Source organism: Nocardia sp. NPDC060259, assembly GCF_042728775.1.
Taxonomy (GTDB): domain Bacteria; phylum Actinomycetota; class Actinomycetes; order Mycobacteriales; family Mycobacteriaceae; genus Nocardia.
Genome location: NZ_JBHXAY010000035.1, coordinates 1 through 56216 on the forward strand (window position 1 = coordinate 1; position 56216 = coordinate 56216).

At 68.9% G+C, this 56216-nt stretch carries 55 protein-coding genes; 30 read left to right on the forward strand and 25 right to left on the reverse strand.

Features of this window, described 5'->3' with window-relative positions; all coding sequences use genetic code 11:
• Nucleotides 1-300 precede the first annotated feature (300 nt).
• The gene (gcvH, locus tag ACFWF2_RS15475; protein WP_379308096.1) at nucleotides 301-699 is read right to left on the reverse strand and encodes a glycine cleavage system protein GcvH; all 399 of its coding nucleotides are present in this window, start codon (nucleotides 697-699) and stop codon (nucleotides 301-303) included.
• A 42-nt stretch (nucleotides 700-741) separates the two neighbouring features.
• Entirely contained in the window at nucleotides 742-1377 is a 636-nt protein-coding gene (locus ACFWF2_RS15480) for a CDP-alcohol phosphatidyltransferase family protein (RefSeq protein WP_378853041.1), read from the reverse strand.
• Between the two features lie 121 nt (nucleotides 1378-1498).
• On the opposite strand from ACFWF2_RS15480, the gene ACFWF2_RS15485 reads away from it, so the two are divergent.
• From ACFWF2_RS15485 to ACFWF2_RS15495, 3 genes are all read left to right on the forward strand, one after another.
• The gene (locus ACFWF2_RS15485; RefSeq protein ID WP_379308097.1) at nucleotides 1499-2887 is read left to right on the forward strand and encodes a DUF2252 domain-containing protein; all 1389 of its coding nucleotides are present in this window, start codon (nucleotides 1499-1501) and stop codon (nucleotides 2885-2887) included.
• A gap of 112 nt (nucleotides 2888-2999) precedes the next feature.
• Nucleotides 3000-3878 carry a nuclease-related domain-containing protein gene (locus ACFWF2_RS15490; RefSeq protein ID WP_379308098.1) on the forward strand — a complete coding sequence of 293 codons (879 nt, stop codon included), beginning with the start codon at nucleotides 3000-3002 and terminating at the stop codon, nucleotides 3876-3878.
• Nucleotides 3865-4506, forward strand: coding sequence for a phosphatase PAP2 family protein (locus tag ACFWF2_RS15495; protein ID WP_379308099.1), 642 nt, complete (start codon nucleotides 3865-3867; stop codon nucleotides 4504-4506). Before ACFWF2_RS15490 ends, ACFWF2_RS15495 begins: the two co-directional genes overlap by 14 nt.
• Here the strand turns inward: ACFWF2_RS15495 and ACFWF2_RS15500 are convergent.
• On the reverse strand, nucleotides 4503-6434 hold the full coding sequence (locus tag ACFWF2_RS15500) for an acyl-CoA dehydrogenase (RefSeq protein ID WP_379308100.1): 1932 nt from the start codon (nucleotides 6432-6434) through the stop codon (nucleotides 4503-4505). The genes ACFWF2_RS15495 and ACFWF2_RS15500 overlap by 4 nt on opposite strands.
• 100 nt (nucleotides 6435-6534) lie before the next feature.
• On the opposite strand from ACFWF2_RS15500, the gene ACFWF2_RS15505 reads away from it, so the two are divergent.
• Genes ACFWF2_RS15505 through ACFWF2_RS15515 form a run of 3 tightly spaced genes read left to right on the forward strand, consistent with a single transcriptional unit; the run spans nucleotide 6535 to nucleotide 9749 of the window.
• Nucleotides 6535-7182, forward strand: a complete 648-nt coding sequence (locus ACFWF2_RS15505) for a TetR family transcriptional regulator (protein ID WP_379308101.1) — start codon at nucleotides 6535-6537, stop codon at nucleotides 7180-7182.
• A 3-nt stretch (nucleotides 7183-7185) separates the two neighbouring features.
• Nucleotides 7186-8121, forward strand: coding sequence for an ATP-binding cassette domain-containing protein (locus tag ACFWF2_RS15510; RefSeq protein ID WP_379308102.1), 936 nt, complete (start codon nucleotides 7186-7188; stop codon nucleotides 8119-8121).
• Entirely contained in the window at nucleotides 8118-9749 is a 1632-nt protein-coding gene (locus tag ACFWF2_RS15515; protein WP_379308103.1) for an ABC transporter permease, read from the forward strand. The genes ACFWF2_RS15510 and ACFWF2_RS15515 overlap by 4 nt, the downstream gene beginning before the upstream one ends.
• A gap of 40 nt (nucleotides 9750-9789) precedes the next feature.
• Here ACFWF2_RS15515 and ACFWF2_RS15520 read toward each other — a convergent pair whose 3' ends face one another.
• Nucleotides 9790-11289, reverse strand: a complete 1500-nt coding sequence (locus ACFWF2_RS15520) for a sugar transferase (RefSeq protein ID WP_379308104.1) — start codon at nucleotides 11287-11289, stop codon at nucleotides 9790-9792.
• A gap of 486 nt (nucleotides 11290-11775) precedes the next feature.
• Between ACFWF2_RS15520 and ACFWF2_RS15525 the strand changes: the two genes are divergently transcribed.
• From ACFWF2_RS15525 to ACFWF2_RS15540, 4 genes are read left to right on the forward strand one after another with little or no spacing between them, the layout of a single operon-like run.
• Nucleotides 11776-13047, forward strand: coding sequence for a methyltransferase domain-containing protein (locus tag ACFWF2_RS15525; RefSeq protein ID WP_379308105.1), 1272 nt, complete (start codon nucleotides 11776-11778; stop codon nucleotides 13045-13047).
• Nucleotides 13044-13820, forward strand: a complete 777-nt coding sequence (locus ACFWF2_RS15530) for a glucose-1-phosphate cytidylyltransferase (protein WP_379308106.1) — start codon at nucleotides 13044-13046, stop codon at nucleotides 13818-13820. The genes ACFWF2_RS15525 and ACFWF2_RS15530 overlap by 4 nt, the downstream gene beginning before the upstream one ends.
• A complete protein-coding gene (locus ACFWF2_RS15535) occupies nucleotides 13805-14467 on the forward strand; it encodes a PIG-L deacetylase family protein (RefSeq protein ID WP_379308107.1) in 663 nt (220 codons plus the stop codon). The genes ACFWF2_RS15530 and ACFWF2_RS15535 overlap by 16 nt, the downstream gene beginning before the upstream one ends.
• A gap of 2 nt (nucleotides 14468-14469) precedes the next feature.
• Nucleotides 14470-15504: an NAD-dependent epimerase/dehydratase family protein gene (locus tag ACFWF2_RS15540; RefSeq protein WP_379308144.1), complete on the forward strand. Its 1035-nt coding sequence runs from the start codon at nucleotides 14470-14472 to the stop codon at nucleotides 15502-15504.
• Here ACFWF2_RS15540 and rfbC read toward each other — a convergent pair.
• Nucleotides 15482-16045, reverse strand: a complete 564-nt coding sequence (gene rfbC, locus ACFWF2_RS15545) for a dTDP-4-dehydrorhamnose 3,5-epimerase (RefSeq protein ID WP_379308108.1) — start codon at nucleotides 16043-16045, stop codon at nucleotides 15482-15484. The two genes, ACFWF2_RS15540 and rfbC, sit on opposite strands and share 23 nt — an antisense overlap.
• 14 nt (nucleotides 16046-16059) lie before the next feature.
• Between rfbC and ACFWF2_RS15550 the strand changes: the two genes are divergently transcribed.
• A complete protein-coding gene (locus tag ACFWF2_RS15550; protein WP_379308109.1) occupies nucleotides 16060-17175 on the forward strand; it encodes a class I SAM-dependent methyltransferase in 1116 nt (371 codons plus the stop codon).
• On the opposite strand, the gene ACFWF2_RS15555 is transcribed toward ACFWF2_RS15550, so the two are convergent.
• The 6 genes from ACFWF2_RS15555 to ACFWF2_RS15580 all read right to left on the reverse strand — a co-directional run bounded on the left by ACFWF2_RS15555 (nucleotide 17151) and on the right by ACFWF2_RS15580 (nucleotide 24093).
• On the reverse strand, nucleotides 17151-18266 hold the full coding sequence (locus tag ACFWF2_RS15555) for a glycosyltransferase family 4 protein (RefSeq protein WP_379308110.1): 1116 nt from the start codon (nucleotides 18264-18266) through the stop codon (nucleotides 17151-17153). The two genes, ACFWF2_RS15550 and ACFWF2_RS15555, sit on opposite strands and share 25 nt — an antisense overlap.
• Nucleotides 18253-19323, reverse strand: coding sequence for a beta-xylosidase (locus ACFWF2_RS15560; protein WP_379308146.1), 1071 nt, complete (start codon nucleotides 19321-19323; stop codon nucleotides 18253-18255). The genes ACFWF2_RS15555 and ACFWF2_RS15560 overlap by 14 nt, the downstream gene beginning before the upstream one ends.
• Entirely contained in the window at nucleotides 19229-20836 is a 1608-nt protein-coding gene (locus tag ACFWF2_RS15565; RefSeq protein WP_379308111.1) for an oligosaccharide flippase family protein, read from the reverse strand. The genes ACFWF2_RS15560 and ACFWF2_RS15565 overlap by 95 nt, the downstream gene beginning before the upstream one ends.
• Complete coding sequence (locus ACFWF2_RS15570) at nucleotides 20833-21765, reverse strand: glycosyltransferase family 4 protein (RefSeq protein ID WP_379308145.1); 933 nt, start codon at nucleotides 21763-21765, stop codon at nucleotides 20833-20835. The genes ACFWF2_RS15565 and ACFWF2_RS15570 overlap by 4 nt, the downstream gene beginning before the upstream one ends.
• Nucleotides 21766-21890: 125 nt before the next feature.
• Nucleotides 21891-23258 carry an O-antigen ligase family protein gene (locus ACFWF2_RS15575; protein ID WP_379308112.1) on the reverse strand — a complete coding sequence of 456 codons (1368 nt, stop codon included), beginning with the start codon at nucleotides 23256-23258 and terminating at the stop codon, nucleotides 21891-21893.
• 4 nt (nucleotides 23259-23262) lie between these two features.
• Nucleotides 23263-24093, reverse strand: coding sequence for a glycosyltransferase (locus ACFWF2_RS15580; protein WP_379308113.1), 831 nt, complete (start codon nucleotides 24091-24093; stop codon nucleotides 23263-23265).
• A gap of 217 nt (nucleotides 24094-24310) precedes the next feature.
• Here ACFWF2_RS15580 and ACFWF2_RS15585 point away from each other — a divergent pair, with 217 nt between their 5' ends.
• The 5 genes from ACFWF2_RS15585 to ACFWF2_RS15605 all read left to right on the forward strand — a co-directional run bounded on the left by ACFWF2_RS15585 (nucleotide 24311) and on the right by ACFWF2_RS15605 (nucleotide 31448).
• A complete protein-coding gene (locus ACFWF2_RS15585) occupies nucleotides 24311-25408 on the forward strand; it encodes a hypothetical protein (RefSeq protein ID WP_379308114.1) in 1098 nt (365 codons plus the stop codon).
• Nucleotides 25409-25449: 41 nt separating this feature from the next.
• On the forward strand, nucleotides 25450-26709 hold the full coding sequence (locus ACFWF2_RS15590) for a GNAT family N-acetyltransferase (protein WP_379308115.1): 1260 nt from the start codon (nucleotides 25450-25452) through the stop codon (nucleotides 26707-26709).
• Nucleotides 26709-28040 carry a glutamate-1-semialdehyde 2,1-aminomutase gene (locus ACFWF2_RS15595; RefSeq protein ID WP_379308116.1) on the forward strand — a complete coding sequence of 444 codons (1332 nt, stop codon included), beginning with the start codon at nucleotides 26709-26711 and terminating at the stop codon, nucleotides 28038-28040. The genes ACFWF2_RS15590 and ACFWF2_RS15595 overlap by 1 nt, the downstream gene beginning before the upstream one ends.
• Nucleotides 28037-29140 carry a glycosyltransferase gene (locus ACFWF2_RS15600; RefSeq protein WP_379308117.1) on the forward strand — a complete coding sequence of 368 codons (1104 nt, stop codon included), beginning with the start codon at nucleotides 28037-28039 and terminating at the stop codon, nucleotides 29138-29140. Before ACFWF2_RS15595 ends, ACFWF2_RS15600 begins: the two co-directional genes overlap by 4 nt.
• Before the next feature lie 277 nt (nucleotides 29141-29417).
• A complete protein-coding gene (locus ACFWF2_RS15605; RefSeq protein ID WP_379308118.1) occupies nucleotides 29418-31448 on the forward strand; it encodes an SDR family oxidoreductase in 2031 nt (676 codons plus the stop codon).
• Nucleotides 31449-31506: 58 nt separating this feature from the next.
• Here ACFWF2_RS15605 and ACFWF2_RS15610 read toward each other — a convergent pair whose 3' ends face one another.
• The 5 genes from ACFWF2_RS15610 to ACFWF2_RS15630 all read right to left on the reverse strand — a co-directional run bounded on the left by ACFWF2_RS15610 (nucleotide 31507) and on the right by ACFWF2_RS15630 (nucleotide 35315).
• Nucleotides 31507-32391, reverse strand: a complete 885-nt coding sequence (locus tag ACFWF2_RS15610; protein WP_379308119.1) for an NmrA family NAD(P)-binding protein — start codon at nucleotides 32389-32391, stop codon at nucleotides 31507-31509.
• Nucleotides 32392-32543: 152 nt separating this feature from the next.
• A complete protein-coding gene (locus ACFWF2_RS15615) occupies nucleotides 32544-33737 on the reverse strand; it encodes an NAD(P)/FAD-dependent oxidoreductase (RefSeq protein ID WP_379308120.1) in 1194 nt (397 codons plus the stop codon).
• Complete coding sequence (locus ACFWF2_RS15620) at nucleotides 33734-33916, reverse strand: rubredoxin (protein WP_379308121.1); 183 nt, start codon at nucleotides 33914-33916, stop codon at nucleotides 33734-33736. Before ACFWF2_RS15620 ends, ACFWF2_RS15615 begins: the two co-directional genes overlap by 4 nt.
• Nucleotides 33913-34089, reverse strand: a complete 177-nt coding sequence (locus ACFWF2_RS15625) for a rubredoxin (protein WP_379308122.1) — start codon at nucleotides 34087-34089, stop codon at nucleotides 33913-33915. Before ACFWF2_RS15625 ends, ACFWF2_RS15620 begins: the two co-directional genes overlap by 4 nt.
• Entirely contained in the window at nucleotides 34089-35315 is a 1227-nt protein-coding gene (locus ACFWF2_RS15630) for an alkane 1-monooxygenase (RefSeq protein WP_379308123.1), read from the reverse strand. Before ACFWF2_RS15630 ends, ACFWF2_RS15625 begins: the two co-directional genes overlap by 1 nt.
• A gap of 141 nt (nucleotides 35316-35456) precedes the next feature.
• On the opposite strand from ACFWF2_RS15630, the gene ACFWF2_RS15635 reads away from it, so the two are divergent.
• Complete coding sequence (locus ACFWF2_RS15635) at nucleotides 35457-36059, forward strand: TetR family transcriptional regulator (protein WP_379308124.1); 603 nt, start codon at nucleotides 35457-35459, stop codon at nucleotides 36057-36059.
• A gap of 18 nt (nucleotides 36060-36077) precedes the next feature.
• On the opposite strand, the gene ACFWF2_RS15640 is transcribed toward ACFWF2_RS15635, so the two are convergent.
• The gene (locus ACFWF2_RS15640) at nucleotides 36078-36692 is read right to left on the reverse strand and encodes a cutinase family protein (protein WP_379033812.1); all 615 of its coding nucleotides are present in this window, start codon (nucleotides 36690-36692) and stop codon (nucleotides 36078-36080) included.
• A gap of 229 nt (nucleotides 36693-36921) precedes the next feature.
• Nucleotides 36922-37137, reverse strand: a complete 216-nt coding sequence (locus ACFWF2_RS15645) for a hypothetical protein (RefSeq protein WP_379033814.1) — start codon at nucleotides 37135-37137, stop codon at nucleotides 36922-36924.
• A gap of 98 nt (nucleotides 37138-37235) precedes the next feature.
• Here ACFWF2_RS15645 and ACFWF2_RS15650 point away from each other — a divergent pair, with 98 nt between their 5' ends.
• A complete protein-coding gene (locus tag ACFWF2_RS15650; protein WP_379308125.1) occupies nucleotides 37236-38933 on the forward strand; it encodes an FAD-binding dehydrogenase in 1698 nt (565 codons plus the stop codon).
• A gap of 5 nt (nucleotides 38934-38938) precedes the next feature.
• Here the strand turns inward: ACFWF2_RS15650 and ACFWF2_RS15655 are convergent, their stop codons facing one another.
• The 3 genes from ACFWF2_RS15655 to ACFWF2_RS15665 all read right to left on the reverse strand — a co-directional run bounded on the left by ACFWF2_RS15655 (nucleotide 38939) and on the right by ACFWF2_RS15665 (nucleotide 41495).
• A complete protein-coding gene (locus ACFWF2_RS15655) occupies nucleotides 38939-39772 on the reverse strand; it encodes an IclR family transcriptional regulator (protein ID WP_379308126.1) in 834 nt (277 codons plus the stop codon).
• 136 nt (nucleotides 39773-39908) lie between these two features.
• Nucleotides 39909-40865: a LysR substrate-binding domain-containing protein gene (locus ACFWF2_RS15660; RefSeq protein ID WP_379308127.1), complete on the reverse strand. Its 957-nt coding sequence runs from the start codon at nucleotides 40863-40865 to the stop codon at nucleotides 39909-39911.
• 36 nt (nucleotides 40866-40901) lie between these two features.
• On the reverse strand, nucleotides 40902-41495 hold the full coding sequence (locus tag ACFWF2_RS15665; RefSeq protein ID WP_379308128.1) for a YdcF family protein: 594 nt from the start codon (nucleotides 41493-41495) through the stop codon (nucleotides 40902-40904).
• A 108-nt stretch (nucleotides 41496-41603) separates the two neighbouring features.
• On the opposite strand from ACFWF2_RS15665, the gene ACFWF2_RS15670 reads away from it, so the two are divergent.
• On the forward strand, nucleotides 41604-42611 hold the full coding sequence (locus ACFWF2_RS15670) for a YeiH family protein (protein WP_379308129.1): 1008 nt from the start codon (nucleotides 41604-41606) through the stop codon (nucleotides 42609-42611).
• Here ACFWF2_RS15670 and ACFWF2_RS15675 read toward each other — a convergent pair.
• Nucleotides 42595-43464 (reverse strand): haloalkane dehalogenase, encoded by an 870-nt coding sequence (locus tag ACFWF2_RS15675; protein WP_379308130.1) that lies wholly within the window; start codon nucleotides 43462-43464, stop codon nucleotides 42595-42597. The genes ACFWF2_RS15670 and ACFWF2_RS15675 overlap by 17 nt on opposite strands.
• 381 nt (nucleotides 43465-43845) lie before the next feature.
• On the opposite strand from ACFWF2_RS15675, the gene ACFWF2_RS15680 reads away from it, so the two are divergent.
• The 3 genes from ACFWF2_RS15680 to ACFWF2_RS15690 all read left to right on the forward strand — a co-directional run bounded on the left by ACFWF2_RS15680 (nucleotide 43846) and on the right by ACFWF2_RS15690 (nucleotide 45111).
• Nucleotides 43846-44001 (forward strand): hypothetical protein, encoded by a 156-nt coding sequence (locus tag ACFWF2_RS15680; protein WP_379308131.1) that lies wholly within the window; start codon nucleotides 43846-43848, stop codon nucleotides 43999-44001.
• Nucleotides 43998-44783, forward strand: a complete 786-nt coding sequence (locus ACFWF2_RS15685) for an ABC transporter ATP-binding protein (protein WP_379308132.1) — start codon at nucleotides 43998-44000, stop codon at nucleotides 44781-44783. The genes ACFWF2_RS15680 and ACFWF2_RS15685 overlap by 4 nt, the downstream gene beginning before the upstream one ends.
• Nucleotides 44784-44847: 64 nt before the next feature.
• Entirely contained in the window at nucleotides 44848-45111 is a 264-nt protein-coding gene (locus ACFWF2_RS15690; RefSeq protein WP_379308133.1) for a hypothetical protein, read from the forward strand.
• A 15-nt stretch (nucleotides 45112-45126) separates the two neighbouring features.
• Here ACFWF2_RS15690 and ACFWF2_RS15695 read toward each other — a convergent pair whose 3' ends face one another.
• Nucleotides 45127-45621: a hypothetical protein gene (locus ACFWF2_RS15695; RefSeq protein ID WP_379308134.1), complete on the reverse strand. Its 495-nt coding sequence runs from the start codon at nucleotides 45619-45621 to the stop codon at nucleotides 45127-45129.
• A gap of 129 nt (nucleotides 45622-45750) precedes the next feature.
• Between ACFWF2_RS15695 and ACFWF2_RS15700 the strand changes: the two genes are divergently transcribed.
• The gene (locus ACFWF2_RS15700; protein WP_379308135.1) at nucleotides 45751-46275 is read left to right on the forward strand and encodes a DinB family protein; all 525 of its coding nucleotides are present in this window, start codon (nucleotides 45751-45753) and stop codon (nucleotides 46273-46275) included.
• A 6-nt stretch (nucleotides 46276-46281) separates the two neighbouring features.
• Here the strand turns inward: ACFWF2_RS15700 and ACFWF2_RS15705 are convergent, their stop codons facing one another.
• Entirely contained in the window at nucleotides 46282-46932 is a 651-nt protein-coding gene (locus ACFWF2_RS15705) for an HAD family hydrolase (protein WP_379308136.1), read from the reverse strand.
• 192 nt (nucleotides 46933-47124) lie between these two features.
• Between ACFWF2_RS15705 and ACFWF2_RS15710 the strand changes: the two genes are divergently transcribed.
• The 6 genes from ACFWF2_RS15710 (at nucleotide 47125) to ACFWF2_RS15735 (ending at nucleotide 52061) form a co-directional block, all read left to right on the forward strand.
• Nucleotides 47125-47799, forward strand: coding sequence for a PaaI family thioesterase (locus ACFWF2_RS15710; RefSeq protein WP_379308137.1), 675 nt, complete (start codon nucleotides 47125-47127; stop codon nucleotides 47797-47799).
• Nucleotides 47800-47997: 198 nt separating this feature from the next.
• Entirely contained in the window at nucleotides 47998-48774 is a 777-nt protein-coding gene (locus ACFWF2_RS15715) for a GntR family transcriptional regulator (protein ID WP_379308138.1), read from the forward strand.
• On the forward strand, nucleotides 48775-49002 hold the full coding sequence (locus ACFWF2_RS15720; RefSeq protein ID WP_019046727.1) for a ferredoxin family protein: 228 nt from the start codon (nucleotides 48775-48777) through the stop codon (nucleotides 49000-49002).
• A gap of 16 nt (nucleotides 49003-49018) precedes the next feature.
• On the forward strand, nucleotides 49019-50449 hold the full coding sequence (locus ACFWF2_RS15725) for an ABC transporter substrate-binding protein (protein ID WP_379308139.1): 1431 nt from the start codon (nucleotides 49019-49021) through the stop codon (nucleotides 50447-50449).
• Entirely contained in the window at nucleotides 50446-51321 is an 876-nt protein-coding gene (locus ACFWF2_RS15730; protein WP_379308140.1) for an ABC transporter permease, read from the forward strand. The genes ACFWF2_RS15725 and ACFWF2_RS15730 overlap by 4 nt, the downstream gene beginning before the upstream one ends.
• Entirely contained in the window at nucleotides 51318-52061 is a 744-nt protein-coding gene (locus tag ACFWF2_RS15735; protein ID WP_379308141.1) for an ABC transporter ATP-binding protein, read from the forward strand. The genes ACFWF2_RS15730 and ACFWF2_RS15735 overlap by 4 nt, the downstream gene beginning before the upstream one ends.
• Here ACFWF2_RS15735 and ACFWF2_RS15740 read toward each other — a convergent pair whose 3' ends face one another.
• Nucleotides 52062-53282 carry an RNA-guided endonuclease InsQ/TnpB family protein gene (locus ACFWF2_RS15740; RefSeq protein ID WP_379308142.1) on the reverse strand — a complete coding sequence of 407 codons (1221 nt, stop codon included), beginning with the start codon at nucleotides 53280-53282 and terminating at the stop codon, nucleotides 52062-52064. It lies immediately after the preceding gene.
• Between the two features lie 104 nt (nucleotides 53283-53386).
• Here ACFWF2_RS15740 and ACFWF2_RS15745 point away from each other — a divergent pair, with 104 nt between their 5' ends.
• Nucleotides 53387-56122: a fumarate reductase/succinate dehydrogenase flavoprotein subunit gene (locus ACFWF2_RS15745; RefSeq protein ID WP_379308143.1), complete on the forward strand. Its 2736-nt coding sequence runs from the start codon at nucleotides 53387-53389 to the stop codon at nucleotides 56120-56122.
• Nucleotides 56123-56216 lie beyond the last annotated feature (94 nt).

The following is a 56216-nucleotide window of genomic DNA, read 5'->3' on the forward strand; positions in this document are numbered from 1 at the left end:
GAATCGCGCGAGGGTCAACTGAAGCACGCCGTCGCCATCACGACGGGGGTGGTCGTGCGGATGTGCGGGACGGGTACGGCGGCCGCGGTCTCCCCGTAACCCGGGTCCCTGTTCTCGCTCACCGTTTCTCTCCTCCTCGAACCTGATTATCCATGCAAGCAGGTGCTGTATTCGGCGACACGACCGGCGCGATCACATCGCCAGGAAAAAGATCCCGGCGTCGATTCCCCGACGTATCCGCTTGGCTTTGACCGTACCCTGCCGGGGCGTACCCGTGCAGGGAGAACTGTGAAGGCTTACTCAGCCCCCGATAACTCCTTGATAACCCGCCGCATCCAGCAGTTCACCGAGGGCGGAATCCAGCGCCGCCTCCTCGTCGAAGGCGAGCTCGAACAGCCAGCCGTCGTCGTACGGATCGGTGTTCAGCGTCTCCGGTTCCTGCACCAGAACTTCGTTCACCGCAACGACTTTCCCGCTCAGTGGAGCGTAGATGTCGGACACGCTCTTGGTCGACTCGACCTCGGCGATGCTCTCGCCGGTGGTCACATCCTTGTCGACCTCGGGCAGCTGGACGAACACGACGTCACCCAGCTGTGACTGGGCGTAGTCGGTGATGCCGACACGAACCGCCGTGGGGCCGGTCCGCCGCACCCATTCGTGCTCTTCGGTGTAGCGCAGATCCTCAGGGGTCCGGGTCACAGGACGTCCTTTCGTCGTCAACGTTGCACGCAACAGTATCGACTAGCTCCCGCGGTGCGGCACAGGCGGTATCGAACGCGCGACCGCGACCGCCAGCCCCACGTAGAGCACCCCTGTCCACACATACAGCGCGGTGCCCCAGATCAGCAGTGCCCAGCCGAAGGCCCAGCCGAAACCTGCCCCTGCCCAATCCATCTCCCCCGTGAGCAGCCACGGCAGGGCCGACATCAGCGCGAAGGTGGCCGCTTTACCGAGGTAGATCACCTCGGGAGCGGGCAGTTCACGGCGCTTGTATACCGACAGGGTCACGGTGAGTATCAGATCGCGACCGATCAGGATCACCGCGATCCACCACGGAATCAGCCCGCGTGCGACGAACGCCACGAGCGTAGTCACGAGGTATAACCGGTCGACGAGCGGATCGAGCAGGGCGCCCAGCCGGGAGGACTGGTCGAGCAGCCGAGCGAGTTTGCCGTCGAGGAAATCGGTGAAGCCCTGTGCGATCAACAGCGCGAACGCCCAGCCGTCGGCATGGCGGACCAGCAACAACCACAGGAACACCGGGATGCCGATCAGCCGGATCAGGCTCAGCACATTGGGCACGGTCAGGATGCGATCGCTGAACACGCCACCGGTTGCGGTGTCGTTGGTGCCCGGCGTTCCCGATTCGGTTGCCACGCCCCTGCATACCGCACCGACCCCCGCTCGCGCCATCCGGCCACGCCGAAACTTCCGGCCGCGTTCTATTGCCCGGCGGTCGCGGTGCCTGTCCGGCGCCGAACCGCTAACCTGGGCACTTGTGTCCGACAGTGGTTTAGATCTGCGTACCTACGTCTCCGCCGAGGACGCGCGCGAACGCGGCCGCGCCGCCAGGGAACGGGTCCCGGTCTCCACCCGCGACCGGGCGGCCGAGAGCCCGGACCGGCCAAGCGTGCTCGAGTTCGTCGAGGCGAGCAACCGGGGGCGGATCGAGCGACTGATCCCGTTGCGGATCGGCCGGATGACCGCATCGCCGTTCACCTTCTTCCGCGGCGCCGCCGGGCTGATGGCCGCCGACCTCGCCGCGGGACCGGACAGTGGGCTGCCCGCCCAGATCTGCGGTGACGCCCATGCCGCGAACTTCGGCCTCTACGGCACCCAGCGCGGCGAGATCGTGATGGACATCAACGATTTCGACGAGACCGTCCTCGGACCCTGGGAATGGGACCTGGAACGGCTCGCCGCCAGCCTCGTGCTGGCCGGGCGCGAGGGCGGCGCCGACGAAGACGACTGCGTGCGCGCCGCGCGCGAGGCCGCCCGCTCCTACCGCCGCACCGTCGCCGAACTCGCGGACATGCCGTTCCTGCAGTCCTGGACCGCGATGCACGACGAGTCGATCCTGACCGAGGCCAAGGCCGAGGATCTGCTCGACGACTTCAAGAAGGCCGCCAAGAAGGCGCGCAAGAACACCAGCGCCAAGGTCGTCGCGAAGTGGACCGCGCACCTCGACGATCACGAGACCGATATCAGCAAGCACCGGTTCGTCAGCGATCCGCCGATCCTCACCCCGGTCGAGGAGCGGGTCGCCGAGGCCGTGATCGACGGGCTCGAGCGCTACGCGGGCACCATCCGCGAGTCCCGGCGCAACCTGCTGGCCCGTTTCGCGGTCTCCGATGTGGCGTTCCGGATCGTCGGCACCGGCAGCGTCGGCCTGCACAGCTATGTGGCGCTGCTGCACGGCAACGACGGCGAGGCGCTGGTGCTGCAGGTCAAGCAGGCGAATCCGTCCGCGCTCGCGCCGTTCCTGCCGCCGGCGGCGCCCCGGCACGAGGGTGAGCGCATCGTGGTCGGCGCGCGCAGCGTGCAGTCCGAGACCGACATCCTGCTCGGCTGGACGACGATCGAGCTCGACGGCTCGATCCCGTTCATCGTGCGCCAGTTCCGCAATCTCAAGGGCAGCATCGACCCGGCCGGGCTCTCGGCCGGCGATCTCGACGACTACGGCAGGCTCGCCGGGGCGTTGCTGGCCAGGGCGCACTCCCGCTCGCTCGACCCGCGCACCCTGGCCGGCTATCTCGAAGCCGACGAGGACAAGTTCGACGAGGCGATCGCCCGCTACGCGGTGCGCTACGCCGACCGGACCGAGGCCGATCACGCCGAACTCGTCGCCGCCGTCGCGGCGGGCAAGATCGAGGCCGAGCCGAGCTGAACACCGGCCGCATCCTCCCCGGCAACCGCCGGTCATCGAGCTACGATGTACGCCAACGGTTCTCGGCCCGCGGCGCCAACGACCCAGAAGGGCGGACTCCATGCTCGTGCGCGTGCAGAATGCGGCAGGCACCGATGCCGAGCTGGCACTGATCGATTGGCTGCGCACCTGGAAGGATCCGTCCAGCCCGCACGGCGTCGCCACGATCAACTGCAGCTTGTTCCAGGACGATCGGCTACATCAGTTCGACGCGGTGGTGTGGACGCCGACCAGTTGCGTGGTGATCGAGGCGGAGACCTTCACCGCGCTCCAGGACGGCGTGCTGGAGATCCCGCTCAACGGCCCGTGGATGGTCTCCGGCGAGCTCGCGCGGTTCGCGGGCGCCGAGAAGTCGACGCCGCTGGAGCGCTCCCGTGAGCACACCTTCGCGCTGCAGAACTATCTCGCGGCGCGCGGGCTCGGCCAGCGCGCGGTGCACGGGCTCGGCGTCATCGTGCCGATGCAGGGCGCGCAGATCGACGTGCACCAGGGGTGGAGCGATCCCAGCTTCGACGTGATCGTCACCGACGATCCGCACCGGCTCGAACAGTACTTCGAGATGCTGGCCGCGAAGGAACACAACCTCTGGACCGCCAACGACATCGCCATCGCGTTCCGCGGCCTCGGCATCCTGCCCTATCTGCCCGCACCCCAGGATCTGCTCAACGAGGGCTTCCTCGGCCCGATCGATGTCACCCTGTGGCACGGCGGCCCGACCCAGGCCCAAGCCGAGCAGTACGCCGAGGAACAGGCACAGCTCGAGCGCGAACTGGCGAACCGCGGCCTGGTAGCGCCCTGGTACAGCCCGTGGAAGCTGTATCCGCGGATCGACGGTGATCTCGACTTCGGCCGCGCGTTCCTGCGGATCACGCTCGCGATCGGGATGATCATCGCGATCGTCTGGGTGCTGTGGTTCATGGTGACCGCGGTGCTCACCTATGGTCCCGCCTGAGCCACCGCTGGTCGTCGCGTCCGTGCTCGAGGAAGTTTCCGCGCGCACCGCCGTCCGCGCGACGGCGATCGGCGCGGGCGCCGCTGTCACGGTCGCGATCCCGCTGACGTTCCCCGCCGACGACGGGCCCACCGACCTCGACTCCGCGGTGGCCGACCCGATCGCCGACACGCTCTCCCCCGGGCTCGCCGAGGTGCTCGTCGCGCCGAGCAGCGGGCCCGTCGTGCTGATCCTGTTGCTCGCGGCATTCGGCTGGTTCGCCCTGCGGCGCGAATGGTGGCGGGCGGTCACCATGCTGGTGGTGCCCGAGGTCGCGCTGGCGATCAACACCTGGTTGCTGAAACCGGTGTGGGACAGGCAACTCCACGACTACCTCGCCTATCCGAGCGGGCACACCGTCCATCTCGTCGCTGTCGCAACGACTTTCGCGTGCCTGGTGCCGAACCTGAAGGCACGGATCACGGTCGCGGCGCTCACCGTGCTCGCGCTGGTCTCGATCACGCCCGGCATGGTCGAGCTCGGCTACCACCACCCCACCGATGTGCTCGGTGGGGCGGCGGCCGCCGCGGCCATGGCGATGGGACTGTGCTGGCTCGCTGACCTGGTGCGAGTCAGGACGCGCGGCTAGTTCCTTTCGAAAACGCTGGCGTCGTGCAGCATTTCGGCGCGCAGCATCTTCTCGGGCACACCCATTGCCTCGACCAGGGTCAGCGCGTCCGGACGCAGCCGGTCGACGAGTTCGTTGACCCCGCGCCGCACCGCCTTGGCCCGTTCCACCGACATGAACCGATGCATGATGTACCAGGCCGAATTCTCCTCCAGCGAGGCGTACACGTAGAGGTCGCAGACGGTTTCGGCGAGCGTCTTGGCGTCGGGGTCCTCGATGGTGGCGATCCCGTCGACGAATTCCTCGAGCACCAGCCGGTCGATGTGCGCGGCGCCCGCGGCCAGGATGTGGTCCTGGGCGTTGTTGAACGCCTCGAACGGGCCGGTGTCGGCGGCCCTGGCGCGCAGCCGGTGCGCGGCGGTCCGCAGCAGGTAGTCCTCGCGATCGGCGAACAGCTGCAGCTGCACCGAGCGCTTAGACAGGTCGCCGTCGTCGACGCTGTCGTCGCTGCGGTCGCGCAGGGTCTGGATCAGCTGGCGGACACCGGATCGTTTGCGCACCACGTCGCCGGCCATGGTGGCGGCGAACTTCACCCAGCCGAGGGCATCGAGATCGCGGACCTCGTCGGAGTAGGCGGTGAGCAGCTCCTTCGCGACGAGCTGGGTCAACACGACATTGTCACCTTCGAAGGTGGTGAACACGTCGGTGTCGGCCTTGAGCGTGACGAGGCGGTTCTCGGTGAGATAGCCCGCGCCGCCACAGGCTTCGCGGCATTCCTGGATCGCGCGGGTGGCGTGCCGGGTCTGGGCGACCTTCAGGCCCGCGGCGCGCTTCTCCAGCGCGCGCTGGGAGCCGGATTCGGTGTCCTTGCCGGACTGGATCAGGTCCATCCGCCGCACCAGGTCGTTCTGCGCGAAGGCCAGCGCGAACGACTTGGCCACCAGCGGCAGCAGCCTGCGCTGATGGCTGCGGTAGTCCATCAGCAGGGTCTCCTCCCCGGTGTCGGGATCGGCGAACTGACGCCGCGCCAGCGCGTAGCGCACGGCGATACTCAGCCCGACCCGCGCGCCCGCCGCCGCGGCGCCACCGACGCTCACCCGGCCGCGCACCAGCGTGCCGAGGGTGGTGAAGAAGCGGCGGCTCGGGTTGTCGATCTCGGAGGCGTAGGTGCCGTCCGGGTCGACGTCGGCGTAGCGGTTGAGCAGGTTCTCCCTGGGTACCCGGACCTGGTCGAAGACGATGCGGCCGTTGTCCACCCCGGGCAGGCCGCCCTTGATGCCGTCGTCGTAGGTGGTCACGCCGGGCAGGTCGGCGCCGCGCTCGTCGCGGATCGGGACCAGCAGGCAGTGCACGCCTTGGTTCTCCCCGCCGGTGATCAGCTGGGCGAACACCGCCGCCATCCGCGCGTGCACGGCCGCGCCGCCGATGTAGTCCTTGCGGGCCGACGGTGTCGGGGTGTGCACCACGAATTCCTGGGTGGCCGGATCGTAGGTGGCGGTGGTCTCGATATTGGCGACGTCGCTGCCGTGTCCCGACTCGGTCATCGCGAAGCAGCCGAGCAGGTCGAGCGAGATCAGTCGCTTGATGTAGTCGCGGTGGCGTTCGGTGCCCAGGTTCTCCACCGCGCCGCCGAACAGTCCCCACTGCACACCGGATTTCACCCACAGCGACAGGTCGGCGTAGGCCAGCATCTCCAGACCGGTGACCGCGCCGCCCGGGTCGCCGGTGCCGCCGTTCTCGGGCCGGAACCCGCGTTCGGCGTAACCCATGGTCGCGATGACCCGCATCTGGTCGAGTACGCGCGCCCTGGCCGCGTGGATGTCGAGTTCCGGGTCGCCGGTGAAGCGGTCGTCGGCGAGCTGGACTCGCGCCTGGTCTCTCACCGCGCGCCACGGTCCGTCCAGCGCTGCGCGGAGATGTTCTGCCGTCGTCGTTGTGCCGGTAGCCATGTCTTCGACCCTAGCCGCGTCGCCGACGGGGTGGCGGCCCGAAACTCACCGACACAGGCTCTTGCTCGACGATTGAACAGTCGTTTAGTATATTGAACATGTGTTCAGCCAACAGCCCGTACCGCAAGGACCCTCCCCCGACCTGACCACCGCCGCCCGGATCCGCGATACCGCGATCGACCTGTTCGGAGAGCAGGGTTTCGGTGTCGGCGTCCGGGCGATCGCCGCGGCAGCCGGAGTCTCACCCGGTCTGGTGAATCACCACTTCGGCTCCAAGGACGGCCTGCGCGCCGCCTGCGACGATCGTGTGCTCGAGATCATTCGCGACGAGAAACTGCGGGTCATCCGCTCCACAGGCGCCGCCGGGATGATCACCGCACTGGCCGAGATCGAGATGTACGCCCCCCTGGTGGCCTACATGCTGCGCAGCTTCCAAGCCGGCGGCGCTCTGGCGGAATCCCTGCTGGAGCACATGGTCGCCGACGCGGAGGAATACATGCAAGCCGCCGTCGAGTCGGGCCAGCTCAAGCCGAGCCGCGATCCCGCGGCCCGGGCCAGATACATCGTGCTCTGCCATGTCGGAGCCACCAACCTCTATCTGCAGATGCGAATGCAGCGTGACGGAAAGCTCGACTACCGCAAGGCGATCCGGGACCTGTCGGACCTGACCACCTTCCCGGCGCTCGAGCTCTACACCCAAGGCATGCTGACCGATTCGACACTGCTCGACAGCCTCATCGAGGAGTAGACGATGCCCTCCCACACCACCGATCGGGTCATCGAAGTCCATGACCTGCGTAAGACTTTCGGCCGCTTCACCGCGCTCGACGGGCTCGACCTGCGGGTCGGCCCCGGCGAGATCCACGGGTTCCTCGGCCCCAACGGCGCAGGCAAGTCCACCACGATCCGGGTGCTGCTCGGCGTGCTGCGCGCCTCCGGCGGCGAGGCGGCGCTGTTCGGCCGCGACCCGTGGACCGATGCGGTCGCCCTGCATCACCGGATCGCTTATGTCCCAGGCGATGTCACGCTGTGGCCGTCGCTGTCGGGCGGCGAGACGATCGACCTGCTTGCCAGGATGCGCGGCGGGCTCGACCAGACGAGGCGCGCCGAACTGATCGAGCGATTCGAGCTCGATCCGACCAAGAAGGCCCGCACCTATTCCAAGGGCAACCGGCAGAAGGTCGCCCTGGTGTCGGCGTTCTCGGCCGACGCGGATCTGCTCATCCTGGACGAGCCGACCTCGGGTCTCGACCCGTTGATGGAGCGGATCTTCCAGGACTGCGTCCGCGAGGCCGCGGCCCGCGGGGCGACCGTGCTGTTGTCGAGCCACATCCTGTCCGAGGTCGAGCACCTGTGTGACCGGGTGACGATCATCCGCGCAGGCCGCACGGTCGAATCCGGCTCGCTGGACCAGCTGCGGCATCTGAGCCGCACCGCGATCACGGCCGAACTGATCGGCGATCCGGGCGATGTCGGCGCGCTTCCCGGTGTCGACGATGTCGAAGTCGACGGCTCCACGCTGCGCTGCCAGGTCGACGCCGAGCACCTCGGCGAGCTGATCCGCGTCCTCGGTGACGCGGGCGTGCGCAGCCTGACCAGCGCACCGCCCACACTCGAGGACCTGTTCCTGCGGCACTACCACGTCGAGAGCGGCGCGGCGGTCGACGGAGAGAAGGTGCGGGCATGACCACCATCGCCGCCACCCCGAGATTCATCGGAACCACCCGCACCGCAAGCGAATTCGCGGGCACCGGGCAGATGCTGCGGCTGTATCTGCGGCGCGACCGGATCATCGCGCCCGCGTGGTCGCTGCTGATCGGGCTGATGCCGGCGCTGCAGGTCGTCTCGGTCAAGGACCTCTATGCCACCCAGCAGCAGCTGGACAGCTTCGCCACGACCACGGCGGCGAGTCCCGCGCTACTGGCCATGTACGGTCCGGTGTTCAATTCCTCGCTCGGGTCCATCGGCACCTGGAAGGCCGGGGCGATGTACGCGATGATCGCGATCGCCGCCGTGCTCACGGTGATCCGGCACACCAGGGTCGAAGAGGAGACCGGGCGCGCGGAACTGGTCGGCGCCACCAGCATCGGCCGTTTCGCCGGTCTCACCGGCGCGCTACTGCTGACCTTCGGCGCCGCGGCGGTGGCCGGAATCGCCTGCGCCGCTTCGCTGATGGCCGCCGACCTGCCCGCGGCAGGCTCGGTGGCGTGGGGCGCGGCGCTGGCCGCCTCCGGGTTCGTCTGGGCCGCGGTGGCCGCGGTCGCCGCCCAGCTGAGCAACGGGGCGCGGATCGCGCGCGGTGTCGCGCTCGGCGCGCTGGGCGCCGCCTTCGCGGTGCGCGCGGTGGGCGACGCCGGAAACGGTGTGCTGTCGTGGTTCTCGCCGCTGGGCTGGTGCCTGCAGATCCGTCCGTACGCCGAGGAACGCTGGTGGGTGCTCGTCCCGCTCGCCGCTGTCGCGATCGGCGCGACTCTGCTCGCCTACCAGCTGCTGCGCACCCGCGACCTCGGTGCGGGCCTGCTCGCCGAACGCCCAGGCCCTGCCGCGGCCGGCCCCGCTCTCTCGGACCCGGTCGGTCTGGCCTGGCGGTTGCAGCGCGGCTCGATGCTCGGCTGGACGGTGGGTTTCGGCCTGTACGGCCTACTGATCGGTGGCGCGGTGAACAGCATCGGCGGCATGCTCGACGACAGCGGCACCCTGCAGGACGTGGTCACCGCGCTGGGCGGCTCCGACGATCTGGAGAAGTCGTTCATCGCCTACGCCATCACCATGCTGGCGGCGGCCGCGGCCGCGTATTCGGTGTCGTCGGTGCTGCGCCTGCACGAGGAGGAGAACTCGGGTCGTGCCGAGGCCGTGCTGGCGGCGGCGGTGGGCCGGGTGCGGTACGCGGCGAGCCACCTGCTGTTCGCGGTCGTCGGGCCGGCGGCGGCTCTGCTGGTGTCCGGCATCGGGATCGGTATCGTGTGGGGCGCCGTCGATGGCGATGTCGTCGGCAAGCTCGGTCAGTCGCTCGGTGCCGTCGCGGTGCAGCTGCCCGCGGTCTGGGTGGTCACCGCGATCGCCCTGCTGTTGTTCGGTGCGGTGCCGAAGTACGCGTCGCTGGCCTGGGCGGTGTTGAGCGCGATGATCGTGATCGTGCTGCTCGGTTCGCTCGGCACGTTCCCGCAGTGGCTGATGGACCTTGTGCCGTTCGTCCACCCGCCCAAGCTGCCCGGCGCGTCCTTCGACATCGTCCCGATCGCCTGGCTTCTCGCCGTCGCGATCGCAGGCACCGTCCTCGGTCTGGCGGCCTTCCGACGCCGCGACCTGCGCTGAGGGAACCGGGCCGGCGCGGGGTTCCGCGTCGGCCCCTCGGCTAGTAGGCGCCGTCCCCGCGTGTGACGACACCGATGGTCCGCGCGATCAGCGCGACATCGAGCACCATGGACCAATTCTCGACATAGGACAGATCCAGGCGCACCGAATCCTCCAGCGACAGATCAGACCGCCCGCTGACCTGCCACAACCCGGTGAGCCCCGGCTTCACCAGCAAGCGCCTGCGCATCTCGCCGTCATAACTGTCGACTTCACGCTGCACCTGGGGCCGCGGCCCCACCACGCTCATCTCGCCGCGCAGCACATTGCAGAACTGCGGCAGCTCGTCGAGGCTGTACTTGCGCAGGAACCGTCCGACCGGCGTCACCCGCGGATCATCCTTGACCTTGAAGAACACCGGGTTGCCACCGTGCTGCTCGATCAGATCGTCGACCACGGTGTCGGCATCGAGGCGCATGCTGCGGAACTTGATCATCCGGAACGGCACACCGTCGCGGCCGATGCGCTCGGACAGATAGAACACCGGCCCCGGGCTGGTCGCCTTCACCGCTATCGCGATGGCTACCAGGACCGGCGCGCTGAGGACCAGCACCGCCGCGGCGAAACAGAAGTCGAACAGCGCCTTGCGACTGGACTTCGCCCGGCCGTATCGCGGCCGGTCGATGTGCAACATCGGCATCCCCGCGACGATGCGGTGCGTCAGCCGCACGCCCGCGATGTCGACGACACCGGGCGCCACGATCAGATCGACCCCGAGCGGATCCAATTCCCACGCCATGCGACGCAATTCGGCCGGGCCGAGATGATCGGTGGCCGCCACGGCGACCGACTCCGCCGCGCTGCGCCGCACCGCGTCGAGCACCGAGCGGTCGTCGCCGAGCACCGACGGCCCGCCGTGCCTCTCGAATCGCCCGTCGCCCGAGCCCGCGGGGACACACACCCCCACCACGCGATAGCCGGAGCCGGGATCATCGGTGAACGCGGTGGCCATCGCGTGGGCGGCCTCGGGCGAACCGACGACGAGCACCGCGGTGTGACACCGGCCCTCGGCCCGCCAGTGCCGCAGCCGCGCCCGCCAGGCCAGTCGGCCTGCGATGAGAGCGAGCAGGCCCGCGGGCAGCGCGATAGCGAGATATCCTCGCGCGACCTCGATCCGGAAGAGCAGCGCGAGGATCGCGAGGACGCCGAACAAGCGCAGGGTCGCCGAGACCAGCCTGCGGAATTCCTCGCTGCCGGTGCCGATCACCTGGGGGGCGCGGGTGCCATAACCGTGCAGCAGGGCCAGCCAGCCCGCCGCCAGCGCCAAGGTCACCACCGAGTAGCCGACCTCGTAGGACAGCGGCCAGGCCAGCGGCGGCGCGGCCGGGCCACCGAAGCGGATGGCCTGCGCGGCAACGACGGCGCCGAGCACCGCGACGACGTCGGTGGCGACCAGCCGCTGCGCGAACGCCGCCTGCCAGCTCTCACGCCGCGTACGGCCAAGCGCCTGTACCGCGGTGGCGACCTCGACTTCGCCGCCGCCGGTGAGCTCGAAGCTCATGAACCCACACCTCACTTCGGGAAACGCACCGTTTCCCGAACCCCGTTGATCCGAACGCGGCCGCAATGACCGTCCTACTTCCCCACGATTCGATGCCCGCCCGCTGATTGTTACAGACCATTTGCTGGTGGTCGCACCGAAATATCAGCGGCACAACGGGTTCCGAGAGTTAGCCAGATAACACCAGCGGCCGCCCCGCAGGCAAGCGCAGACTCATGGCTATTCGATATGAATGCAGGACAATCACTTTCCCGAGTGGGTGACATCATACTGCGACGAGCAATGGTCGCCGACGCCAGCAGATAGCCGACCTGGCGAAATCCCGACCGACTTCGAAACATATCACGAATCAATATCGGTCCCAGAGGTTTCAAGTCCCGCCCGCGCGGCGTCTGGCTGTAACGTCTCGGACCGCCGGACCGACTTTCGGCATGTCCGGCATCGGCCGTGACGGTTTTCGCGATCGTGTAAAAGGTGAGGCCCTGCGTGCAATGTCGACTCTGTGATTCCGATCGGCTCACGAGTGTGCTCGACCTGGGTGCCACCCCGCCGTGTGAGAGTTTCCTCGACCGCGACCAGCTCGATCTGCCGGAATCGACGTTTCCCCTGCATCTGCGACTGTGCGAGGACTGCCTGCTGTTGCAGATCCCGGCGCTGATCACCCCCGAGGACACCTTCACCGAGTACGCGTACTTCTCCTCGTACTCCGAGAGCTGGGTGCGCCACGCCGAGCGGTTCGTCGACACCGCCGCCGAGCGTCTCGGGCTCGGCGGCGATTCGTTCGTCGTCGAGGTGGCCAGCAACGACGGGTACCTGCTGCGTCACGTGATGGCGCGCGGCATCCGCTGCCTTGGCATCGAACCGTCGGTCAATGTCGGCAGGGCGGCGCGGGCGGCCGGTGTGCCCACCGAAACGACGTTCCTGGACGAGGAGTCGGCCGCGCGGGTGCGCGCCGAACACGGGCCCGCCGACCTGGTGGTCGCCAACAATGTCTACGCCCACATCCCCGATCTGCGCGGATTCACCCGTGCGCTGCGGGGGTTGCTCAGCGATGACGGCTGGCTGAGCATCGAGGTGCACCACGCGCTGAATCTGGTCCAGCTCGGCCAGTTCGACACCGTGTACCACGAGCACTTCCAGTACTACACCGTGCATTCCGCGCAGCGCGCGCTGGCGGTGGGCGGCCTGACCGTCGTCGACGTGGAGTTGCTCGACACCCACGGCGGTTCGATCCGGCTGTGGGCGCGCCCCGACGCGGTCGCGGAGCCCGCAGCGCGGGTCTCGGAAATGCTCGAGCTGGAACGGGCGGCGGGCCTGCATGTTCCCGAGGGTTACGCCGCGCTGGGACCGCGCGCGGAATCGGTGCGCCTGGAACTGCTGCGCTTCCTGCTCGATTGCCGGGCGGCGGGCAAGCGGGTCGTCGGGTACGGCGCCCCGGGTAAGGGCAACACTCTGCTCAACTACTGCGGTATCCGGCCCGACCTGCTCGAGTACACCGTGGACCGCAACCCCTACAAGCACGGCCGCTACACCCCCGGCACCCGCATCCCGATCCATCCGCCGGAACGCATCGATGCCGACCGCCCGGATGTGGTGCTGGTGCTGCCCTGGAATCTCGAAGCCGAGATCACCGCCCAGCTGCGCCATGTCGGCGACTGGGGTGGCGAACTGGTCTATCCGCTGCCGGTGCTGCACCGCGGCGACATTCTCGGCGACCCGGTGGTGGCCGGTGCCATGGAAACGAAGGTGAACCGATGAAGGTCGTGTTGTTCTGCGGCGGTTACGGCATGCGCATGCGCGGCGGGTCCGAGGACGTCGTGCCCAAGCCGATGCAGCTGGTCGGCCCGCGCCCGCTGCTATGGCACGTGATGCGCTACTACGCGCATTACGGCCACAAGGAGTTCATCCTGTGCCTCGGCTACGGCGCGGAGCACATCAAGAACTTCTTCCTCACGTATCAGGAGTCTGCGTCCAACGATTTCGTGATCCGTAACGGGCAGGTGGAGTTGCTCGGCAGCGATATCGGCGATTGGTCGATCACCTTCGTCGACACCGGTGTCGAGTCGGCGATCGGCGAGCGTTTGCGCCGGGTGCGCGATCACCTCGACGGTGACGAGTACTTCCTGGCCAACTACGCCGACGTCCTCACCGATGCGCCGCTGGACACGATGATCGAGGCGTTCCACGCCTCGGGTGCGGCGGCATCGATGATGGTGGTGCCGCCGCAGTCCTCGTTCCACTGCGTGGACATCACGCCCGCGGGCGAGGTCAAGGAGATCATGCCGGTGGCGCAGATGCCGCTGTGGGAAAACGGTGGCTACTTCGTCCTGAGCCAGGAGATCTTCGAGCTGCTGCCGCCGGGCGGTGATCTGGTCGCCGACGTGTGCGGCGCCCTGGCCGGGCAGGGCAGACTGTTCGGCTACCGGCATCTCGGTTTCTGGAAGCCGGCCGATACGTTCAAGGAGCGCGCCGAACTCGACGACGCCTACCGCAACGGCTCGCGGCCGTGGATGGTGTGGGAGCAGCAGTGATCGGGTTGTTCAACCGCCCGCCGCGCCGGATCGCGGTGCTCGGCGCGCACTGCGACGACATCGCGATCGGCATGGGCGCGACCCTGCTCGCGCTCACCGGTGCCGACCCGGAGGTGCAGGTCAGGGCGCTGGTGCTCTCGGGTGCGGGCACCGCGCGCGAGGACGAGGAACGGGCGGCGCTGACCGCGTTCTGCTCCGGCACGAAACCGGAGCTCGAGGTACTCGATATTCCCGACGGCCGCGCGCCTGCCCACTGGGACCGGATCAAGGACGCGCTGGCCGGGTTCCGGCGCAGCGGCGAGCCGGAGGTGGTGTTCGCGCCGCACCGCGGTGACGCCCACCAGGACCATCGGCTGCTGGCGGAGCTGGTGCCCACCGAATTCCGTGACCACCTGATCCTGGGCTACGAGATCCTCAAGTGGGAGACCGACACCCCCACCCCGACGCTGTACCACCCGCTCACACCCGAACTCGCGCAGCAGAAGTCGCGGTTGCTGCACGAGCACTATCCGTCGCAGACGGGCCGTGACTGGTTCGACGAGCAGGCCTTCCTCGGTCTGGCCAGGATGCGTGGCGTGCAGTGCCACGCGCCCTATGCCGAGGCCTTCGTGCTCGACAAAGCGATCATCAGATGGGAACAGACGTGAACATGCGGGTACTGGTCACCGGGCACCAGGGCTATCTCGGCACCGTGATGGTGCCGGTGCTGCGGGCGGCCGGACACGAGGTCACCGGCTTGGACATCGGCTACTTCGCCGATTGCCTGCTCGGCGAGTTCGCCGGTGACCCCACGGGATTGGCGGTCGATCTGCGCGAGGTCACCGCCGAGCAGTTGCGCGGTTTCGACGCGGTGATCCACCTGGCCGCGCTGTCGAACGATCCGCTGGGCGCGCTGGCTCCCGAGATCACCTACGACATCAACCATCACGCGTCGGTGCGGCTGGCCCGCCTCGCCAAGGAGGCCGGGGTGCGCCGCTTCCTCTACGCCTCGACCTGCTCGGTGTACGGCGCCGCGGGTGCCGAACTGGTCACCGAGGACGCGCCGTTGCGCCCGATCACCCCCTACGCGCAGAGCAAGGTGCGTGTCGAGGACGATGTCGCCGCCCTGGCCGATGCCGATTTCACCCCGGTATTCCTGCGCAACGCAACGGCTTTCGGCTTCTCCCCGCGGCTGCGCGCCGATATCGTGCTCAACAATCTGGTCGGCTACGCGGTGCTCACCGGTGAGGTGAAGGTGCTCTCCGACGGCACGCCGTGGCGCCCGCTGGTGCATGCCGAGGATATCGCGATCGCCTTCGCCACCTGCCTGACCGCGCCCGCCGCCGACATCTCCTGCCGCGCGTTCAATATCGGCACCGAGGTCAACAATCTGACCGTCGCCGAGATCGCCGCCGCGGTGGTGGACGCGGTGCCGGGTTCGCGACTGCTGATCACCGGCGAGAGCGGCGCCGATCCCCGCTCGTATCGTGTCGATTTCTCTGCCGCGCGTAAGGTTCTCGGTTTCGAGGCGCGCTGGACGGTACCCGCGGGCGCCGAGGAGCTGTGCACCGAGTACACCGCGCGCGGGCTCACCTCCGACACGTTCTTCCGCCGGTTCACCCGGTTGCCACATCTGCAGGGGCTCTGTGACGCGGGTGAACTCGACGCGCGGCTGCGCCGGATCAGTGCGCCGGCGCCAGCGTAGCGCGCAGCTGCGCCCAGCTGCCTGCCTGCGCGTCGCGCGCCGAGACGATGCCGGCGGGCAGGGGCCAGTCGATGGCCAGGTCGGGGTCGTCGTAGGCGACCCCGAGGTCCTCGGCCGGGTCGTGCGGGCGGTCGATGCGGTAGCAGACGTCGGCGACCTCGGTGAGCGCCTGGAATCCGTGCAGGAACCCGGGCGGCACGTACAGGTGGTGGAAGTGCTCGTCGTCGAGCCGGAACCCTTGGCGGGCACCGAAAGTCGGCGAGCCGGGCCGGATGTCGACGAGCACGTCGTGCACCGCGCCGCGTGCGCAACGCACCAGCTTCGCCTCCCCGCGGCCACCACGTCCGTGCATGCCGCGAATCACTCCGCGCCTGGATCGCGACTGCGAGTCCTGCACGAATGCCGCGGCGGCGCCCTCTCTCCCGAAGTGGGCGTCGAATTCCCCGGCGTCGAAGGTCCGGGTGAACAGACCACGCTCGTCTCGGAACGGCTCGGGAACGAGCACCACCACGTCGGCCAGCTCGGCCCGCTCGATACGCACGAGGACATCCTGCCATGACTCGCCGGTGCCGCGGCTGCGGAAATTCCGTGCTCACTACCGTCCTCGACCTGGGTACGGTCCCCGCGGCCGATCACTTCCCACCGCACGACAGCCCCGTCGATCCGGCGGAGACCGGCCATCCGCTGCGGATGGACCAGTGCGTGGGGTGTGGGCTGGCTCAGCTGGCCGACGACGACACCGTCACCGCCGAACCGCGCGGCATCGAACCGCAGGCGTTGCGCGATCAGGCGGCGGCGGCCGTGCGGCTGGTGCACGCGGCCGGTCTGCTGCACGGGTCGACGGTGGCCGAGTTCGGCAGCCCGCACGGCGGCACCTGGCTCCCGTTGCTCACCGAGCACGGCTTCACCGAGCAGACCGAGGGTGCGGCGGAGGTGGTGCTCGATTGTTTCGGCATCATGCACGAGCCCGATCAGCAGGCCGCGTTCGCCGCGCGCGCCGCGGCGACCGACGCGGACGGTGTGCTGCTGGTGCAGTACCATTCGCTGGCCGCCATTGTCGGGCAGGGGCAGTGGAATGCGTTGCGGCACGGGCATTTCGCGTACTACTCCCTGGCGACGCTGCAAGCTCTGCTGCGCGCGGTGGGGATGAGTGTGGTGACCGCGTGGGAGTTCGAACTCTACGGCGGCACTGTGCTCCTGGCCGCCCGCCATGGTGAGCACACCGCCGATCCGGCTGTCGAGCGGGTGTCGGCGGCCGAAGCCCAGGTGCTCGAAGGGTCGACGCCTGCCCTGCAGCAGGTCGTCGACAAGCACGTTCACGCACTGCGTGAATGGCTGGAAATCGCTGCCGCACAAGGCACTCGGGTGTACGCCTATGGCGCCGCGTCCCGCGCCGTCGCCCTGCTGTCCATGGCGGGCGCGCGACGTGGCCTGCTCGCCGGTGTCGCCGACGCTTCCCCCGCCAAACAGGGCTGCCGGATGCCCGGCACCGATGTGCCCATCATCTCCCCCGCCGCACTCGTCGCCGCCGACCCCGGCGCCGTCCTGCTGACCCTGCCCGATCTGCTCACCGAAGTGCGCAGCCTGCTCCCCGAGCTCGAGGGCCGCTGGTTCGTCGACGACCCGGCCGGGCCGACCGCACCTACCTACGGCAAGACCTTCTCCCGCTGATACTCGCCGAGCAGCACATCGACCATGCGAGGCAGAGTGCGGGACCGGTCGTGACGGATAGCGATATGCGCGCGCCCTGCTTCCCGGAGCCGCGCCCGCAGCTGCGGATCGTGGACGAGCCGGCGCAACGCCTCGCCCAGCGCGACCGGATCATCGGGGGCCACGCACAGCGCGACATCGTCGGTGACATTGCCGCCATGGTCGGTGGCCACCACGGGAACACCCAGGCTCATCGCCTCGAGCACCACCAGCGGACCCGCTTCCGGCAGCACACTCGCCGACACCAGCACATCCCATCCGCGCACCGTCACCAGCGGGTCGACGTGCCCGAGGAAGCGAACCCGGCCCGCCAGATCGGGGAGAGCAGCCCGCTCCCGCAGTTCGGCCAGATACGGTTCGTCCCCCGGCAGGGCGGTACCCGCGATCTCGATGCCGACCTCGGGCAGTTCGGCAGCGGCGGCCAGCAGCACGTGATGGCCTTTCCACGCGGTGATCACACCGAGAATGCCGATCACCGGCGGCCTGCGCTCCACGATCGGGGCGGCCTCGACCGGCCACTGCACCCCCAGCCACGCGACATCCACCTCGAATCCCAGCGCCCGCACCGGCGCGGCCGCACGCTCGGAGACCGCGACGGCCCGGCCGACGGCCCGACGCCCCATCCTGGCGACCACGAATTGCCTTCGGCTGGCCAGAATGTCGTGCACCAGCCAGACCGTCGACCGGCGGCGCGGCACCGACAGGGCCACCGCGGGCAGGGCCATGGTCGAGTTGACCACCAGCTCGACCCGGCCGCCACGCGACACCTTCCGCAACACGATCGCGGCCTGTAACCACCGCCACAGCATGACCAGTGCGGCCCGGACGCGCGCCGCTCCCCGCTGACCGGTCAATCCGAGTTCCCGAATCGGGAGGTGGCCGACCGAGTCGGGCAGCCGGGCACTGAGCGGGCCCGTCGGGCAGACCACCCGCACCCGGTACCCACGCGCCACAGCCACTTCGATGACATCGAGCATGACCTTCTCGGCGCCGGACGCCTGCGCGGTGTGAGCGACGAACACCAACTCATGTACCCCGCTATCGACCGGCACGCAGCACCTCCGCATGGGTGCGCAGCACGGTCACGGCCGGCTTTTCGGTGTAGTCACGCCGCAGCATCCCGAAGTTCTGTTCGAGGTCGTTGCCGTCGGGACCGGCATCGACCAGGGAGTAGACGAACACCGGTCCGACATCGTGGATCGCGGTAACCAGACCGAGTCCCTGATCGATGATCCTGGCCTGCACGTCCTCGCTCACGGCCCGCGCACCGGTTCCGGTCGGCGCACCGAACTCGGTGGGCCACAACTGCATGGTGGTGTCGTGGTGGGAGTCCATGATCCGCCGGATCCGCATCAGGTTCCCGAACGCGTTGTACCAGCTCTGCGAGTCCGGCAGCTCGGGATAGGAGTACGGGTGCACGGCGATCGCGTCGAAGTCGGCGTCGGCGCCGAGTTCGTAGAGGTCCTCGACGAACGACGTCGGCGAGATGTCCTGGCCGTTGTCGGCCGCGGGCGCCAACCCGCCGACAAGGACCTGACCGTGCGGCTGCCGCGCGCGCACCGCCTGGGCGGCCTGGCGCAGCAGATGCGCGTAGGTGGCGACATCGGGGCGCGGTGCGAAGAACGCCGTGACGTTGGGTTCGTTCCAGATCTCCCAGTGTGCGATCTGGTTCTTGTAGTGCTCGACGGCATCACCGACGAACCTGCCGAACAACACCGGTTGCGGGGCGGCTTTGCTGCCGCCCACACCACCGTGGGGTCCGGCCCAGGCCGGGGCGTAGGTGAGAATCGCCAGCACCGACAGATCGTGTGCCCGCGCCGCCCGCACCGCGCGGTCGGTCGCCGACCAATCCTGTTTTCCGCGAACGGGTTCGATCACCGACCAGTCGATATCGATGCGGACCCAGGTGGCGCCGGTCGCGGCGACCAGACCCATCTGCCGATCCAGTTCCTCGGCGCTGAGCTGGAGCCAGGAGTGGCCGCCGGAGATTCCCAGACCTGATCGGATCACGGTGTCAGTGCTCGCGGTCGGCTCCGGTGCGCAACCGAGCACTGTCGCCAGGACGACCACCGCGGTCAGCCCCGCCCGAGCGATCCGCCACAGTGTCATCAGTTTTCGGCCCTCGCAAGCTTCGTATCGTCAATCCCTCGGTCCTTCGCATGATGCTTCCGGCGATGAGAAGGTATATCAGGCAGGCCACGGCCGAGGTGAGAATCCACGGTGGGGCCCAGCGGTGCGCAATCGCGGTCGCGGCGGCGATCACCGCGACGGCCACACCGGTGACCGTGAGCAGCGTCGTCACCGGCAGCAGCCGCCGCATTCGCACGGTCGCCAGCACGCCCAGCCAGACGGCGGCCAGCAGCACCACCTGTGCCGCCAGGCCCGCGATGACGGCGCCCTCGTAGGACATCCGCGAGATCAACGGCCACGCCACGGCGAGGTTCACACCCAGTGCGGCCGCCGCGATCCAGGGAATCAGGCTGTTGCGGCCGGTGGCCATCAACGCCACCAAGCCCAAATGTGCCAGGGCACCGAGCAGCCCGCCGACGACCTGAAGGCGGCTGGCATCGGCCGCGGCAACGAAATTCGGGCCGAACAGCAGCCCGACCACCTGACCCGCGACCGGCCAGAAGGCCACCAGCGCGGTCAGCCCGAGCACGATCAAGGCCGCGTTGGCCTGGCGGAAGAAGCGCCGGAACCGCACCGGATCACCCGGCCACAAGGCGATCAGCAGGGTCGTCAGCGGTCCGACCACCGCCACCGCCGCGGTATCGAGCAGGTCCGAGAACTTCATGCCGACGGCGAAAAGGCCCACGGACTCGAAGCTGTCGACATGACCGAGCAGCAGCAGCCCGACCTTCTGGAGCATGATGATCAGCGCCAGTCCGATACTCAGCGGCAGCGCCTCACGCAGCATCGGGCTCCACCAGCTCAGCTCGACGCGCCGGGCCGGGATGGGCCCGCCGAGCCCGCGCGCCACCGCGATGATCTTCACCGTCACGGCGACGACCTCGTAGGCGATGGCGGGCACCACGACGAGGAGCAGGGTCGGCGCCCACAGCACCGCCGCCACGGTCAAAGCCAGCTGCACGCAGCGGGCCAGGGACTCGGCCGCGGCGACCAGGGTCAGCCGCATCGTGGACTGGAACAGGATGGTCAAGGCATGGCTCGGGGTGGCGATCACCACCACCAGTCCGGCGAGCGCGGTGGCCGCGACCACCGGTGCCGGACAACGTAATACGAGCACATACCCGATGGCGAGCCCGTAACCGACCAGTCCGAGCACCGTGCGCAACACGATGAACGAGGTGGCGATCTCGGCGGCCTCGGTGGGGTCACCGTGCACGAGTTTGCCGATGACCGCACGCCCGACTCCGAGGTCGGTGATGATCGCGAGCATGCCGAGCAACCCGAAGACGAACGAGAAATAGCCCCATTCGACCGCCGGGAGCATGCGGGCGATGAGCGTGGTGCCGAGCAGGCCGAGCACGGCGGCGAAGATCCGGGCGCCCAGCATCGCCGCGGTGTTGCCGGCCGCGGCACGTCCCGACTGCGCGCGGGACCGGTTCTCGGTGGGGCCACCGCTGGGCCGGGGTGGCGCGGAGACGGCCTCGTCCGTCACGACATCAGCCCGGCCGCACGATAGGCGGCGACCGTCGCCTCGGCCGTCGCCTGCCAGCTCAGTTCGGACATCGCGGCGAGTCCGCGCGCACGCAACTCCCGGTTGGCGGCGTCATCGTGCAGCAGGGGGCGGATGGCGCGCACCCACGATTCGGTGGTCGCGGTAGCCACCAGAACCGCGCCGTCACCGCAGACCTGGGGCAGCGCACCGACCGCGCTCGCCACGACCGCGCCGCCACAGGCCATCGCCTCGACCGGCGGCAGCCCGAAGCCCTCGTACTGCGAGCAGTAGGCGACCACGGTGGCGGCCGCGTACAACGCGGGCAGATCCGCGAGGTCGACGTAGCCGAGCCCGATCGCGCCGCTCGGTGCCTGCGGACCGTCGGATCCGGCGCCGGCCAGCACGAGCGGGACGTCGAGGTCGCGTGCCACTTCGGCCAGCATGGCGACTTGTTTGCGTGGTTCGACGGTGCCGACCTGCAGCACGAACCGCCGCGGCAGCTGATACCGGGCGCGCACCCGCGCCACGGCTGCCTCGTCGGGCACCCGCGCCCATTCGGCGGGAGCCAGCGGCACCACCACCGCCTCGCGACCGAAGCGATCCGCGATCCGTTGCGCGGTGAATTCCGAGACGGCGATGAGCAAGTCGGCCCGGGTCAACGACATCCGCACCAGCAACTGCTCACCGCGTGCCCGATACCGGCTGAACGCCCACGGCACATCGAAGACCGACAGGTCGTGCACCGTACTGACCGTTGCGCCCGGCCCGGACAGGGGAATATCGACATCGAGACCGTGGAAGACATCCATGCCGCGCAGTGGCGCGATACCGTGCCAGGCCCGGCGAGCCCCCGCCGCGACCGGCCGCGACAACGCCGCGATGCCTGATGGCAGCGCGGGCGCGGCGTCGGCCTGCACCAGCGCCGACATCGCGGTTCCGGGCATCAGCCCGGCGATCCGCCCCAGTAGCTCCCGCTGATAGGTAGCCACGCCTGCGCCGTTCGGGCGCAATGCCAGCGCACCGAAACAGACTGCGGGGCTTGCACTTTCACTGTTCACGTTACCTGCTCGGGGACAGAGCTGCGCTCGGCGGCCGGGGACGGGGACTGCTGCTGGGTGACGGCACAGCCGACGACCGCGGCCAGCAACCAGAAGTAGAAATCACTCGGGAAGATCTCGAAGTAGCTCGACGCCACCGCCGCCACCGCGCTGGCCAGCACGGCCGCCGCGACACCGAGCGCCAAGGCCGAATCGGGCCCGCGCATCGTGCGGGACGAGCGCAGCGCCATCAGGTAGATCACCACCAGGATCGCCGAGAACAGCCACACCCCGATCGGCCCCAGTTCGATGAGCAACTTCACGTAGTAGTTGTCGGGTTGATAGGGGCGGCCATAGATTTGGACCTCGCCGGTGGCGTACGGCAAGTCCCCGGCCATCGGGCCCAGTTCCTCGACCAGCAGCCGCGCTGCCGCGGCGCCGGTCGAGCCGAGTCCGTCGCCGAAGGGGTGACTGCCGACGGTCCGCATGACGGTGTTCCAGCCGGTCCCGCGATCGGCCAGGCTCGACGAGGAGAACAGCGAACTGCTGGCCTGCGACGACACCGCGATCCCCCCGATCGCGACCACGGCCACCGAGCCGATGATCACCGGCATCAATTGGCGCCGGTAGCGAACCACCGCCAGCAGCAGGGCGCCGACCAGGAGCCCGGCCAGCGCGGCACGCACCACACTCGCCGCCGCACCGAGGACCAGAATCGGCGTCGTCATCAGGAACAGCCGATTGCGCGGGCGCTTGGGATTCGCGAGTGCGACCGACCCGCCGACGAGCAGGACCATCACCAGGTAGAACGCATACGGAAACGGCTGGTTGAAGGTGCTGAACGAACGCAGCAGGCCGCCGGCGAAGCGGATCGTCTCGTTGTACTTGTAGCCCATCTGCGCCAGGCCCGCGCCGCCGATCACCTGCTGGGCAAGGCCGAACAGCGCGATCGCCACCGACTCCACCATCATGATCGTCACCAGCAGGTCGCGGTCGCGCGCGGTGAACGGGCGCAGATACAGGATCAGCGGGACCACGATGAAATAGAAGAACGTGATCTTGATGGCGAACAGTCCGAGCGTCCCGGCCGTGACGAACGCCGACACGACCCCGAAAACGCACAGTGCGGCGCCGAAGGACCACCACGGCACCACCGGACGCGGATCGGTCTGCCGATGCGGGACGAAAACGGCCACCAGCAGGGTGAGTCCGAGCAGCGCCTCCTTCCAGCCGTTGACCTGCATCCAGCCCGGCGCGATCTCGAGCAGACCGTTGAACGGGACCAGTGCGGCGACCAGCAACACGCCACGCTGCGGCCGGAACCGGATCCAGCGCAGGAACACCCAGCCCACCGGGATGGCGGCCAGGTACAGCAGCGAGCCCATGGACTCAGCCCCGCCCGGCCAGGCGCTTGGTCCGCGCACCCAGGCGCACCAGCGCCTGGCGCAGCACCTTGCCGTCGCCGGCCAGTACGTCGACCGGACCGACCAGGCCGCGGTATTCCCGTCGCGCATGGTGGTTGAACCGCAGCACATCGGAGAATTTGCTGAGGGTCGACGTCGTGGAGGAATGGTTGAACACCGAAGCCCGGTTGATCGCCAGCACCCGGTTGTGGCCGTAGAACCTGCCGCGCGCACACAATCGCGCGACAAGATCGATGTCCATCGCATAGAAGAAATCGGTGCGAAATCCCCCGGTCGCCTCGAATTCGTGGCGCCGGAACAGGAACGCGGCGGTCGGGCACAGCTCGTCGGGCAGCTTGCGCACGAACGCGCCCAGCGCCGTACGCGACGAACACCGCCCGACCAGATTCCCCAGCCCGCGAGCCCGGGCGAGCACTGCGCCCGCGTCGTCGATGACGTCGAACTTGGCACCTGCGACGGCGACCTCGGGATCGCGCAGCGAATCGACCTGCGCCGACAGGCAATCCGGGGTGATCAGGTCGTCGGCACAAACGAGTTTGACCAGATCACCGCGGGCCTGGCTCATCACCCGATTCCAGTTGTCGACCATCGGCAGCACGGTGTCGTTGGTACACAACCGGATTCGCTCGTCGTCGAAGGACCGCACCAGGTCACCGGTGCCGTCGGTGCTGGCATTGTCGAGCACGACGATCTCGAAGTCCACGAAATCCTGCGCGCGGATCGACTCGATGGTCTCGACAATCGTGCGTGCCGCGTTGAATGCCGGGACGCACACCGACACCGGTACCCCCACCACCGCACATCCTCCACAACACTGATCGGGCCTGCGCCGCGCGCCCGTTTCGTGCACAGTACCCGCCTGGCAACCGATATTCACATCGACATCGGTGCAGATCGTTTACCGAACGCGAGGTCCGGGTACTCGTAATGCCCGCCACGTGCCACCGGGTTAGCGGCGCAGCGGAACCCCAGCTAACATCGCGGAAGCAAGATCGGCGAAATGTGGGGGAAGCGTGAGCGAGACCGACCCGGCGGACACGGGCGACGCGGACCTGGGGCGTCCGGCGATGTCCGGGGTGAACATCGCCGACCATCTGCGCCAGCTGGTTCGCGCCCTGCCGATCGCCCTGGTTGTCGCAGCCCTCGTCGGCGGTGCGGTATGGCTGGTCCGCGAAGGCAGCCCCCGAACCTACGAGGCGAGCATCACCGCGCAGATCTCCCAGCAATCCATCGGCGCGGTGTTCAACGAGCTGACCCAGCCCTACATCGTGCTGGTCACCGAGAGCCGGGTGCTCTCGGATGTGGTGAAGAACGGGCTGGCGCCCTCGGAGAACGACCTGCGGCCACGGGTTTCGGCGATGACCGGGCCCGCACCGTCGCTGCTCATCATCAAGGCACAGGCCGGGTCGCCCGAGCAGGCCGAAAAGCTGGTGCTGGCGGTGCAGCAGTCGCTCGACAGTGTCGCGTCCCAGATGCGCACCGAGGCCATCGCCCGTTCGGCCGCCGATCTCGAGGTGCATCGGCGGGCCGTCGAGGACACCTTCACCAAAAGGCTGGCCGAGGATCCGTTGCGCCCGGAACTCAGTTTCGATGCCAGGGATGTGGCGCGCGAGATGGAGTTCCGCCAGGTCCTCGGCATGCCGCGGCTGACTGTGATCGCCAATCCGACCTCGGAACTGGTCGCCCCGCACCCGGTCCAGGAAGGCCTGTTCGCGGGGCTTGCCACGCTGATCATCGTCGCCGAGGCGGTGGTGCTGGCGCGCGGTGCGCTCAGCCGCCGCACCGACCGAACCGGTGGGCTCAGCGGTCGAACCGGTGGGTTGCGTCGCGGCCGGAAAGCCGAGACCGCGGCCGCCACGGCCGCCCCTGTTCCCGCCGCGGCACCCGAGCCGACACCCGGTCCCGCCGCGCCCGCCCAGGCCCCGGCCCAAGCCCCGGCCCCGGCCCCAGCCCCAGCCCCAGCCCCAGCCCCAGCCCCAGCCCCAGCCTCGAAACGTGACACCAGGACCTCGACGCCGGTGGCGTACGACCCCGAGACCACGGTGCTGCCCCGGCAATGGCCGGTCCGTGCCGCCCCGGTGCCGAAGACCACCGGATCGCGCGACGTCTAGACATGGCGTTGTCGCGCAAGACATCCCCCATACCGGGCGACATGTCGCGCCTGATACTGGGCCCTGTTCGCCACGGCGACAGCATCGTCCGCCTGCGGCCGCCGCGCATGTCGGACTTCGCGCAGTGGCGCGAGATCCGGCTGCGTGACCGCCCGTTCATCGAACCGTACTGGGGCACTTCACCACTGAGCTGGGAGCAGCGGCACACGCCCCGGCACTGGGCGCGGGAATGCCTGGTCGCCTGGTCCGATATGCGGGCCGGGCACCGGTACGCCGGGGTCATCGAAGTCGACGGCCGGTTTGTAGGGCAGGTGGAGTACTTCATCATCGACGCGGCCTCGGCGACCGCGGAATCCAGTGGCTGGATCGACGCGCGGTGGGCAGGCCGCGGGGTCATGGCACAGGTGGGCGCGCTGCTGCTCGACTACATGTTCAGCACCCGTGGTGTCACCCGGGTGCTGGCACCGGTCTCACCGGACAACCGACCCGCACTCCGTTGTGTGCGCGGCCTCGGCTACCGCCACCAGGCCACCATGGCACTGGCCTACGACGCCGGTGGGGCGCCCCGGGACCACACCTTGTCGGCGATCAACCCGGCCGACCTCGTAGCGCAGGATCTCCCCGCCCTCATCCCGGCCGAATCAGCCCCGGTCCCAGCCGGTTTTAGGTCCGGCGGTGTGTCGCCCGCAGTAGTCGCGCTCGCCGCCGCCAGGCTGGTCGCGTGGACAGCCCGCGAGCATCTGCGACGCTACGTGCCCGCCGAACCCGTGTCCCTGGTGGTCGCCGATCACCCGAATGCCGTGGTGCGCAGCCTTGTCCGCACGGATCGATCGGCCTGGCGACGTGCCGCGACAGCCCACCGCACCCGGATCACGGTGGCGGTCGGGTCTGCCGAATGGGAACGCAGGCACCGTCGGGCCGGGTGGTACCGCGCACTGTGGAACACCCGATTCGGTCTCCGGTCACCGGTGGGCCTGCGGCTGGTGCTGCACGTGAACGATTACTACGCAGGCGAATTCCGCCTGTACGACTCCCTGCTGCCGGGTCAGGCCACCAGCCTGTTCACCTGGGCCGACCCCGATCTCGCCGATACCGAACTCTGGGCCGCGGCGCTGCGCGCGGTCACCGAGTACGGGTTCACCGAGCTCGGGCTGCGGCGGATAGCGGCCGAGATTCCGGTCGACGACACCGTCACGTCCGCTGTGGTTGCCGCCGCCGGCTTCGTGCACGAAGGTGTCCTGACCGACCATCGTGGCCCCACCGGGCTGCACACCGACCACGGTTTGTGGGGGCTCACCTGATGCGCAGTTTCGAACGCAGTGCCGCGATCCAGGCTCGCCTGCACGACCTTGTTCCCGGCGGCGCGCACACCTATGCCCGTGGCGCCGACCAGTACCCCGAGCGGATGGCACCGATCCTGGTGCGCGGCAAGGGTGCTCGCGTGTGGGACGTCGACGGCAACGAGTTCGTCGAATACGGGATGGGGCTGCGGTCGGTCACCCTGGGCCACGGCTACGAACCGGTGCTGCGCGCGGCCACCCTCGCCGCCGCCGACGGCCTGAGCTTCTCCCGACCGACCGAACTCGAACTATGTGCCGCGCAGGACTTCCTGGACCTCGTACCGAGCGCCGACATGGTGAAATTCGCGAAGAACGGCTCCGACGCCACCAGCGCGGCGGTGCGCCTGGCCAGAGCCGTGACCGGCCGGACCACGATCGCCGTCTGCGATCAGCCGTTCTTCTCCGTCGACGACTGGTTCATCGGAACCACCGACATGGCGGCCGGGATCCCCGCCGCCGACACCGTGAAGTTCGCCTACAACGATCTCGACGCACTCGCGGCGACACTCGCGGGCGACACCGTCGCCGCCGTTTTCCTCGAGGCCGCGACGGCCATGGCCGAGCCGATGCCCGGATACCTGGAAGGTGTTCGTGCCCTGTGTGATCGGCACGGCACGCTGCTGGTGTTCGACGAGATGATCACCGGTTTCCGCTGGTCGGCCGGTGGTGCGCAGGCCGTGTACGGGGTGACACCGGACCTGTCGTGCTGGGGCAAGGCGATGGGCAACGGATTCCCCATTTCCGCGCTCGCGGGCAAGCGCGAGTACATGGAGCGCGGCGGCCTGCGCACCGACCACGACCGGGTCTTCCTGCTGTCCACCACGCACGGGCCCGAGACCGCGTCGCTGGCCGCGTTCCGCGCCGTCGTCCACGCCTACCGCACCGAGGACCCGATCGCCCGGATGGAGCAGGCGGGCCGGGCACTCGCCGACGGAGTGAATGCCGTCGCCGACGCGCTCGGCATCGCCGAGTACCTCCAGGTCCGCGGCAGACCGTCGTGCCTGATCTTCCGCACACTGGATGCCGAAGGCGCACCGTCGCAAGCCTTTCGGACACTGTTTCTCCAGGAACTGCTCGAGCATGGTGTGCTCGGCCAGTCGTTCGTCACCTCGGCCGCCCACGACGCCGACGCGATCGCCGCCACGATCGCCGCGTGCGCGGCGGCGGCTCCGGTGTATCGCCGCGCGATCGAGCGCGGCACCGTCGACGGGCTGCTGCGCGGCCGCCCCGTCGCCCCCGCTCTGCGTCGCACCGCGGCGCCCCGACAGATCGAAGTGAGCACCTACCGATGACCCGCGTCGCCCTCGTGCACGAACGTTTCACCGAATTCGGCGGATCCGAGGCGGTTGTCGGTGAGTTCGTCGAAACCTGGCCCGACGCTAAGGTTTTCGCGCCGATCGTCGCGCCGGGCGGGCTTCGCGAACCGGTCCGCACCGTCCACGACAGCTGGCTCAGCCGGGCACACACCGTCACCGGCGGCAGGCACGCGCCACTGCTGCCGCTGGTGCCGCGCGCATTCCGGCGCATGCCGTTGCGTGACTTCGATGTCGTGGTGGTCAGCCACCACGCTTTCGCCACCCAGGCCGCGCTGGCCACCGGCGCACCGGTCGTGGCGTATGTGCACAGCCCGGCCCGGTGGGCCTGGGATCGCGAATTCCGCCTGCAGGAGGCGGGCGGCCGCGCTGGCCAGCTCGCGCTCGGTGCGCTGGGTGCCCTGGCCCGGCGCGGCGAACTGCGCGCCGCGCCACGGCTGACGCACGTCGTCGCCAACTCCCACGCGGTGGCCCAGCGGGTCATCGACTGGTGGGGCCTGCCAGCCTCGGTGGTCAACCCGCCTGTGCATGTCGCCCGGTTCACCCCCGATCCGGGCGTTGCCCGCGAGGACTTCTTCCTCTGCGCGGGCAGGCTGGTGCCCTACAAGCGCGCCGACCTGGCGATTCGCGCGGCACAACGCGCGGGCGTTCGCCTCGTCGTCCTCGGGGAGGGACGCTTCCGCGCCCAGCTCGAGGCGATCGCTGGCCCGGAGACGACCTTCCTCGGCGCCACCTCCGCCGAGCAGCTACAGGACATGTACCGGCGCTGCCAGGCGCTGCTCATGCCCGGCATCGAGGACTTCGGCATCGTCCCCGTCGAGGCGATGGCGTGCGGCGCGCCGGTGCTGGCCGTCGGCGCCGGCGGTGCGCTCGACACGGTCCGCCCCGGAGTCACCGGGGAGTACGTGCCCGCCGGTTCCGATGACGACGTCGTGGCGGCGCTGGCCGCGGTGATGAGCGACTTCCGTTCGGCGACCTACGATCCGGCGAAGATCCGCGCCCACGCGGGCACCTTCGCCCCCGAGGTGTTCCGCGCCAGGATGGCCGCCGTCGTCGGCGACGTGCTGGCGGAACGATAGCGGCAAGTTGTCCGAAACTTACAGTTACTGAAATTAACTGTCACACACACCCTTTGACCTGCGGCGACTGGTGACCATTCCCACACGATAACCGGGCGCCACGAGCTTGCCCAGCTAGGTTACTGACGAGTACGGTAAAGGCCAGCCGGGACGACGAGGTGCCCGGTTTCTCTCCAGCCATCTGCTGCTGGACTTCAACCGTTGATGCCCGCATCCACCGCCGCATGCCGGATCACTGTTGCACGACACCGTGTTTCGAGAATTTTCAGGAGGGGCGATGGTTTCCTACATCGTGACAGGCGGTACCGGGTTTCTGGGTCGGCGAGTGGTGCGGGGGCTGCTCGCAGCCGACCCCACCGCGATCGTGCACGTGCTCGTGCGCGCCGAGTCGCTGGCGAAGTTCGCCGCGCTGACCGCGCAGTATCCCGACGGCGATCGGGTGTTCGCGCTGGTCGGCGACCTGACCGCCGACGGTCTCGGCCTGGGCGACGAGCCGCCGCGCGCGGACCACGTGCTGCATCTGGGCGCCGTCTACGACATGACCGCCGACGAACAGACCTCGCACGCGGCCAATGTCGCGGGCACCCGCTCGGTGATCGAGCTGGCGCGCAGGCTCGATGCCGTGCTGCACCACGTGTCCTCGGTGGCGGTGGCCGGTGATCATCGCGGCAAGTTCTTCGAGGAGGATTTCGACCTCGGCCAGAACCTGACCTCGCCGTATCACCGCACCAAGTTCGCCGCCGAGAAGCTGGTCCGCGAGGCGACCGACGTGCGCTCGCGGGTGTATCGCCCGGCGATCGTGGTCGGCGATTCGCGCACCGGCGAGATGGACAAGATCGACGGCCCCTACTACTTCTTCCAGGCGATCGCCGCGCTGTCGGCGCTGCCTGCCGAGTTGCCGCTGCCGCTGCCCGATCTGGGCGCGACCAATGTGGTGCCGGTCGACTATGTCGCCGAGGCGATGGTGCGGCTGGTGCGCCGCGACGGGCTGGACGGGCGCACATTCCACCTGGTCAACCCGGAGCCGCAGCCCTTCGGCGACATCTACCGTGCCCTCGCGACCGCCGCGGGCGGCCCCGCGGGCATCGGCACGGTGCCGGGTAGTGCCCGCGCGCTCAACAGCCTCGGCCATGTCCCCGGCGCGCATGCGGTGCGCGATTTCCTGTTCGAGCAGGCGGGCATTCCGGCGGCTGTGGCCCCGCATGTCGGTTTCACCGCCGAGTTCGTCGCCGATTCCACCCAGGCCCAGCTGCCCGGGCTGACGGTGCCCGCGTTCGACACCTACGCCGAGCGGCTGTGGGATTTCTGGCGCGCGAACCTGGACCCGCACCGTGGCCGTCCCGCGGCCGACGCCGACCGGCTCTCGGGCCGGATCGTGCTCATCACCGGCGCGTCCTCGGGGATCGGTCTGGCCACCGCCCATGCGGTCGCCCGGCGCGGCGCCACCGTGCTCATGGTGGCTCGCGGTGTCGAAGACCTCACCGCCGCAGCGGAATCCGTGCGCGCCGAGGGTGGCACCGCGTTCGCCTACCCGTGCGACATCACCGACGCGACGGCCGTGGACGCCCTGGTGGGGCAGCTGCTGACCGAGCACGGTCACGTCGACTACCTGATCAACAATGCGGGCCGGTCGATTCGCCGTTCGGTCGCCAATTCCGTCGACCGCATGCACGATTTCGAGCGCACCATGGCGGTGAACTACTTCGGCGCCGTGCGGCTGATCCTGGCGCTGCTGCCGTCGATGCGTGAGCGGCATTTCGGCCACATCGTCAACATCTCCTCGATCGCGGTCCAGACCAAGGTGCCCCGGTTCGCCGCCTACGCTGCGAGCAAGTCGGCGCTGGACAACTTCAGCGAGATCGCCGCCGTCGAGAACCGTGGCGCCGGTGTCACTTTCACGTCCATCCGGATGCCGCTCGTGCGCACCCCGATGATCGCGCCCACCGATCTCTACCGCGCCCTGCCGCTGCCCGACCCGGAGCGTGCCGCCGACATCGTGGTCCGCGCGCTGCTCGAGCGTCCCGACCGCATCGACACCCCCGTCGGCACCTTCTCCCAGGCCGTCGAGATGTTCCTGCCGTCGCTCAAGCGCACGATCATGCACACCGGTTACCGGCTGTTCGGTGAATCGACGGCGGCGCAGGGCAAGTCGGTTCCGGCACAGGCGGCCGCCGAGCCCGCGTCGACCGAGCCCGCCGAGCCGAGCCGCAACGCACTCACCGTGCTGGCTCCGGTTCTCACCCCGCTGATGGTGATGCCGGGCCCGGCTGCCCGCGTGAGCCGGATGCTGCCCGGCGTGCACTGGTAGTCGTCGGTCGCCAGGACCGAGGGGCCGGTCACGACGCTGTCGTGACCGGCCCTGTTCGTCACCGCAGGTGTGTGCGGGCCCAGGCGGCGAGGGTGGTCGGGGTCGTGGTGCGGATCGAACGTTCGTCCTCGGCAACGAATCCCGAGCTCAGTCCCTTCGACATGCCCGCGATGCCGTCGATCTGCGCCGCGCCGAGACCCGCGGAGCGCAGGGCGGCCCGCAACTCGTCGTCGGTGATCTGCACGGCGGTGACGTCACGTCCGATCTCCGCGCTCAGGATGTCGGCGACGTCGGCGAAGGTCAGATCCTGCGGTCCGTGCACGGCTTGCACGACTCGCCCCGACCACGCACCGGACAGCAGCCGGGCCGCGGCCACCTCGCCGATGTCGCGCGGATCGACCCACGGCATGGCGTGGTCGAGCGGCCACGGCGTGGACAATGTTCCCGTCCGGATCTCGTCGAGCTGGGTGAGCAGATTGGTGAAGAAGTAGCCGCACCGCAGATGCAGCACGTTCGCACCGGTCGCGTCCAGCAGTTCCTCGGTGCGCGCCAGTCCGTCGATCTCCCCTGCCCCGCACCGCTTCTCGGCGCCGATACTGCTGAGGAACACCGTGGCCTCGATCCCGTTTTCGGTCACCGCTCGCGCCGCCGACTCCCCCATCCGCGCGTACCCGGCGACCGGATCATCGTCGACGAGTGCGGGCGGATCGACCCAGAACAGCCGCTCCGCGCCCCGGGTGGCCGCCACCACCGCCGCCGGATCACCCTGGTCGGCCTGCACCACTTCGACGTACGCGCGCGTGGCCGCGTCCAGCCGCGACGGGTCTCGCATCAGCACCCTCGGCCGGACCCCCGCCTGCACCAGCAGCCGGACCACGCGCGAGCCCACATGCCCGAGTGGTGTGGTGACGACAATCCTCTTCTCGTGTGCGCTGTCTCCCATCCCTGCACGCTACGACCGATTGCGGTCAGTCTCCGGCCGCAATTCCTGCACCGGAACACTCCGCGCCCAGACGGTGACCAGACGCCCTCCCGCGAATGTCCCCCCTGCGGACATCCCCTAGCGAAGAGGGCGTCTGGTCTGGTATCGCGGTGTCAGCTGACGGCGACCGGGGTCGGTGGCGCACCGAACTGCCATCGTTCACCCGCGGCGATGAGGGGGCGGGTCGCGCGGAGCTCACGCGGTCTGCCCATGGCGACGGCCCCGACCGGGCGGCCGTCGCGCAGCGCCACGGCGAGGAAGTCCCTGGCATCGAGGTCACCGTCGACGACCAGTTCGTCGTGCGGGTGGACCCAGCCCGCGAATTGCATCGAGACACCGTGCTGATCGGTCCAGCCCCAGGGGACTTCCGCGACCGCGGCCGGGTGGCCGAGGATGGACATGGCAGCCGCGGCGCCGGCTGTCATGGCGGAGTTCCAGTGCTGACCACGTTCGAATTCGCCACGGAGCGGATGGAATCCGGTGGTGGCGTCGCCGGCGGCGAAGACACCGGGGGCCGACGTGCGGTAGTGCTGGTCGACGATGATGCCGTCGTTCACCGCTATTCCGGCGGCCTCGGCAAGCGAGGTCTCGGGGACCGAGCCGATGGCGACCAGCGCGGCGGCCGCCGACCAGGTGCGCCCGTCGGCGGCGGTGGCGGTGACGCCGTCGCTGGTGTCGACGAGTTGCGTTGTCGCGGTGTCGTTCTCGACCACCACACCGTGCTCGACGTGGATGCGGTGCACCAGCTCCGACACCGCGGCGGGCACCACCCGATCCAGCAGCGCCGGACCGGCGTTGAGCAGCGTCACCTGCGCGCCGAGCCCGCGGGCGGTGGCCGCGACCTCGCAGCCGATCAGCCCACCGCCGACGATCAGCAGCGAACCACCCTCGACGACGGCAGTCCGGAGTGCGCTGATGTCGGCACGATTACGCAAGGTATGCACGCGGGTCGACGCGGTGTCGATCGACCGGGCCCGCGCCCCGGTGGCCAGCAGCAGGCTGTCGTAGCCGAGCACCTCACCGGTGCCCAATCGCACTGTCGCACGGTCGGTGTCGACGGCGTCCACGCCGAAGGCCGGGCGCAGGTCGATCCGGTTGTCGGTCCAGAACTTCACCGGCTTGAGCACCGCGCGGTCGAACGACGCGGCGCCGGCCAGGAGTTCCTTGGACACCGCCGGCCGACGGTATGGCAGGTCCGGTTCCGCGCCGACGAGGACGATCTCGCCGTCGTAACCCTCGCGCCGCAGCGTCTGGGCCGCGGTAGCACCGGCGACACCGGTGCCGACGATGACGATCCTGGCGCTCATCCGCGACTCACCTCGAGCATCTCGAAGTCGGCCTTGGCGGCGCCGCAATCCGGGCACGACCAGTCGTCGGAGATGTCGTCCCAGCGGGTGCCCGGCTCGATGCCGTCCTCGGGCCAGCCCAGCGCCTCGTCGTATTCGAAACCGCACTGCACGCAACGGAACAGCTTGTAGTCGTTCATCGCGAAATCTCCTCGCTCAGCTGGAAATCGAGCTTCTCGCGGACACCGCAGTCGGGGCAGCACCAGTCGTCGGGAATCGCCGACCATGCCGTGCCCGCGGGGAAACCCTCACGGGGAGCGCCGGTTTGCTCGTCGTAGCGGTAGCCGCACACGGGACAGAGGTAGGCAGCCATCAGCGTGCTCCGTACTTCGCCAGGACCTTGTCCCGCTTGGCGGGCTGGATGTTCACGCGGGTGATGTCGCCGTCGTAGTGCGCGAGCACGCGCGGGTCCATCACCTTGCGCCACAGCGGGGTCAGGTAGGCCAGGCCGATCAGGCTGGCGTAGCCGCTGGGCAGTTCGGGCGCGCCGTCCATGTGCCGCAGCGTCTGATAGCGGCGGGTCGGGTTGGCGTGGTGATCGCTGTGCCGCTGCAGGTGGTAGAGGAAGATATTGGTGACGATGTGGTCGGAGTTCCAGCTGTGCTCGGGGGTGCAGCGCTCATAGCGACCCGAGGCGGTCTTCTGCCGGAGCAGACCGTAGTGCTCGAGGTAGTTCACCGTCTCCAGCAGCGAGAACCCATACACCGCCTGGATCAGCAGGAACGGCAGAATCACCGGACCGAACACCGCGACCAGCACCGCCCACAGCACCACCGTCATCAGCCACGCGTTGAGCACATCGTTGTGCATCGTGAACGGCCCCTTGCCGAGTCGCTCGAGGCGGGTGCGCTCGAGCTCCCACGCCGAGATCAGGCTGCCCCACACGCTGCGCGGCAGGAACGTCCAGAACGACTCGCCGAAGCGGGCGCTGGCCGGGTCCTCCGGGGTGGACACCCGCACGTGGTGGCCGCGGTTGTGCTCGATGTAGAAGTGGCCGTATCCGGTCTGGGCGAGGGTGATCTTCGACAGCCAGCGCTCCAGCTCGTCCTTCTTGTGGCCGAGTTCGTGCGCGGTGTTGATGCCGATGCCGCCCATGGCGCCGATGGTGAAGGCCAGGCCGATCTTCGAGACGACGCCGAGACCGCCGTCGATGCCGAGCCAGGACAGGTCGTCGGCCGACCACAGATAGCAGGCGAAGACCAGGCTCACCAGTTGCAGCGGGATGTAGGCGTAGGTGCAGTACCGGTAGTACCGGTCGTTCTCGAGCAGCTCCATCACCTCCTCCGGCGGGTTCTTGCCGTCGGGACCGAAGAAGCGATCCAGGATCGGCAGCAACACGTACACCAGCAGCGGCCCCAGCCACCACCAGACCGGCGCGACCGACTCCCAGCCCAGCTGATTGAAGACCCACACGAAGGCCGAGGCCAACAGCGCGGAACTGGGCGCGACCAGGCCGAACAGCCACAGGTAGCGCTTGGGATCGCGCCAGTGCAGGACTGCCGCCGACCCTTCGTGGTCGTCGATGCGAGATGTCGTCATGTCGTTCTCCTGATCGCCGAGACACAAGCTCGGACATTGCCGTGTTCGTTTACAACATAGCGCGATGTGTTCTCAGTGAATACACTATTCGAGAGAATGTCAATGATGAAGCAGAATCGATAGCACATGTACGATGGTCGGGTGGTCGAATCGCCGAACTTCCAAGCCGAGATGCGTCAGCTGTTGCGCGACCGCATGCTCGATGCCGCCCGCACGATGGTCGTCACCGAGGGGTGGGGCGCGGTCAACATGTCGCGCGTGGCCAAGGAGGTCGGCATCAGCAGGCCCGTGCTCTACAAGGAGATCGGCACCAAGCAGGCGCTCGCGGACGCGCTGATCGAGCGTGAGCTCGGCGTCTACCTGGCCGGGATCGCCGAGATGCTGGCCGAGCATCCGGCGGACATGATCGCGGGCATGACCGCCGCCGCGGACTACGCCCTGCGCAACGCGGGCGACAACACCCTGATCAAGGCTGTGCTCGCGGCCCGCGGCGAGGGCGACACCGCCCTGCTGCCCGCCCTGATGAGCGAACCGGAACCGGTTCTCGGCCGCGCGGTCGCCGCGCTGACCGGCACCGTGCGCGAGCTCCACCTGCTCGCGGAATTGTCCGACGAGGAACTCACCTCGGTCGTCGAAATCATGGTCCGGCTGACCCTGAGCCATCTGTTCCAGCCGACCGGCAGTGTGGACCGCGCGGTGGCGCAGATCGGGCGCGTCCTGTCCGGCGTACTGCCCGCCGCCTGACGACGGCGGGCAGCGGGCTCACAGCCGACCGTTCACCTGCCCGGCCGCGTTCGCGAACGCCCAGCCGTAGGCGCCGTGCGCGGTCGGGAAGATACCGCCCGCGCACACCGGATCGCCTGCGGTGCAATAGTTCGCGGTGCGGTCGGCGTACAACGGCGCCACCGTGGCGCCGACGAGCCGCAGCGGGTCGCCGAACAGCAGGACCGCGACGACCCGGTCGGACATCCAGGGCGGCAGCACGTACATTCCCGGCAGGAGCATCATCGCCGGCGAGCCGAGGACGCCGTGGGTCACCGCCGCGCCCTGCGAGTAGCCGACGAGCACGAACCGCTGGTCGGGGCACGCGGCGGCCTGCGCGAGCAGGTGGCCGGTCATCGCCCTTGTACCGTCGGAGACCGAGGAGGGCACCAGCAGGTCCGCCGGGTACTCGACCCGGTGGGCGGAGGTGTCGACCGGTAGCTGCGCGCTGAGGACCGCGTAGAGCGGGTCGCCCACGACCGAGCCCAGATAGCCGGGTTCGTTTGTGCCGCGGGCGACTACGACATCGAGCGTGGCGCAACTGTTCGCCCACGCTGTCAGCCCGGGGGACATCGCTGTCCCGATTCCCACGGCCAGTAGCAACACCGACAGCACTCGCGCTGTATGTCCTGCGACGTTCCGAATTACCTTTCGATAGGTCATGGCATCCACCCACTCACGCCGTTGTGAGAATAAAGAAAGAGCGATCACCGTCCACCGCAACGGTATTCGGCGTGCTCAAGGGTGGAATACCCGCTGACCTGCATCGACTCGACCTGAACTCGGCATCTCTTGCGCCACGTTCAGGTCTCGGATCGCCTGCGGCACAAGGCCGCCGACGCGATCAGTGCTTCTTGGGCTTCTTCTTCGTCTTGGGCTTGTCGTGGTCGGGCTCCCATTCGTAGCCGGCGACGCCGCGCTCGCAGTAGGAGTTCTCGACCAGGACGTCGCCCTGGTCACGTTCACACCAGCGCTCGCTACGCGAGCAGGAGGTGGCGCCCAGACCGGCGGCGACCGCGAGTACGAGCACGGCGGCACCGGTGCGGGTTCGGACGTTCATGGCTTCCCCAAGTCTCTCTCGAAATGAAACACCGCTGGTCAGGGCGTTTTCCAACACTTACCCCCGGCCAGCGACGCACCAATGCTACGTTCCGTAGCATGCCGAGCACTGTGCCAGAACACACCGACGATTTCATCCCCGACGCGATTGTCGTCGGAGCCGGCCTGGCCGGCCTGGTCGCCACCCATGAACTGGTGCTGGCCGGACGCAAGGTCCTGGTGGTCGACCAGGAGAACCGCGCCAATCTCGGCGGGCAGGCGTTCTGGTCGCTGGGCGGCCTGTTCTTCGTAGACAGCCCTGAGCAGCGCAGGCTCGGCATCAAGGACTCCTACGAACTGGCACTGCAGGATTGGCTCGGTTCGGCGGGTTTCGACCGCGAGGACGAGGACCGGATGGCACGTCAGTGGGCGCAGGCCTACGTCCGGTTCGCGACCGAGGAGAAGCGGGACTACCTGCACGCCTTGGGCTTACGCGTCACTCCCCTGGTCGGCTGGGCCGAACGTGGCGGCGGGCTCGCCGACGGGCACGGCAACTCGGTGCCCCGGTTCCACCTCACCTGGGGCACCGGACCCGAGGTGGTCCGGGTCTTCCTCGAACCCGTCCTGGCCGGTGAGGCCCGCGGGCTGGTGCGCTTCGCGTTTCGGCATCGCGTCGACGAGCTGATCGTGGCCGACGGCGCCGTCACCGGGATCAGCGGCAGCGTCCTCGCGCCGAGCGACACCGAACGCGGCGTCGCCTCCAGCCGGGATATGGTGGGCGAGTTCACCTTCCACGCGCCGTCGGTCCTGGTGAGTTCGGGCGGCATCGGGCACGCGCACGAGCTGATCCGCCGCAACTGGCCCACCGAACGCCTCGGCCCCTGCCCGGAGACGATGATCTCGGGCGTACCGGCCTATGTCGACGGCCGGATGCTCGGCATCTCCGAGCAGGCGGGCGCCGCGCTCGTGAACCGCGACCGGATGTGGCACTACACCGAGGGCATCAACAACTGGGATCCGATCTGGCCCGATCATGCCATCCGGATCATTCCGGGTCCGTCGTCGCTGTGGTTCGACGCGAACGGAACTCGCATGCCCGCACCGTGTTTCCCTGGTTTCGACACCAACGAGACCATGCGCCGGATCCTGTCGACCGGGTACGACTACTCCTGGTTCGTGCTGAACCAGACGATCATCGAGAAGGAGTTCGCGCTGTCGGGGTCGGAGCAGAATCCCGACATCACCGGCAAGGATCTCAAACTCACGTTGCGCAGCCGGGTCGCCAAGGGCGCGCCGGGCCCGGTGGAGGCGTTCAAGCAGCACGGCGTTGACTTCGTCGTCGCCGATTCGCTCGTCGACCTCGTGGACGGCATGAACAAGATCGCCCGCGGCCCCCAGCTGGACGCGGCCGAGCTGGAACGCCAGATCGTGGCCAGGGACCGCGAAGTCACCAATCCCTACACCAAGGACGCGCAGCTCGCCGCGATCACCAACGCGCGCAAGTACTTCGGCGACAAGGCGGGCCGGGTCGTCAAACCGCATCGCATTCTCGACCCCGCTCAGGGCCCGCTCATCGCGGTGCGGCTCAACATCCTGACCCGCAAAACGCTGGGTGGCTTGCAGACCGACCTCGACTCGCAGGTGCTGCGCCCCGACGGCTCGGCCTTCCCCGGTCTCTTCGCGGCCGGCGAGGTCGCGGGCTTCGGCGGTGGCGGTGTGCACGGCTACAACGCGCTGGAGGGCACGTTCCTCGGCGGCTGCATCTTCTCCGGCCGCGCGGCGGGCCGGGCGATGGCGAAGCACCGCGCGGCAGACTGAGTGGTCTAGAGGGGGCGGCCGTGCCGGGGTGCCAGGGCGCGTGCCGCCTCCTTGGCGACCTCGGCCAGCGCCCGCGCCAGCCTGGCGGTGTCGAGGGCGCTGCGGTCGCCGTTCACCGTGCCAGACAGGGAGATAGCGGCGATCGCGACGCCACGTCCGCGGATCGGCACCGCCACGCAGCCGACGCCGGGCATCGATTCCTCGGTGTCGACGGCGACGCCCTGCCGGTTGCGGATGCGGGCGAGCTCGCGGTGCAGTTCGGCGCGATCGACGATCGTGCGGGCCGTGCGCGGGGTGGGGTTGCCACGCAGCGAGCCTTCGGCGATGCCCGGTTCGAGGGTGGCCAGCAAGGCTTTGCCGAGTGCGGTGCAGTGCGCGGGCAGTCGGCCGCCGACACGGGTCGGGATGGCGACCTGGCTGCGTCCGCCCGCGCGGTCAAGGAACAGCACCTCACGCCCGTCGAGGACGGCGAGGTGGCCGATCAGGCCGGTGCGCTGGCTGAGGTCGTAGAGCAGCGGCCCGACGACCTCGCGCAGTTCGTTGTGCTCGGCGGCCAGCCCGCCCAGCTCGAGCACACGCAGGCCGAGGCGGTAGCCGCCGGGAGTGTGCGCGAGCCAGCGCAACCGGATCATCTGGTCGAGGATGCGGTGCACGGTCGAGCGCGGCAGCCCGGTGCGTTCGGCCAGGCCGAGCAGGGTGAGGGTGGGGGTGGTCGAATCGAACGCGTCGAGGATCAGCGTCATCCGCTCGATCATCGACGTCGGCGGAGCTCCGGCGGCCCGACCCGATCCGGTCCACAGGTCCTCCGGCGCCGGCTCGGTCACGATCTCGACCGTCATTGATCCAACCTCCACAGTGCGTAGCGGATACAGACTAGAGCCGTCTGCTCCGCTTATGCACCATTTCGCTGGACCATCCGGTTCACCAGGCGATTCCGTGACCCCGTCACATGCTGCCGAACAGCGTCCGCCTCGGCTACGCCGGTTCCTGGCTCGACGACGGGCGCCGGGTCCGCGATCGGGCGTTCTCGAGCTGCGCTGCCCGTTCGACGAGCAGTTCGGCCGGCCCCGATGGCGGGGTGTTGCGGCGCCAGATGGCGCGGAATTTGCGGGTCAGCCGGGCAGCGTCGGCGGACGGGACTGCGACCAGGGCGCCGGTGGCGAGGTCGGGTGCCGCGATCAAGCGGCTCAAGACGGCAGGCGCCATGCCGGTTCTGGCCGCGGCGACGATCGCCGCGGCCGATCCCAGTTCCGCGGCCGGTCCGGTGGGTGTCGCGGCGGTGCTGAGCAGGTCCCAGACGGTGTCGCGGGTGCCGGAGCCGGGTTCGCGCCACAGCAGTGCGGTACGTGCCAGTTCCGCCAGGGCGACCGGCGTCGTGCGGCGGGCCCACGGGTGGTCCGGCGCCACGACGACGACCAGGTCGTCGGTGCCGAGTACCCGGCTGCCGAGGCCGGCGGGCGGATGCGGGCCCTCGACGAAACCGAGGTCGGCCACACCATCGCGGACGAGGGCGGCGACCTGGGTCGAATTCTCCACTTCGAGGGAGATCAGGACCTCGGGATGGTCGGTGCGCAGCGCGGCCAGCCAGTGTGGAATGCGGTGGTCGGCAATCGTTTTCGAGGCGGCGATGCGCAGGCGCGGGGCCTGGGCGGCGCGCAGGCGGTCGACGTCGTCGACGAGATCGCGCACGGCCGCGAGGACGGTGCGCGCGCGGTCGACGACGGCGCGGCCCGCGTCGGTCAGCTCGGAGCCGGTCGGCCCCCGGTCGAGCAGTTTCACCCGCATCCGGCGTTCCAGCGCGCTGATCCGCATGCTCGCCGCGGGCTGGCTGATGCCATGTCTGCGGGCGGCGGCGCCCAGGCTGCCCAGTTCGGACACCGATACGAGGAGGTCGAGCACCTCCAGATCGGGGGCTCCGGGTGGCAGCGTCATGCGCCGATTATGAGTGACCGGTGCTTCCGCACCGCATCAGGCGTCATCGGAGCGGAGTCGGTGACGCAGATTCTTCACCACGCCGTAGAGGGCGACGACCGGTTTCAGCGGCATCCATTCGCCGAATCGGTATTCCCGTCCCGGAACGAGGCGCACGGCCAGTTCCGGGCTCTGTTCCGCGAGATAGTCGCGGCCGGTCGCGGCGTGGGTGGGCAGTGAGACGATCTTGATCCGGTCGACGTCCTTCAGATACGGGATCGCGAAAGCGATGTTCTCCCAGGTGGATCGGCTCGAATCCTCGAGCACGAGTTCCCCGCGGTACCCGCGCGCTTGTGTCGCGTACTCCGCCATCAGTGTGGCCTCCGGTACCGGGCCCGCACATGCTGCCCCGCACACTACGAGGCGGGTCTCGGTCGCACCCGGATCGATGGAACGCAGACCGGCACGGACACGCCACCGATTCATGGCATTGGCGCGTTCCCCCGTGTTGCGATAGCCGAGGACAACGACCGCCTCGGACCCGGCGCGCGCGGGCCCGACGCCCCACCGGGACGCGCGCCAGTTCGCCCATTCACCCCACAGCATCAGACCGATACCGGCGGCGATCGTCAGCCGGGTTCGTTTCCGCACCCCTCCAGGAAAGCACACCCACCGAACCCAGATCCCATAAGCCAGCATTATGGGCTCCTCCGAAACCGGCGTCTACCTCCTATTCTTCGGCGCAGCGAAGGTGGTGGAGTGAATCGCGTACGTACCTTCGCTCCCGGTCTGGCCCTCGCCGCACTCGTGGCTACCGTGGCGACGCCGGTCGGCAAGGCACTGCCGATGATCGGTGCTCCCGTGCTGGCGCTGGGCGCTGGCGCTGCCGCCGGGATGGTGCTGCGGCGGCAGGAGGCGACCGACGAGCTGTTCGGTCCGGGGCTCGAGGTCGCCCGGCAGCGGCTACTCGGGCTGGCGATCGTGCTGCTCGGGCTCGGGCTGCCGCTGGGGTCGGTGCTGAACGTGGGACGGGAGACGGCGCTCGTGCTGATCGGGACGCTCGTCGTCGGCGCGGTGGCGGCGTTCTGTGTCGGCCGGATGCTGGCGGTCGACCGGGAATCGGCGACGCTGGTGGCCGTGGGGACGACGATCTGCGGCGCGTCCGCGATCGCGGCGGCCACCGCGGTACTGCGCCCGGACAAACAGCGGGTCGCCTACGCGCTCGGCACCATCTTCGTCTTCAATGTCACTGCCGTGCTGGTGTATCCACCGCTCGGCCGCGCGCTCGGCCTGTCGCAGGAAGCGTTCGGCCTGTGGGCCGGAACCGCGATCAACGACACCTCCTCGGTGCTGGCGGCGGGCGTCGTCTTCGGCGCGAGTGCGGCGCATTTCGCGGTGATCGTGAAGCTGGTGCGCAGCCTGGCCATCATTCCGCTGTGCCTGGGCCTGCACGTCGGCCGTCGACACCTCGTCGAGGAGGGCGGCGCACCCGCGGGTTCACTGCGCCAGGCCTTCCCCCTGTTCGTCGTCCTGTTCCTGGCCGCCTCGATCGTCGCCGGTCTCGGCATCCTGCCCACCGCGCTGACCACGCCGTTGGCTACGACCAGTAGCTGGCTTATCGCCGCGGTCCTGGCCGCCACCGGCACCTCGCTCAGCATCGAGCGCCTCCGCAGCGCGGGTATCCGGCCCTTGGTCCTCGGTGGCACGCTCGGCCTGACCCTCGGTATCGCCAGCCTGGGTCTGATGTACCTCACCGGCTGGTGCTGAACCGCTTCGTGATCGCCGCGGTGATCGCGTCCGGTTCGTGTTCCTGAATGAAATGGCCCGCCCGTGGCAGCTCGACTACGTCGACATCGGTGAAGGTGGTACGCATGCGCGGGAGATAGGCCTTCGGACGGAACGCCATATCCCTCATGCCCCACACCAGCAGGGTCGGCTTGTCGCCGAGCAGGGCCGGCACGTCTCGGGCGAGTCGGTCCAGCAGCGGACGTGCGGCGCGAATTTCCTTGGGCGTCGCGGCGAGTCCGCACCGGGCTTCCGCGCTGGGCTGTACCGCGCGGTAGTGGTCGGCCTCGGTCTCGGTGAGCTTGCGGCCCAGTTCTGCCAGCAGGACGCGCTCGACGAGGAAATTCTGTTCGAGAATCCGCCGCTGCATCGGCCTGCTGCTCATGATCGCGCTGAACGCCGTGTTGGCCAGAGCTTCCATCGGCCAGAACACGGTGTTGCCCAGCACGATCCCCCGCACCCGATCAGCGCGAGTGGTGGCCGCGCCAAGGCCGATGGGTCCGCCCCAGTCGTGGCCCATCACGACGAAGTCGTCGAGCTCGAGGTGGTCGATCAGCTCGCCGAGGACCGCGGTGTGCTCGGCGACGGTGTAGCCGTAGCCGGCGGGGCGTTCGGACAATCCGAATCCCGGATTGTCGACGGCGATACACCGGTACCGGTCCCGTAGGTTCCGCACGATGTGGCGGTAGACGAAGCTCCACGACGGAGCACCGTGACAGAACAGGATCGGCGGTCCGGTCCCCTCGTCGATATAGTGCACCCGGCCTGCGGACGAGTCGAACCACCGGGACTCGAACGGGTACAGGTTCCTGTCGGGAACAAAGTCGATCTGCATGGTGTCTCCCTCCCGGTGTGAGACTACAGGGGCGCACCCGGGCCTGCGGTAAGCCCCGCTGAGGCCGGTTCGGGCTGAGTTCTGTTCCGCCCGAGTGTATTTCGTAGATGAGGGTCGAGTGGGGCGACGCCACAATGTCGCCCCACTCATGGCCTACGTTCGCGCGTTGACCGCGTTCATCACCGCATCCAGCGAGGCCGCGATCACCGACGTGCTCCGGCCGAAGGCCCAGCCGGTACGGCCGTCCGACCGGTATCCAGGTAGCTCACATTCGCGCGTCGCCGTCGAGCACGATCTCGGTGGTGCTGCCGGTGATCTGCCACCGCGCCGGCACGATGCGCGGTTCGGTCGCCGTGTAGGCCTGTTCGAACAGCGTGGACAATGATCGACATGCTCGCGCTGCGACCCGTCGCGTCGGAACAGGCCGACCACGACGCGCACGAACAGCTCGCCCAGGCCGTCGCCGACCGGAACCCCACGGCGGCAGCCGAATTCAGCCGCGCCCACCTGTCCGCGTTGAAGGAGGCTTTCGCATGACCGGCGTCCCGGTGATCGAACTCGACGAGGTGACCTTCCGCCGCGACGGCAAGAAGATCATCGACGGCATCTCGCTGACCGTGCGGGCGGGCGAGCACTGGGCGTTGCTCGGCCCCAACGGCGCGGGCAAGAGCACCCTGCTCGGTTTCTGCGGCGCGGTCACCTTCCCCACCACCGGCACCGTGCGGGTACTCGGCGAACAGTTCGGCCGGGTGGAGCTGGCACGGCTGCGCCGCTCGATCGGGCACGTCAACCCGAGGCATCCGCTGCGCTCTGCGCTCACCGTGCGCGAGGTCGTCCTGACCGGCGTCACCGGCACGATAGACACCCCGATGCGCTGGTCCCCCACCGCAGGCGACCTGGCACGGGCCGACGCGATCATCGATACCCTCGGCCTGTCCGGCAAAGCCGGGGAAGTCTGGCCGACCCTGTCGCAGGGCGAACGCGGCCGCACCCTGATCGCCCGCGCCCTCATCAGCGGCCCCCGCGTCCTGCTCCTGGACGAACCGTCCACCGGCCTCGATCTGGCGGCCCGCGAGCAACTGCTCACCACCATCGACACACTCGACCAGACCCACCCCGAGGTGGCATCGATCCTGGTCACCCACCATCTCGAGGAACTACCGACCAGCACCACCCATGCCCTGCTCATCGCCGACGGCCACACCGTCGCCGCAGGTCCGGCCCCGGACGTCATCACCACCGACCACGTCTCCACCGCCTTCGACCACCCCATCGACGTGCGCTACGACGACGGCCGCTGGAGCGCCAGGGCACGCTGACACTCACCATTGGGCGGGTTACGATCGCGAAGCATCACGTTGTCGGCACGGACAGGAGGATGTCATGAGAATCGTTCACCGGATCGTCGCCACCGCGGGTGTCGCCGCGGCCTTGACTCTGGCCACTACGGGGATCGCCGCCGCTCAGGAGGACGAAACACCGAAGTCGCCCCTCGTGGAATTCATCGAGTCGTGGCCACCGGCACCGCAGGGCTGCGACCGTATCTGGGACCCGATCGAAAACGTCGTCGAGGACTTCGTCCCTGAGCCCGCCAAGGCGGCGTTCGACGCCTTCGACGATTGGTGCGAGGGCGCGGAAGACGTCTGACCCGCTGGGTCAGGTTCAGGCGGATCCGAGCGGGTCATCTCCGAAATCCAGGTCGGCGCCGAGTAATTCGTCCGCGCGGGCCAGTGCGCGGTCGAGTTCGTCGGTGACCGAGTCCATGATCGAGATGCCGTCGAGCATCTCGGACAGTTCGGCGCGCAGGGCGTCGAGTTCGGCGATGGCGGGGTCGACGGTGGTCCAGGCGACGGTGTGACGCCACCAGTGGTCCCGCTGGATCCAGGACCAGACGATGTCGCGAACCAACCGTGCGTCGGTGGTGAAGAGCTGGCGGTGGTCGGCGCCGTCGACGTGCTCGAGTTCGTAGGTGCCGTCGCCGAGAAGGCGGGCCTGGATGTGCTCTGCCTCGGTGCGGGTCAGCAGCAGAAACGGGTGGTCGGGCGCCGGATCGGTGGCATCGGTGCCGGGATGCGCCGGGTCGACGGCGCGTGGCGCGCCGGTGCCGTCGCCGAGGTGGACGACGACCTCCGGCGAATCGTCACGGTAAGCACCCATCGGGCCAGTGTGCCGGATCGAGGGCGGGCCAGGACAGTGGTACCGATGAATCGGCATCGGTGGCCGGGTTCACCAGCGGCTGAGGAAAACGACCTGCGGGCCGGCGCGGTGCGGAGTACCGTCGCGCCGGTGACGTGGACAGCACCCGAACTCACGCCGACGCGGACCCTCGTCGGGGCGGCGGAACGCCCGATGCTGCAGTCCTGGTTGGACTTTCACCGCCAGACCCTCCTCGGCAAATGCGGCGGTCTCGACGCCGAGCAGCTCGCGACCCGGTCGGTGCCACCGTCGACGCTCTCGCTGCTCGGGCTGATCCGCCACCTCACCGAGGTCGAGCGCGGGTGGTTCCGGGTGTCGGCGGCGGGTGAATCGGTCGAGCCGGTCTACGGGTCGGTGACCGAGCCCGACGCCGATTTCGACGACCTCGCCTCGTTACCCGCCGAGGACGTCTTCGCCGCGTTCCACGCCGAGATCGCCGCCTGCGACGCGGCCGTCGCCGAACTGGCGCTCGACCATGTTTTTCTGGTCCCGTGGCGTTCCGACGACTACACCCTGCGCTGGGCGTATCTGCACATGATCGAGGAGTACGCCAGGCACAACGGCCACGCCGACCTGTTGCGGGAACGGATCGACGGCGTCACCGGCAGCTTCTGACCCAGGTCAGCCGGTGACCACCTCGGGGGTCAGCTGGTCGAGATCGTCGATCACCACAGCGGCCAGCGCCAGCGCGTCGGGTGTCGGCGGGAACTCCGGACGAGGGCCGGCGATCAGGCGCATGCCCGCCGAGTGCGCGGAGATCAACCCGTTGGTCGAATCCTCCACGGCGGTACAGTCCTTCGGATCGACGCCGAGGCGCTGGGCGACGGTGAGATACACGTCGGGCGCCGGCTTGCCCCTGCCGATCTCCTCGGTCGACAGGATCGCCGAGAAGTACTCCAGCAGACCGGATTTCGCGAGCACCAGGTCGATCAGGGTACGCGGCGAGGAACTGGCCAGGCCGAGTTTCCATTGACCGGCGCACCGCTGCACCGCCTCGACAGCGCCCGGCAGCAACGGCACGTGGTGCGCGTACGTGTCGGCCATCAGGTCGATGACCTTGGTCGAGATGTCGTCGAGCGGCATGGCGACGCCGAGGTCGTCACTCATGTAGGCGGCCCACTCGGTGGTGGTCATGCCCATCATCTTGCGCTGCGAATCCGGTTGCCACCGGCCGCCTTTGCGGTCGACGTAGTCGTGCCTGACCTGTTCCCAGATGGGTTCGGAATCGATCAGCACGCCGTCCATGTCGAACACTACCGCCGCAATACCCATGCGCTCAGCCTTTCGCCGTTCCTCCGCCGGGCACCACGCGGGCGCGCCGGCCCTTCCGGTACGTACAGACCTGCTCGGTGATCGGCACCCAGCCTAATAGAGGCGGGCCCGCGGCGATGAGCCGTGTCACGAGCGCGCCGAAGTGGGACACCGGACGCGAACTTCCAGCTCGGCAGCGATAACGTGTTGCATATGGACGATACACAGGTCGGCGCTTCGCTGCCGGACGCAGAGCACCACGAAGGCGGGTTCCGGCCGGTCGCCGAGCTGATCCAGCAGCGCAGGGAAGCGAAACTGGGCCACACGATCGGTGGCCCGCACTACGGGGAACTGATCGAACAGGTGCGCGAGCTGATGGACCGCGTGCGCCTGATCAACCCGTCCGACGAACTGGCCAAGGACGCGATCTCGACGCTCGAGCAGCTCAACGCCCGCCTCGACGCGGCGGTCGTGGACGAATGGTCGGCACCGAGCTGGACTCGTACCGACCTGCCCTCGCGCGGCAACATCACGCTGCCGCCGTACACGGTGGACAGCGCCGAGGTCGACGGTGTCACCGCCAAGCTGACCTTCCGCACCTTCCACCTCGGCGGCAACAGCGCGGCGCACGGCGGCCAGATCGGCGTCGCCTTCGACGACATTCTCGGCATGACCGCCGCGGTACACACCAAGGCCGTCACCCGCACCGCGTCACTGACCATCGACTACCGCTCGATCACCCCGCTCAACCGGGAGCTGACGATCCGCGCGTGGGTCGAGCGCACCGACGGGCGCAAGGTGTACCTGCGGGCGACGATGCACGACGGCGAGCGCCTGTGCGCGGAGGCGAACGGGCTGTTCATCCTCCTCAAGCCCGGTCAGCCCTGATCTCCTCCGGTCACCGGGCGACATTGCGATCGACGTGATCCGAATGTCGCCCGGACCGGCCGGGGTGGCGTAATACCCCCGCGGGGCGCGATCGTCGCAGGTCCCGGCGACAGCCACCCGGCGGAGAAACATCCCCTGAATTCGAGCCCGTTTCACGCCGGGCTCCGGCCCGCATAACGGCCGCTATCGTCGCTGTTCATGCAGGTCAGCGAGAAAACGGCAGCCGCGGAGCCCACCCCGATTCGAGGCCAGCGCGCCGATCGGGCGCGCCGGGTGGCCGACATCCTGCGCCACCAGATCCTGGCGGGCGCGGTCGAGGGCGCGCTGCCCGGCGAGCAGGAGCTCGCCGCCGAGCACGACACCTCCCGCAATACCGTCCGTGAGGCGCTGGCGCTGCTGCGCGACGAAGGCCTCATCGATCGCGCGCCGAAGGTCGGCACCCGCGTCGCCGCCCGCAAGTACGACCACGGCCTGGATGCGCTGCTCGGCTTGCAGGAGACGCTCAAGGAGCACGGCACCGTCCGCAACGAGGTGCGCGCGGCCACCCACATCACCGCTCCCCCGGCCGTCGCGCGCAGGCTCGGACTGGCGCCCGGCGACCGCGTGGTCTACATCGAGCGGCTGCGTTTCCTCGCCGACCTGCCGCTGAGCCTCGATCTCACCTATCTCGCACCCGATGTCGGCGCCGCCGTGCTGGCCAACGATCTCGAGACCACGGACGTGTTCGTCCTGCTCGAGCAGGTCACCGGACAGTCCCTCGGCGCTGCCGAACTCGCCCTCGAAGCGGTAGCGGCCGATCCGCACACCGCCACGACCCTCGACACACCGGCGGGCGCTCCGCTGCTGATGCTCGAGCGCCTCACTCACCTCGACGACGGCCGACCCGTCGACCTCGAGTACATCCGCATGCGCGGTGACCGCATCACCATGCGCGGCAGCCTCACCCGCACCGCACCCGAATGGAAGGTCCTGTAGATGGCACTGGTCCCCCAGCGTGCCGACGTCCCCGTGACGATCGACGAATCGCTGTGCATCACCGGCTGCACCCTGTGCGTCGATATGTGTCCGCTCGATTCCCTTGCCATCCACGAGGATTCGGGCAAGGCCTACATGCATGTCGACGAGTGCTGGTACTGCGGGCCGTGCGCGGCCCGCTGCCCCACCGGCGCCGTCACCGTCAATATGCCCTATCTGCTCCGCTGAACCCGGGAATCCACGCATGAAGATCACTCGTCTCGTCCCCGCCGTGCTCGCTCTCGCGCTCGTCGCGGCGGGCTGCTCCCTCGAAAACTCCGATGCCGCACCGGCGGGCACCGTCAAGGTCGTCGTCGGCTATCAGTCCAAGACCATCAACACCGTCACCGCGGGCACGCTGCTCAGGGCGCAAGGCTACCTGGAGCAGCGGCTGCAGCGGATCACCGACGCGGGCGGCGCCAAGTACCAGGTGGAGTGGCAGGACTACGACACCGGCGCGCCCATCACCGCGCAGATGGTGGCCGAGAAGATCGATATCGGGTCGATGGGCGATTACCCGTTGCTCATCAACGGTTCCCGGACCCAGGCCAACGAACGCGCGCGCACCGAACTGGTGTCGATCACCGGCTACAACCCCAAGGGCGCGCTGAACATGGTTGTCGTGCCGAATGATTCACCGGCGCGGACACTCACCGATCTCGCCGGGCAGAAGATCTCGGCCAGTGTGGGTTCGGCGGGGCACGGCACGCTGGTGCAGGCGCTGAGCCGGGCGGGCATCGACCCGGCCAAGGGCGTGGAAGTGCTGAATCAGCAACCACAGGTGGGGGCGACGGCACTGGAATCGCATCAGGTGAGCGCGTTGTCGCAGTTCGTGGCGTGGCCGGGGCTGCTGGTGCAGCAGAACAAGGCCAAGCTGCTCTACGACGGCGCCGAGCTGAATGTGCCGACCTTCCACGGTGTGGTGGCGCGCCGCGCCTACGCGTCCGAGCATCCCGAAGTGCTGCAGGCCTTCCTGGCCGCGCAGCTGGACGCGACCGCGTTTCTCAACGAGAAGCCGTTCGAGGCAGCTGATCTCGTGGCCAAGGGGTCTGGTCTGCCGCAGGAGGTCGTGTATCTCTACAACGGCCCCGGCGGTACGAGTTTCGACACCACGCTCAAGGCGAACCTGATCGCCGCGTTCAAAGACGATGTGGCCTATCTGAAGTCGATCGGTGACTTCGCGGATCTCGATATCGACGCGTTCGTCCAGGACGGTCCGCTGCGCGAGGCCTTCGCCGAGACCGGTCGTGGCGACTACGACTCCGCGCTGGCATCGCGGGTCAATCCGAGCAAGGTCACCGGGACCGATCCGATCTGCGCTGTGCCGGTGAACGATCCGGCGCTGGCCGGTGAGGTCTGGGTCGACGGCGCCGACAAGCCGCAGCCCGCCGCGAACCCCGGCTGCCTGTTGCGGGCGGCGCAGGCGGCCAAGGCGCAGGGCAAGACGATTCGCGCGGCCTACGTCCCCGATGCCGAGCTGGGTACCCGCTGGTTCGCCGACAAGGCGATCTGGCTGCGCGAGGGCTCGCAGTATCTGCCGTTCACCACGCAGGCCGCGGCCGACCGCTACCGTGCCACCCATCCCACCGCCGCTCCGGTCTCCTACGAGCAGGCCGTGACGGAAGTCCGCGGATGAGCACGGTGTCCGTAGCGGCCGCAGCGCAGGACGAGACTGCCTCCACCACAACAGTTCTCGCTGTAGAGGACGTGGATGCCGACAGCGTGCCCGGGAGGTCGGTGTGGGTGTCCCGGGTGATCCGGGTCGCGTCGGTGGCGGTGGCCATCGGCCTGTGGCAGCTGCTCACCGCCAGTGACGTGCGGGCCGGGCTGCGGTTCGACACCCTGCCCACCGTGACCGAGATCGTCGCCGAGTTCGGCGAGCATCTGGGGACCGGCCAGTACTACCTGGATGTGGCGCAGTCGCTGATCCGGATCGTCACCGGGTTCGGGCTGGCCGCGGTGATCGGCGTGCTGGCGGGCATCGGTCTCGGCCGGTCGCGGCTGCTGGCCGACGTGTTCGGTCCACTCGCCGAGCTGATCCGCCCGATTCCGGCGATCGCGCTGGTGCCGGTGGCGATCCTGCTGTTCCCCAGCGACGAGTCCGGGATCGTGTTCATCACTTTCACCGCGTCGCTGTTCCCCGTGCTGGTGAGCACCCGGCACGCGACCCGGGCACTGCCGACCATCTGGGAGGACGCCGTGCGCACTCTGGGCGCCACCCGGCGCGAAGTTCTGACCAGGGTCGTGGTCCCCGGCATCCTGCCCGGCGTCTTCAGCGGCCTGTCGGTGGGTATGGGCGTGGCCTGGATCTGCCTCATCTCCGCCGAGATGATCTCCGGGCGACTCGGGATCGGCTACCGCACCTGGCAGTCCTACACGATCGTCGACTACCCGGCCGTGTTCGTCGGGATGATCACCATCGGCGTCCTCGGCTTCCTCACCTCCGGAATCGTCGAACTGGCAGGCCGCAGGGTCACCCGCTGGCTGCCGAGAGAGGTCGCGTCATGACCACGACCACCGCCGCGCCCACCGTCTCGGCAGGCATGCGCTTGAGCCTGGAGTCGGTGCGGATCAGCTACGGCGCCAAGACCGTGGTGCGCGACCTCGACCTCGAGATCGCGCCCGGTGAGATCCTGGTCCTGGTCGGCAAATCCGGCTGCGGCAAGTCGACGCTGCTGCGGGCGATCGCCGGGCTGCGGCACCCGAGCAGCGGTGTCATCCGCGCCGACGACGACACCGTGGCCGGACCGTCGGCCGATCGGGCGCTGGTGTTCCAGGACGACGCGCTGCTGCCGTGGCGGACCGCCCGCGCCAATGTCGAGCTCGCGCTGCGCCTTCGGGGCGTGCCGCGCGGTGAGCGGGCGGCCCGGTCTCAGCGCTGGCTCGACGAGGTCGGGCTCACCGGGTACGCCGACTATCTGCCGCGTGACCTGTCCGGCGGTATGCGCCAGCGGGTGCAGCTCGCCCGCAGCCTGGCCGGTTCGCCGCGCGCGGTCCTGATGGACGAGCCGTTCGGCGCGCTCGACAGCCAGACTCGCGCGGAGATGCAGCGCCTGCTCGTCGACACGTGGCGCGCGCACCCGACCACGATCGTTTTCGTCACCCACGACCTCGACGAAGCGCTGCTGCTCGGCGACCGGATCGCCGTCCTCGGCGACGGTGCGCTGCGCGCGGTCGTCGAGGTGCCCGACCCGCGCGAGCCGGTGGACCGGCAGGCGCTACGGGACCGAATCCTGGAGTCACTTTGACTACTCGCTGCCCTGACAGGCAAGGATTCCCGAGCTCACGCCCGGGAGTTCCTGTTTCACAGGCGATTGCCGACGGGATACCCCATGCGGTCTGACATCGCCTCCACAGGCGTTTCGCGTCTCCGCCAGCCCAGCGGCGACAAGAATGTTCTTCGCGGCATTGAGGTCCCGGTCGTGCCGGGCGCCGCAGCCCGGACACGTCCACCGACGTGTCTCGAGACTGAGCTGAGCGAGCAGATACCCGCACGCATTACAGGTCTTCGAACTCGGAAGCCAGCGGTCGACGACCACCAGCTGACGTCCGGCGCGTTCGGCCTTGTATTCGAGCATCGAACGGAACTCCGACCAGCCGAGTTCACTGATCGACTTCGCCAACCGTCGGTTACGCACCATGCCGGACACATTCAAGTCCTCGACCGCGATCATGTCGAATCTCGCCACCAGATCAGCAGACTTCTTGTGCAGGAAGTCCCGGCGAGCATCACGAACACGAGCATGCCTACGTGCCACCTTGACCCGTTGCCGGGCACGGTTGGCCGACCCCTTCACCATTCTGGACAGGCGGCGTTGATGACGTCGCAGGCCGCGTTGGTAGCGGGCCATGTGCCTGGGGTTGGCGATCCGTTCCCCATTGGACAAGACCGCGAACTCCTTGATCCCCAGATCGACCCCAACACTGTCTCCGGTGACCGGCGTGGAAGCCGGACTGGGCTCATCGACTGCAAAGGTGACGAACCAGCGGCCGTCGGGTTCACGAGACACAATCACCATCGACGGTTCCAGAACAGCGAGGTCGACATGCGGCCAGGACCACACGATCCTGAGGGGCGCGGCCGTTTTCGCGAGCCAGAGCGCGCCGTCCTTGATACGGAACGCCGACCGGGTGAAATGCGCAGACTGGCGACCGTGCCGGTTCTTGAAACGCGGGTATCGAACCACGCCCTTGAAGAACGCCGTGAACGCCGAATGCTGATGCCGCAGTGTCTGTTGCAGCGGAACCGCGGACACCTCCGACAGGAACGCCAGCTCCTCAGTCTTCTTCCACCCCGTCAGAGCGGCGTCGGTCTCGAAGTAGGAGGTCGGCTTTCGTTCGATGGCGTAGCGGCGCTGCCGTTCAGCGAGGGTCTTATTCCACACCAGGCGCACACAACCGAAGGTGCGACGCAGCAGCGCCGCTTGCTCAGTGTCCGGGTAGGCCCGGACCTTGTACGCGGTCCGCACCCTCATCGTTATACAGGAGGCACAACCATGTGTGAAAACCGTCGGCCCTTGACGTACGCCATCCCTCACCGTCGTCAGCAACAGCGCTTCCAGGGGGTCCTCCGGTGAACATTCCCGACCTGTCCGACCGCGTCCGGCTCGACTGCGACGTGCTCGTCATCGGCGGCGGCACCGCGGGCACCATGGCCGCGCTCACCGCCGCGGAGTCCGGCGCGAACGTGCTGCTGCTGGAGAAGGCGCACGTCCGCCATTCCGGTGCGCTGGCCATGGGTATGGACGGTGTGAACAATGCCGTCATCCCGGGCAAGGCCGAGCCGGAGGACTACGTCGCCGAGATCACCCGCGCCAACGACGGCATCGTCGACCAGCGCACCGTGTACCAGACGGCGACACGGGGTTTCGCGATGGTGCAGCGGCTCGAACGCTACGGCGTGAAGTTCGAGAAGGACGAGTACGGCGAGTACGCGGTGCGCCGGGTGCACCGGTCGGGGTCGTATGTGCTGCCGATGCCCGAGGGCAAGGATGTGAAGAAGGCGCTGTATCGCGTGCTGCGCCAACGCACGATGCGCGAGAAGATCCAGATCGAGAACCGGCTGATGCCGGTGCGGGTACTCACCGAGAACGGGCGCGCCGTCGGTGCGGCCGCCTTGAATACACGCACCGGCGAATTCGTCGAGGTCGGCGCGAAGGCGGTGATCCTGGCGACGGGTCCGTGCGGCCGGCTCGGGCTGCCCGCCTCGGGCTATCTCTACGGCACCTACGAGAACCCCACCAACGCCGGTGACGGGTACGCCATGGCGTATCACGCCGGTGCGGAGCTGTCCGGGATCGAGTGCTTCCAGATCAATCCGCTGATCAAGGACTACAACGGTCCGGCGTGCGCCTATGTCGCGAATCCGTTCGGTGGCTACCAGGTCAATGCCGAGGGCGAACGCTTCGTCGACTCCGACTATTGGTCGGGGCAGATGATGGCGGAGGTGAAGCAGGAGATCGAATCCGCGCGCGGGCCCATCTATCTCAAGGTCTCGCACCTGCCGGACGAGACGCTGTCCACCCTCGAATCGATCCTGCACACCACCGAGCGGCCCACTCGCGGCACATTCCACGCCAACCGCGGCCACGACTACCGCAGCCACGACATCGAGATGCACATCTCCGAGATCGGTTTGTGCGGTGGGCATTCCGCGTCCGGCGTGTGGGTGGACGAGAACGCCCGCACCACGGTCCCTGGACTGTATGCCGCCGGTGATCTGGCGTGTGTGCCGCACAACTACATGATCGGCGCGTTCGTGTACGGCGATCTGGCGGGCGCGCACGCGGCATCCACACTGACCGAGGTGGCGGCGCCTGCCGAGCTGCCCGCCGACCAGCTCGCCGCCGCGCACGAACTGATCTACCGTCCCCTGCGCCAGCCGGAGGGTCCGCCGCAGCCGCAGGTCGAATACAAGCTGCGGCGTTTCGTGAACGACTATGTGGCGCCGCCGAAGACCGCGGCCAAGCTGTCGATCGCGGTGGAGACCTTCGAGCGGATGCGCGGTGAGGTGGAAGGGATCGGTGCGCGGACACCGCACGAGTTGATGCGAGCGGCGGAGGTCTCGTTCATCCGCGACTGCGCGGAGATGGCGGCGCGCAGCTCACTGACCCGCACGGAATCCCGGTGGGGGCTCTATCACGACCGGGCCGATCTGCCCGAGCGCGACGACGAGTCGTGGAACTTCCACCTGAACCTGCGCAAGACCGCCACAGGTGAGATGGAATTCGTGAAGCGGTCGGTGGCGCCGTATCTGGTGCCGGTGCCCGGCCTGGACGATGTGCCATCGGCCGAGCCGATCGTCGAGGTGATCGCGCAGCCCGAGCTGGTCGGGACCCGGGCGCCGCAGCACGACGCGCCGGTGCGCAGTCAGCCGGTGGCGGCCTCACCCTCCTCACCTCGGCTGGTCACCCTGCTCGCCCTGGATTCGCCTGCCGTCGAGGATATTTCGAGCTATCTCACCGATCCGGATCCGGTCGTGCGGGTGGCGGCGCTGTCGGTACTCACCGAGAACACACCCGACGGGTTCGCCGGCGAACTGGTGCGCGCGCTCGGTGACGAGGCCGCCTCGGTACGGCGGGCCGCGACCGAGAGCCTGCGGGAGCTGGTAGAGGTGCTGCCGGGCGCGGGTGCGCTGGCCGGGCACCTCGGTTCCCCGGATCCGCTCGTCCGGGCGACCGTCGTCGACCTGCTACGAGCACTGCGGGCCGGGTCGGCCGTGGAATACCGTGCGGCACTGAGCGATGCCGATCATCGGGTCCGGATCGAGGCGGTGCGTGCGCTCGTGTCGCTCGACGACGCCGCGGCGGTGGCCTCCATCGCCGGTGACGTGAATCGGGAGGTGCGGATCGCTGTCGCCCAGGGTCTCGCGTCGATCGGCGCGGGTGGGGTCGAGGTGGTGCGGGTGCTCGCCGGCGATGCCGATCCGCTGGTGCGGGCCGCCGCGCTCACCGCCTACGCCGCGCTGGGTACCGGCGCCGAGGATGTCGCGGAACTGGCTGCGGCGCTGCGCCATTCGGCCTGGCAGGTGCGGGTGGGCGCGGCACGCGGCCTGGCCGGAGCCTCGCCGGAATCGGCGGTGCCACCGCTGACCGAAGCCCTGGCCGACCGGCATCTCGACGTCCGCAAGGCCGCTGTGCTCGCGCTGGCGACCTGGCCGGGCGACGACCCCGCCGTGGACGCCTTGGAGACCGCGATCGCCGACCCGGACGCCGATGTCCGCGCGTACGCCAGGCGTGCTGTCGTCGCGGCAGGGCGCACACCGCGCGACCCGTCCCGCGCCACCGTGCTGACCGAAGCACACGCGTGACCGGCACCGCATCGGGACCGTGCCGCAGCACCGCTGCGGCCCGGGCCCCCCCCAGAGGGGCAAAACACCACCCGCCCCCGGGGGACAAAGCAGG

Coding starts and splice junctions, on each gene's coding strand:
- ACFWF2_RS15685 (WP_379308132.1), top strand. CDS start 43,998: ATGACCGGCGTCCCGGTGATCGAACTCGACGAGGTGACCTTCCGCCGC.
- ACFWF2_RS15715 (WP_379308138.1), top strand. CDS start 47,998: ATGCAGGTCAGCGAGAAAACGGCAGCCGCGGAGCCCACCCCGATTCGA.
- ACFWF2_RS15575 (WP_379308112.1), bottom strand. CDS start 23,258: ATGGGCTCGCTGCTGTACCTGGCCGCCATCCCGGTGGGCTGGGTGTTC.
- ACFWF2_RS15710 (WP_379308137.1), top strand. CDS start 47,125: ATGGACGATACACAGGTCGGCGCTTCGCTGCCGGACGCAGAGCACCAC.
- ACFWF2_RS15600 (WP_379308117.1), top strand. CDS start 28,037: ATGACCCGCGTCGCCCTCGTGCACGAACGTTTCACCGAATTCGGCGGA.
- ACFWF2_RS15655 (WP_379308126.1), bottom strand. CDS start 39,772: ATGACGGTCGAGATCGTGACCGAGCCGGCGCCGGAGGACCTGTGGACC.
- ACFWF2_RS15500 (WP_379308100.1), bottom strand. CDS start 6,434: ATGGCTACCGGCACAACGACGACGGCAGAACATCTCCGCGCAGCGCTG.
- ACFWF2_RS15725 (WP_379308139.1), top strand. CDS start 49,019: ATGAAGATCACTCGTCTCGTCCCCGCCGTGCTCGCTCTCGCGCTCGTC.
- ACFWF2_RS15620 (WP_379308121.1), bottom strand. CDS start 33,916: ATGAACGACTACAAGCTGTTCCGTTGCGTGCAGTGCGGTTTCGAATAC.
- ACFWF2_RS15510 (WP_379308102.1), top strand. CDS start 7,186: ATGCCCTCCCACACCACCGATCGGGTCATCGAAGTCCATGACCTGCGT.
- ACFWF2_RS15630 (WP_379308123.1), bottom strand. CDS start 35,315: ATGACGACATCTCGCATCGACGACCACGAAGGGTCGGCGGCAGTCCTG.
- ACFWF2_RS15570 (WP_379308145.1), bottom strand. CDS start 21,765: ATGTCGGCGCTGGTGCAGGCCGACGCCGCGCCCGCGCTGCCATCAGGC.
- ACFWF2_RS15595 (WP_379308116.1), top strand. CDS start 26,709: ATGCGCAGTTTCGAACGCAGTGCCGCGATCCAGGCTCGCCTGCACGAC.
- ACFWF2_RS15590 (WP_379308115.1), top strand. CDS start 25,450: ATGTCGCGCCTGATACTGGGCCCTGTTCGCCACGGCGACAGCATCGTC.
- ACFWF2_RS15720 (WP_019046727.1), top strand. CDS start 48,775: ATGGCACTGGTCCCCCAGCGTGCCGACGTCCCCGTGACGATCGACGAA.
- ACFWF2_RS15690 (WP_379308133.1), top strand. CDS start 44,848: ATGAGAATCGTTCACCGGATCGTCGCCACCGCGGGTGTCGCCGCGGCC.
- ACFWF2_RS15560 (WP_379308146.1), bottom strand. CDS start 19,323: ATGACACTGTGGCGGATCGCTCGGGCGGGGCTGACCGCGGTGGTCGTC.
- ACFWF2_RS15680 (WP_379308131.1), top strand. CDS start 43,846: ATGATCGACATGCTCGCGCTGCGACCCGTCGCGTCGGAACAGGCCGAC.
- ACFWF2_RS15660 (WP_379308127.1), bottom strand. CDS start 40,865: ATGACGCTGCCACCCGGAGCCCCCGATCTGGAGGTGCTCGACCTCCTC.
- ACFWF2_RS15675 (WP_379308130.1), bottom strand. CDS start 43,464: ATGCAGATCGACTTTGTTCCCGACAGGAACCTGTACCCGTTCGAGTCC.
- ACFWF2_RS15645 (WP_379033814.1), bottom strand. CDS start 37,137: ATGAACGTCCGAACCCGCACCGGTGCCGCCGTGCTCGTACTCGCGGTC.
- ACFWF2_RS15520 (WP_379308104.1), bottom strand. CDS start 11,289: ATGAGCTTCGAGCTCACCGGCGGCGGCGAAGTCGAGGTCGCCACCGCG.
- ACFWF2_RS15605 (WP_379308118.1), top strand. CDS start 29,418: ATGGTTTCCTACATCGTGACAGGCGGTACCGGGTTTCTGGGTCGGCGA.
- ACFWF2_RS15625 (WP_379308122.1), bottom strand. CDS start 34,089: ATGGCTGCCTACCTCTGTCCCGTGTGCGGCTACCGCTACGACGAGCAA.
- ACFWF2_RS15610 (WP_379308119.1), bottom strand. CDS start 32,391: ATGGGAGACAGCGCACACGAGAAGAGGATTGTCGTCACCACACCACTC.
- ACFWF2_RS15650 (WP_379308125.1), top strand. CDS start 37,236: ATGCCGAGCACTGTGCCAGAACACACCGACGATTTCATCCCCGACGCG.
- ACFWF2_RS15515 (WP_379308103.1), top strand. CDS start 8,118: ATGACCACCATCGCCGCCACCCCGAGATTCATCGGAACCACCCGCACC.
- ACFWF2_RS15540 (WP_379308144.1), top strand. CDS start 14,470: ATGCGGGTACTGGTCACCGGGCACCAGGGCTATCTCGGCACCGTGATG.
- ACFWF2_RS15730 (WP_379308140.1), top strand. CDS start 50,446: ATGAGCACGGTGTCCGTAGCGGCCGCAGCGCAGGACGAGACTGCCTCC.
- ACFWF2_RS15615 (WP_379308120.1), bottom strand. CDS start 33,737: ATGAGCGCCAGGATCGTCATCGTCGGCACCGGTGTCGCCGGTGCTACC.
- ACFWF2_RS15705 (WP_379308136.1), bottom strand. CDS start 46,932: ATGGGTATTGCGGCGGTAGTGTTCGACATGGACGGCGTGCTGATCGAT.
- ACFWF2_RS15735 (WP_379308141.1), top strand. CDS start 51,318: ATGACCACGACCACCGCCGCGCCCACCGTCTCGGCAGGCATGCGCTTG.
- ACFWF2_RS15550 (WP_379308109.1), top strand. CDS start 16,060: ATGACTCGCCGGTGCCGCGGCTGCGGAAATTCCGTGCTCACTACCGTC.
- ACFWF2_RS15495 (WP_379308099.1), top strand. CDS start 3,865: ATGGTCCCGCCTGAGCCACCGCTGGTCGTCGCGTCCGTGCTCGAGGAA.
- ACFWF2_RS15695 (WP_379308134.1), bottom strand. CDS start 45,621: ATGGGTGCTTACCGTGACGATTCGCCGGAGGTCGTCGTCCACCTCGGC.
- ACFWF2_RS15530 (WP_379308106.1), top strand. CDS start 13,044: ATGAAGGTCGTGTTGTTCTGCGGCGGTTACGGCATGCGCATGCGCGGC.